Consider the following 55,370-nt stretch of genomic DNA (forward strand, 5'->3'; position numbering starts at 1 on the left):
AACCGGAATTCGGTTAATCGCATTTATTTGCAATGATTCTAACCGCTTAGATGCATGCCAGCCATGCATTTTTCAGCATGGCGCAATGCATCCTTGCGTGTTAGCCTCGCTCAAATCGGTGGGGAGACGGTCGCTCTCCCTGAATGTCCGCGAAGAGACGCCAACAGGGAGTGATGCATGGCCACCGCCGCCAGAAAAGCGCCTGCCAAGTCCAAATCCAGATCCGACGGCAAATCGTCGGTCCTTTCCACCCCCAAGCCGGTCGAATTCACCAAGGAAGAAGAGCTTTCCGCCTATAGGCACATGCTGCTCATCCGCCGCTTCGAGGAGAAGGCCGGCCAGCTCTATGGCATGGGCTTCATCGGCGGCTTCTGCCACCTCTACATCGGCCAGGAGGCCGTCGTCACCGGCATGAAAATGGCGCTGGTCGAGGGCGATCAGATGATCACCGCCTATCGCGACCACGGCCACATGCTGGCGATGGAACTGTCGCCGCGCGGCGTCATGGCCGAACTCACGGGACGCCGCGGCGGCCTGTCGAAGGGCAAGGGCGGCTCCATGCACATGTTCTCCAAGGAGAAGCATTTCTACGGCGGCCACGGCATCGTCGGCGCGCAGGTGTCGCTGGGCACCGGTCTCGCCTTCGCCAACCGCTACCGCGACAACAAGAATGTTTCGCTGACCTATTTCGGCGACGGCGCCGCCAACCAAGGTCAGGTCTACGAAAGTTTCAACATGGCTTCGCTTTGGAAGCTGCCGGTGATCTACATCATCGAGAACAACCGTTACGCCATGGGCACCTCGGTCTCCCGCTCGTCGGCCGAGACCGATTTCTCGCATCGCGGCGCTTCCTTCAAGATTCCAGGCATGCAGGTCGACGGGATGGACGTCCGCGCCGTGAAGGCCGCGGGCAACGTCGCCGCCGAATGGTGTCGCGCCGGCAACGGCCCGCTGATTATCGAAATGCAGACCTATCGCTATCGCGGCCACTCGATGTCCGATCCGGCGAAATACCGCTCCAAGGAGGAAGTGCAGAAGATGCGCTCCGAGCGTGATCCGATCGAGCAGGTGAGGGTGCGGCTGCTCGACAAGAAGTGGGCAAGCGAAGACGAGCTCAAAGCCATCGACAAGGAGGTTCGCGACGTCGTCGCCGATGCCGCCGAATTCGCTCAGAACGACGCCGAGCCGGATCCGTCCGAGCTCTGGACCGACGTGCTGCGTTAAGGGGAGGGCAAGGACATGCCGATCGAAATTCTCATGCCCGCGCTCTCGCCGACGATGGAAGAGGGCAATCTTTCCAAGTGGTTGAAGAACGAAGGCGACAAGGTCGTCGCCGGTGACGTGATCGCCGAGATCGAGACCGACAAGGCGACGATGGAAGTCGAGGCCGTGGATGAAGGCACGCTCGCCAAGATCGTGGTTCCTGCCGGCACCGAAGGCGTGAAGGTGAACGCGGTGATCGCCGTGCTTGCGGTCGACGGTGAAGACGTCGACAAGGCTGGCGAAGGCATCGGCGAAGAGCCTGCCAAGACTGAAACCGCCGCAGCGCCGGCGCCTGCTGCGCAGGAAGAGGCTCCCGCCAAGCCGCAGCCCGTCGCCGCCGCGCCGAAGGCCGAGATTGCCGCCGACCCGGACGTTCCCGCCGGCACCGAGATGGTGTCGACCACTGTGCGCGAGGCGCTCCGCGACGCGATGGCCGAAGAGATGCGCCGCGACGGCGACGTCTTCGTCATGGGCGAGGAAGTCGCCGAGTACCAGGGCGCCTATAAGATCACCCAAGGCCTGCTGCAGGAATTCGGGCCGCGGCGCGTGGTCGACACACCGATCACCGAACACGGCTTTGCCGGCGTCGGCGTCGGGGCAGCGATGGCCGGCCTGAAGCCGATCGTCGAGTTCATGACCTTCAACTTCGCCATGCAGGCGATCGACCAGATCATCAACTCGGCCGCCAAGACGCTCTATATGTCCGGCGGCCAGATGGGCGCGCCGATCGTGTTCCGCGGCCCGAATGGCGCGGCCGCGCGCGTCGCCGCCCAGCACTCGCAGTGCTATGCCGCCTGGTACAGCCATATCCCCGGCCTGAAGGTGGTGATGCCTTACACGGCGGCCGATGCCAAGGGCCTGCTCAAGGCGGCGATCCGCGATCCGAACCCGGTCATCTTCCTCGAGAACGAAATCCTCTACGGCCAGTCCTTCGACGTGCCGAAGCTCGACGATTTCGTGCTGCCGATCGGCAAGGCGCGCGTGCACAAGCAGGGCAAGGACGTCACCATCGTCTCCTTCGGCATCGGCATGACCTACGCGGTCAAGGCGGAAGCCGAGCTGCGCGGCATGGGCATCGATGCCGAGATCATCGATCTCAGGACCGTCCGCCCGCTCGACTTCGACACCGTCATCGCCTCGGTCAAGAAGACCAACCGGCTCGTGGTGGTGGAGGAAGGCTTCCCGCAGAGCTCGGTCGGCGACCACATCGCCAGCCAGGTTTCGCAGCGCGCCTTCGACTTCCTCGATGCGCCTGTGATCACCATCGCCGGCAAGGACGTGCCGATGCCCTATGCGGCGAACCTCGAGAAGCTCGCCCTGCCCAATGTCGGCGAGGTCGTCGAGGCAGTCAAAGCCGTCACCTATCGATAGGGAGCGACGCCAATGCCGTCCTTCTGGGTCTTGGCTGCTATCGTCGCGCCCACAGTCGGGATTGCTTTTCTGGTGCGCTCCATGACGGGCAAGTTCGATGCGATCCTGCTGATGCTCAGCGGCGTCGCTTCGCTTGTTCTCGCAACCGTCGCGACCGGCTCTGCCCAAGTCGACCAGACGGGCGGCATGATGAGCCTGGAAATGACCAAAAGCAGTTTCCACTTCGGCGTCCTGCCGCCGGTCTTCATCGTCGCCACGCTGACGGTCATGCGCGGCCTGTTCAAATTCATTCAGGAGTGAGCGATGCCAATCAACATCACCATGCCGGCCCTGTCGCCCACGATGGAAGAGGGCAATCTCGCCAAGTGGCTGGTCAAGGAAGGTGACAAGGTTTCGCCCGGCGACGTGATCGCGGAGATCGAGACCGACAAGGCGACGATGGAAGTCGAGGCCGTCGATGAAGGCACCGTCGCCAAGCTCGTCGTTCCGGCCGGAACCGAAGGCGTCAAGGTCAACGCCGTGATCGCTATCCTGGCAGGTGAAGGCGAGGATGCCGGTGCGGCTGCAAAAGCCGACGGCGGGGCCGCACCCAAGGCGGAGACGCCGAAAGCGGAAGCCCCGAAAACCGAGGCTCCCAAGGAAGCGCCGAAGCCGGCAGCCGCGGCGCCCGCGCCGGCGAAGGCCGAGCCCGCTCCGGTCGCCAACGGCCACGCGGGCGGCGAGCGTGTGTTCGCGTCGCCGCTTGCCCGCCGCATCGCCAAGGATGCCGGCGTCGACGTGGCGGCGCTCAGCGGTTCCGGTCCGCACGGCCGCGTGGTGAAGGCCGACGTCGAGGCGGCGATCGCTTCCGGCGGCGCCAAGCCGGCGCCTGCCGCCAAGGCTCCCGCGGGTGCACCGGCCGCTCCCGCCCCCGCGCCAAAGCCGATGTCGGACGATCAGGTGCTGAAGCTGTTCGCCGAGGGCTCCTACGAGCTCGTGCCGCACGACAATATGCGCAAGACCATCGCGCGCCGCTTGGTCGAGGCCAAGAGCACCATTCCGCATTTCTACCTGACGCTCGACTGCGAGCTCGACGCGCTCTTGGCACTGCGCACGCAGCTCAATGCCGCGGCGCCGATGAAGAAGACCGAGAAGGGCGAGGTTCCCGCCTACAAGCTCTCGGTCAACGACATGGTGATCAAGGCGATGGCCATGGCGCTGATGGCGGTGCCGGACGCCAACGCCTCCTGGACCGACAACGCCATGGTCAAGCACAAGCACGCCGATGTCGGCGTCGCCGTGTCGATCCCCGGCGGCCTGATCACGCCGATCATCCGCCATGCCGACGAAAAGACGCTGTCCACCATCTCCAACGAGATGAAGGACCTCGCCAGCCGCGCCCGCAGCCGCAAGCTGAAGCCCGAGGAATACCAGGGCGGTACGACCGCCGTGTCCAATCTCGGTATGTTCGGCGTCAAGGATTTTGCTGCCGTCATAAACCCGCCGCACGCGACTATCCTCGCGGTGGGCGCGGGCGAGGAGCGCGCGGTGGTGAAGAAAGGCGAGATCAAGATCGCTACCGTGATGTCGGTGACGCTGTCCACCGATCACCGCGCCGTCGACGGCACGCTTGGGGCGGAGCTGCTCGGCGCTTTCAAGCGCATGATCGAAAACCCGATGGGCATGCTGGTCTAGGAAGGGAAAAGGCGGTGCGGAAAATCTTCGCCGGCCTTTTCGCCTTCATCGTTTCCGATCCCGCTGGCGAGCTGGTCGCGCGCTGGCGCGTCAGGTGCTCGTGGTCAGGTTTCGACGGGGTTGGGGCAACCGCATGAAGACAATCCTCTGCTATGGCGACTCGCTGACCTGGGGCTATGACGCCGCCAGCCTCGGCCGCCACGCGCTGGAAGATCGCTGGCCGAGTGTGCTGAAGGCAGCACTGGGCGACGGCATTGAGGTCATTGCCGAGGGATTGAACGGCCGCACGACCGCCTTCGACGATCACCTGGCCGGGGCTGACCGGAATGGGGCGAGGACGCTGCCGACGGTCCTGACCAGCCACGCGCCGCTCGACCTGATCATCTTCATGCTCGGCGCCAACGACATGAAGCCTTGGATCCACGGCAATCCCGTTGCGGCCAAGCAGGGCATGCAGCGCCTGGTCGATATCGTGCGCGGTCACGATTATCCGTTCGACTGGCAGGCGCCGCAGATCCTCATCGTCGCGCCGCCGGCCGTCACCCGCACCGACAATGCCGAGTTCAAGGAAATGTTCGCCGGCGGCGACGATGCCTCGAAACGGCTGGCGCCGCAATATTCCACGCTTGCCGACGAGGCCGGCTGTGGCTTCTTCGATGCCGGCAGCGTGGCGACGACCACGCCGCTCGACGGTGTCCATCTCGATGCGGAAAACACGCGCCGGATAGGCCAGTCGCTGGCGCCGCTCGTGCGTGTGATGCTCTCACTCTAACCCCGAGAAAGATCAGGGAGAAAAACCCGTGGCTGAGAACTACGACGTCATCATCATCGGCTCAGGCCCCGGCGGCTATGTCACTGCGGTGCGCTCCGCCCAGCTCGGCTTCAAGACGGCGATCGTCGAGCGTGAGCATCTCGGCGGCATTTGTCTCAACTGGGGCTGCATCCCGACCAAGGCGCTGCTGCGCTCGGCCGAGATTATGCACTATTCGGACCACCTCAAGGATTACGGCCTGAAGCTCGACGGTAAGGTCAGCCCCGATACGGCCGCCGTCGTCGACCGTTCGCGCAAGGTCTCGCTCAGGCTGAATGGCGGCGTCGCCTTCCTGATGAAGAAGAACAAGGTCGACGTCATCTGGGGCGAGGCGAAACTCACAAAGCCGGGTGAGATCGTGGTGTCCAAGACAGCCAAGAAGCCGATGGAGCCGCAGCCGCCGGTGCCGAAAGGCGTAAAGGGCGAGGGCACCTACACCGCCAAGCACATTATCCTGGCGACCGGCGCAAGGCCGCGTGCGCTGCCCGGCATCGAGCCGGACGGCAAGCTGATCTGGACCTATTTCGAGGCGATGGTGCCGAAGGAGATGCCGAAGTCCCTGCTGGTGATGGGCTCCGGCGCCATCGGCATCGAGTTCGCTTCCTTCTATCGCACCATGGGTGCCGAGGTGACGGTGGTCGAATTGCTGCCGGCGGTGATGCCGGTCGAGGACGCGGAGGTTTCCAAATTCGCGCAGAAGCAATTCGAGAAGCAGGGCATGAAGATTCTGCTCGAAGCCAAGGTGACCAAGGTCGATAAGGGCGCCAACTCGGTCACCGCGCATGTCGAGATGAAGGACGGCAAGGTGGAAAAAATCACCGCCGACCGCATGATCTCGGCCGTCGGCGTGCAGGGCAACATCGAAAATCTTGGCCTCGAGGCGCTCGGCGTGAAGACCGACCGCGGCTGCGTCGTCGTCGACGGCCACGGCAAGACCAATGTGCCCGGCATCTATGCCATCGGCGACGTGGCGGGGCCGCCGATGCTTGCGCATAAGGCCGAGCATGAGGGCGTGGTCTGTATCGAGAAAATCGCCAATTTCCCGGGCGTGCACGCCATCGACAAGCTGAAGATCCCGGGCTGCACCTATTGCAGCCCGCAGGTCGCATCTGTCGGCCTCACCGAAGCCAAGGCCAAGGCCGAAGGCAAGGACATCCGCGTCGGCCGATTCCAGTTCGGCGCCAACGGCAAGGCCATCGCGCTCGGCGAGGACCAGGGCTTCATCAAGACCGTCTTCGACAAGAAGACCGGCCAGCTCCTCGGCGCGCATATGATCGGCGCCGAAGTGACCGAGCTCATCCAGGGCTTCGTCGTGGCGATGAACCTGGAGACCACCGAGGAAGAGCTGATGCACACGATCTTCCCGCATCCGACGCTGTCGGAGATGATGAAGGAAAGCGTGCTCGACGCCTATGGCCGCGCTTTGAACGCATGATAAATCGCAAATCGATGATAGATTGGCTGCGCGAGACTCATATTCGGCAGCCGGAGAATCCTGACGGCAAGGCCGCTCACATCCGGATGCACGTCCACCTGGCACAGGAGGAGTTGGCATATGCATTTGAATGGCGTCGGCTGGATCGCAGCCATCATCATCGGAGGTCTGGCGGGCTGGCTCGCCGAGATGGTCATGAAGAGCAACACCGGCATCTTCATGAACATCATCATGGGCATCGTCGGCGCGGTGGTGTTGAACGCGATCCTGCAGGCTCTCAACATCCAGTCATTCGGCGTCGGCTGGGTGGCCTACCTGATTACCGGCTTCATCGGCGCCTGCCTGCTGATCTTTGTTGGGCGGCTGGTGCGCCGCTGAGCCGCGTGAATAAACCGCCATGTGAAATGGCCGTGGCGGCATGCGCCGGCGCGGCCTTTTTCTTTGCTCCGAAAAGTCCTAGATGACGCACATAGGCGGCCGCGATGCCAGCGGCCGCAAAGGGTTAGAGATGGTCACTGTTCTCGACACGATAGCCAACGCGCCGCGCCCGCGGCATCCCGAAAAGGCGCACAGGCCGGACCAGGAAGTGCTGCGCAAGCCGGACTGGATTCGCGTCAAGGCGCCGGTTTCCAAGGGTTATGCTGAAACGCGCGAGATCGTGAAATCGAACAAGCTGGTGACGGTGTGCGAGGAGGCCGGCTGCCCGAACATCGGCGAATGCTGGGACAAGAAGCACGCCACCTTCATGATCATGGGCGAGATCTGCACGCGCGCCTGCGCCTTCTGCAACGTCGCCACCGGCATCCCGACAGCGCTCGATCCGGATGAGCCGGCGCGTGTCGCCCATGCGGTCAAGCAGATGGGCCTCAGCCACGTCGTCATCACCTCGGTCGACCGCGACGATCTTGACGACGGCGGAGCGCAGCATTTTGCCGACGTCATCCATGCCATCCGCGTGGCCGCCCCTTCGACGACGATCGAGATCCTGACGCCCGACTTCCTGCGCAAGGATGGCGCGCTGGAGATCGTCGTCGCGGCCAAGCCCGACGTCTTCAACCACAATCTGGAAACCGTTCCGTCGAACTACCTGACGGTCCGCCCGGGCGCTCGCTACTTCCATTCGATCCGCCTGCTGCAGCGCGTGAAGGAACTCGATCCGTCGATTTTCACCAAGTCCGGCATCATGGTCGGCCTGGGCGAGGAACGGAACGAAGTGCTGCAGCTCATGGACGACCTGCGTTCGGCCAATGTCGACTTCATGACCATCGGCCAGTATCTGCAGCCTTCGAAGAAGCACCATCCGGTGATCCGCTTCATCACGCCGGACGAGTTCAAGTCCTACGAGACGATCGGAAAGACCAAGGGCTTCCTGCTGGTTGCGTCGAGCCCGCTGACGCGCTCCTCGCATCACGCCGGCGAGGATTTCGCCAGGTTGCGCGCGGCGCGCGAGGCCCAGCTCGAAAAAGCCAGCTGACCGGGTTAGATGCCGAAATTCGAAGCCACCCGCCGCGTCGCCTACACGCCGGAACAGATGTTCGCGCTGGTGGCGGATATCGAGGCTTATCCGCAATTCCTGCCGCTCTGCGAAGCGTTGACCGTACGCTCTCGCAAGGAGCGCGACGGCCGCACTATCCTCGTCGCCGACATGAGCATCGGCTACAAGGCGATCCGCGAGACTTTTACCACCCAGGTCCTGCTCAAGCCCGACGAGAAAGCCATCGACGTCAAATACATCGACGGCCCGTTCAAATATCTCAGCAACATCTGGCGCTTCGACCCGGCCGACGGTGGCTGCGAAGTGCATTTCTTCATCGACTACGAATTCAAGAGCCGCATCCTCGGCGCGCTGATGGGCACGATGTTCGACCGTGCCTTCCGCATGTTCTCCGAAGCCTTCGAAAAGCGGGCGGACGTAATCTATGGCACAAAGCCCGCCTGATCCTTACCTGGTTTGATCTTCACCAAGCGCGCGAAGTCCGAGTTGCAGCGCATGACGCACCGTCTCGTGGCGGATGAATTCGCGGCCCTTACGGCCGAAGAGCTGCTGCTCGGCGATGACCGGCTGGCCGGCAAGTGCCACCCCGAACCAGACGAGACCTACCGGCTTTTCCGCCGAGCCGCCGCTCGGGCCGGCAATGCCGGTGACGGCAAGGGACAGGCTCGCGCGCGAATGCGTCAGCGCCCCCGCTGCCATTTCGAGCACGGTCTCGCGCGAAACGGCGCCATGGGCTTCGAGTGTGGTGGCGGAGACGTCCAGCATCTCCATCTTGGCTTCGTTGGAATAGGTGATGAAGCCGCGGTCGACCACGGCTGAGGAGCCGGCGATGTCGGTCAGGGCGGCAATGATCATGCCGCCGGTGCAGCTTTCGGCCGTCGCCAGCATGATGCCCCGTTGCTGGCAGGCCTGGAGGAGGGCGTTGGCGAGTTCGGCATTGCTCATGCCGGCACATCTCCCGGATAGACGACGCTGGCGGTGGCAATGGCCGCAATGCCTTCGCCTCGTCCGACAAAGCCGAGCTTTTCGTTCGTCGTCGCTTTGATCGAAATCCTCTCCGGAGCAATGCCGAGCATCGCCGCGAGCGCCGCCGTCATTGCCGCGCGGTGCGGCCCGACACGCGGCGCCTCGCAGATCAGCGTGACGTCGGCATTGGCGATGCGCCCGCCCCGCTCGCGCACCAGCTTCGCCGCATGCTCGACGAAGATCTTCGAGGCGACACCCTTCCATCGCGGGTCCGACGGCGGGAAATGCGTGCCGATGTCGCCGGCGCCGCAAGTGGCAAGCAGCGCATCGGTAAGCGCGTGAAGCCCGACATCGGCGTCCGAATGGCCGGAGAGTTTTCGATCGTAGGGAATGGCGACGCCGCACAACGTGACGTGGTCACCGGCTTCGAAGGCATGCACGTCGTAGCCATTTCCGGTGCGGATGTCCGGAAAGCGCGGCAGCGCGCTGGAAAGCCGCTGGTCGGCCATCGCGATATCCCTTGCCCAGGTGAGCTTCACATTGTCCGGCGAGCCGGTGACGATCTTGACCGGAATATGCGCCCATTCGGCGATAGCCGCATCGTCGGTGAACTCGGTCTTGCCGAGGCGATGCGCCTTCTCATGCGCGGCCAGCAGCGGCCAGAACGGAAAGCCTTGCGGCGTCTGGGCGGCATGAAGGCCTGCCCTCGGCACGGTCTCCTCGATCATGCCTGCGGCGGATTCCCGCTTGAGCGTGTCGGCGACGGGCAGCGCGGGCAGCGCACCCTGGCGCTCGCCGATCGCCGCGATGGTGCGGTCGATAAGCCCGGCATCGACGAACGGGCGCACCGCGTCATGCACCAGCACCTTCGACGGCGCCTGCTCCCTGAGCGCCAGCAGCCCGAGCCGAACGGAAGCCTGGCGGGATGGACCGCCGGTGACCGCGACGACGCGCCCGGCATTGGCTCCGGCCGCGCGCTCGAACAGTTCGCGGTCGTCGGCATGGATCGCCACGACCACTGGCCCGACATCGGGATGCGACAGGAATCCTTCCAGCGTGTGCGCGATGACGGCGCGACCGCCGATGCGCTGGTACTGCTTCGGCCCGTCGGCCTGCCCGGCGCGCGCGCCTCGCCCGGCGGCGACGATGACCACGCCGACCTTTTCGTTCGCTTCTGTTGCCGGAATTTCACTTGCGTTGGTCATGTCAACCGCTCCTAGTCGGGGCGAAGGCTGAAAGCCAGCATTTTCCAAAATGCGCCTTAATGTGACGTCATTGCGCGTTGCACAACGGCTTGCATCTGGCTAGAGAATGTGCAGCAATCGAACATGCTTGGTTTTTGTGCATGCCTGAATTGACCACATTGGCTTCGCCGCTCGATGTCGGCGGCGTGAAGATACGCAACCGCGTGTTCCTCGCGCCGATGTCGGGCATTACCGACGAGCCGTTCCGCCAGCGCGCCCATGCGCACGGCGCAGGCTTGGTCGTCTCGGAAATGGTGGCGAGCGGCGAACTGGCCAAGGGCAGGACGGGCTGCGGCCTGCGCATCCGCCATTCCGGGCTGCCCGTCCATATGGTGCAGCTTGCTGGCCGCGAGACCGCGCACATGGCCGAAGGCGCGCGCATAGCGGCAGGCGAGGGCGCCGACATCATCGACATCAACATGGGCTGCCCGGCAAAGAAGGTGACGGGCGGCTATGCCGGCTCGGCGCTGATGCGCGATCTCGACCACGCGCTGTCGCTGATCGAGGCGGTGGTCGGCGCCGTTTCCGTGCCGGTGACGGTCAAGATGCGGCTCGGCTGGGACGAGGACGCGCTCAATGCGCCGATGCTGGCGCGACGGGCAGAACAGGCCGGCGTGAGGATGGTGACGGTGCATGGCCGCACGCGCTGCCAGTTCTATCAGGGCAAGGCCGACTGGCGCGCCATCGCGCGCGTCAAGCAGGCGGTCTCGATCCCGGTGGTCGCCAATGGCGATGTCGGCTCACCGGAGGAAGCGGCGGCAATCCTCGAACAATCCGGCGCTGACGCGGTGATGGTCGGCCGCGCCCACTACGGCGCGCCGTGGATCGCTGGCAGCATAGCTGCGGCCGCCGTTGGTATGTCTGCGCCAGGCATTCCCGCAACGCCGGACGCGCTCGCCGATTACGCCGTTGCACACTACGAGGACATGCTCTCGCTCTACGGAGTGGAAAGCGGGCTGCGTCAGGCGCGCAAGCATCTCGGCTGGTATCTGGATCGCCACGCCACCGGCGTTTCGGCGGAGCAGCGGAAGCGTATTCTGACCTCTTTCGAGCCGGCCGAAGTCATCCGTGGATTGCGCCAGGCCCTTGCCGACATTGGCATGTCGACTGAGATGCGGAGCGCGGCATGAAGGCGAGTGTCCCACAGGCGGCCGGCATGGAGGATGCCGCAAACATCGTGCTGAACACTATCCGCCGCCCGGTGATCATGGTCGACGCCGACGGCTTCATTACTTTCGCCAACGCGGATGCCGAGGACTTCTTCCGCTCCAGCGCGACCATGCTCGCGCGCAACACCTTGTCCAAGCTGGTGCCGTTCGGCAGCCCGTTGCTGACGCTGGTCGACCAGGTGCGCGAGCGCCACGCGCCGGTCAACGAGTATCGCGTCGACGTCTCATCGCCGCGCCTTGGCATCGAGAAGATGGTCGACCTTTATGTCGCACCGGTGCCGGAATTCCCAGGCTCGGTCGTCGTGATGTTCCAGGAGCGGTCGATGGCCGACAAGATCGACCGCCAGATGACGCATCGCGGCGCCGCGCGCTCGGTCACCGGCCTGGCGGCCATGCTGGCGCACGAGATCAAGAACCCGCTTTCCGGCATCCGCGGCGCGGCGCAACTGCTCGAACTGTCGGCCTCCGACGAGGACCGCGCGCTGACCCGGCTGATCACCGACGAGACCGACCGCATCGTCTCGCTGGTGGACCGTATGGAAGTGTTTTCCGACGAGCGGCCGATCGAGCGCTATCCGGTCAACATCCATGTCGTGCTGGATCATGTGAAGGCGATCGCCAAGAACGGTTTTGCCAAGCGTATCAAGATCTTGGAGGAATATGATCCGTCGCTTCCTCCTGTCTATGCCAACCGCGATCAGCTGATCCAGGTGTTCCTCAACCTGGTGAAAAACGCAGCCGAGGCGATCGGCGCCGATCCGCAGGGCGAGATCGTGCTGTCGACGGCCTTCCGGCCCGGAATCCGCGTTTCCGTTCCGGGAACGCAGGACCGTGTTTCGCTGCCGCTGGAATTCTGCGTGCATGACAATGGCCCCGGCGTTTCCGAGGACATCCTGCCGATCCTCTTCGATCCGTTCATCACCACCAAGCCAAACGGCTCGGGCCTTGGCCTGGCGCTGGTCGCAAAGATCGTCGGCGAGCACGGCGGCATCATCGAATGCGATTCGACGCAGCGCGGAACCACCTTCCGCGTCCTGATGCCGGCCTGGAAGGAGACAACGCCCGGCGCCGGCGACGAAGCAGAAGGAGACCGCAAATGACCGTTCGCGGCAATATTCTCGTCGCCGACGACGATGCGGCCATTCGCACCGTGCTCAACCAGGCGCTGTCGCGCGTCGGCCACGAGGTGCGCGTGACCTCGAACGCCTCGACGCTGTGGCGCTGGGTGGCGGCCGGCGAGGGCGATCTCGTTATCACCGATGTGGTGATGCCGGACGAAAACGCCTTCGACATGCTGCCGCGCATCAAGAAGGCGCGGCCGGAACTGCCCGTCATCGTGATGAGCGCGCAGAACACCTTCATGACCGCCATCCGCGCTTCCGAGACCGGCGCCTACGAATATCTGCCGAAGCCCTTCGACCTCACCGAGTTGCTCAACATCGTCAACCGGGCGCTGGCCGAGCCGAAGCGGCCGAAGCTCGACTCGCGTGCCGACGAGCAGCCGGAGACGATGCCGCTGGTCGGCCGCTCTGCCGCCATGCAGGACATCTACCGCATGCTGGCACGCATGATGCAGACCGACCTGACGGTGATGATTTCGGGCGAGTCCGGAACCGGCAAGGAGCTGGTGGCGCGAGCGCTGCATGAATATGGCCGCCGGCGCGGCGGGCCGTTCGTGGCGATCAACATGGCCGCGATCCCGCGCGACCTGATCGAATCGGAGCTGTTCGGCCATGAGAAAGGCGCCTTCACCGGCGCCCAGAACCGCTCCACCGGCCGCTTCGAGCAGGCCGAAGGCGGCACGCTGTTCCTCGACGAGATCGGCGACATGCCGATGGAAGCGCAGACGCGCCTGCTGCGCGTGCTGCAGCAGGGCGAATATACCACCGTCGGCGGCCGCACGCCGATCAAGACAGACGTGCGCATCGTCGCTGCCACCAACAAGGACCTGAGGACGCTGATCAACCAGGGCCTGTTCCGCGAGGACCTGTTCTATCGCCTGAACGTCGTGCCGCTGCGGCTGCCGGCGTTGCGCGAGCGCTCCGAGGATATTCCGGACCTGGTGCGCCACTTCTTCAAGCAGGGCGCCAGCGAAGGCCTGCAGACCAAGCGCATTTCCGCGGGCGGCATCGAGCTGATGAAACGCTACCCCTGGCCCGGCAACGTGCGCGAGCTGGAAAACCTGGTGCGCCGGCTCGCCGCGCTCTATTCGCAGGACGAGATTTCGGCCGAGATCATCGAGGCCGAGCTCAAGACCGGCGAGAGGCCTGTCGTGCCGGACGGCGGCGCGCTGATCCCCGATGATCTGTCGATCGGACAGGCGGTCGAGCATTTCCTGCAGCGTTATTTTGCGTCTTTTGCAGGCGATCTGCCGCCGTCCGGGCTCTACCAGCGCATCCTCGCCGAGGTCGAATATCCGCTGGTCCTGGCCTCGATGACGGCCACGCGCGGCAACCAGATCAAGGCGGCCGAGCTTTTGGGCCTCAACCGCAACACGCTGCGCAAGAAGATCCGCGAGCTCGGCGTCAACGTCTACAAGGCCTCAAGGCAGATCTAAAGCATGTCTCCCGAAAGTGGGAACCGGTTTCGGGGCAAAGACATGCGTAAAATCAAAAACCTAAAAGCGCGGGAGCGAATCTGAAAGATCGCGACGCGCTTTCGATGCCGGCCATTCTTTGCCGGCCGCCTCTTTGTTCCACCCGTCAGCAGACGGGTGGAACGCTTTGTTTCCACTTCATATAATTGGTTCAGAGATGGTCTCTGATAGTGTCCGCGATCATCACGTCAAGGCTGCTGGCCTTCACGCCGAGGAGACGCTCGGTATCGGAAGCATCGACCAGCAGCGGGCGATCGAAGAGATATTTCATTTCCGCGAGCTCATGCATGCCCAAGGCTTCCATCTCGGCGATGGAATAGCAACGCATTGGCGCAACCTCCCTTCCGAGCATCGTCGCGGTTCTGCGGATAAGATCGCGGGGCGAAGCGTATTGCGACGGGACATGGAAGGCTCGACCCCATTCACCCGTGTAGGAGGCTGACGCGACGAGCGTCCGGGCGACGTCCTTGATGAAAGCCCAGGCATGATCGGCGTCGAGGTCTCCCAAGAAGGCGACAGGCTTTCCTTCAACGATGGATGGCAGCGCGAGAAGCGAGAAGTAGGTGACCGCGCCGTGCCCCAGATAATCGCTGGAACGCACCTCGATAGCCGGCACGTTGGCGCGAGATACACGCTGCCACATTATCGTCCGAACAGTCCCCTTCCTCGATGTCGGGTCGAGAGGCAGGTCCGAGCGAAGGGGACTGTCGGCGTTTCCGCCGTAGCCGTAGAGGTTTCCGAGCAGGATGACCTTCGCGTCGACGGCCTCCGCCGCGCGCACCGTGCCGTCGACGATCGGAAAGAAGTCGGTCGGCCACCGGTGGTAAGGCGCCATGGCACACATGAAGATGGCATCCGCACCTCGGCTGATGCGTGAAAGTTCGGCGGCATCGGTAGCGTCCGCCTGCCTCGCGCGCACGCCGGGCAAGTCGATATCGCCGACACTCCTGCTTGTCAGGATGACGTCATGTCCTTGCTCACCGAGCAGGCGAGCCGTCTCACGCCCGACCGGGCCTGCTCCGACGACAACATAGTAACTCATATGAACCTCTTTGCGTTGGCAAACGAGGCGCAGGTCTAAAGGGCTTCGGCATTGAAAATCGCGCAGGAACCGCCAAATGTTGAACAGGTTCTGCCATGATTTTGAGGCTCGTTTCACATGGATCCGCAGTTCGCTTCGGCCCGGGCCTCGGCTGGCATATCAATCGCTTTCCGGCATGTTGAAGCAGGCACCTATCGACTGCCGCGGGCCGATCATCACCGCATCATGATCCATGCCAGCGCGACGACGCGCACCTATTGCAATGACGCCGGGCGATATTTCTTACGGCGAGCTGGTGACATTGATTTCGTACCCGCGGGACAGGAGGGCGGGTTCGAGGCTGAAACCTCATTCGAGACGAGGGAGGTTCGCCTGCCGCCCGCCATGCTCGAGGGTGTGGCGTCGGAGATTGAGGGCAGTGCAAGGGCGCGTCGTTTCGACATGCGGCACCTGCTTCGGGACGAACGTATCGAATACCTCGTCCGGGCACTGGAAACCGACCAAAACGCAGGCTCGGCAGGTGGGGCTCTGTTCGCCGAAAGTGTCGGCATCGCGCTTGCGGTCCGGCTGATTAGTCTCGACGATTGGAGACGGATCGAACGGTTCGGCTGTCGGATGCGCAGTTCAAACGCATGCTGGACTATGTCGAGGCACATCTTTCCGAACCGCTCACGATCGATACGCTGAGCCGCATCGCCAGCGCCAGCAGCTCGCATCTCAGGACCTGGTTCAAAGCGGCGACCGGCATGACTCTTCACCGCTATGTGCTGCGGCGCCGGGTTGAGCGTGCCCGCTCCCTGATTCTTGGAAGTGACCTCAGCACCAGCGAGGTGGCCTATCTGACGGGCTTCGCGCATCAGTCGCACCTGGCGCATTGGATGCGCCGCGAGATCGGGCAAACGCCGCGCAGCTTGCGACGGACGCGACCGAAGCAGTGACGCGAGCCATCGCATCGCCGGGCCGCCTCGTTCGGCGGCAGTGGATCACCGGCATGGTCCCTTTTACGTGAGTGAGCCGGGGAAAGATTTCCGTCCTGGCCACACTTGTTGCATAATCGCCACAATGCGTTGCATACATCCGACGCAATGACCGACTCTAGACGGCGACATGGCTGCTGAGGCTCCAACACTGAACCAACCGGTTTTCAGCCGGGCCGACGTTCGCGACGGCCGCCGGCTGCTGGCGCTGCCTGGCGTGGTCGCGATCGTAGGCGCAATGATCACGGCAGCGATCTCGTTTGCCATTCTGGTCGGTGCGACGCCGATCGCACCCAACGCCAACACGACCTGGGCGCTGATCGCGCTCAATGCCGTCTTCGTGCTGTTCTTGATCGCGCTGGTCGCCCGCGAGGTGCGTCGCATCGTCATGGCACGGCGGCACGGCAGGGCCGCCTCGCGGCTGCATGTGCGCATCGTTGCCATGTTCGCGCTGGTCGCCGCCATTCCGGCGATCATGGTGGCGATCATCGCCTCGATCACGCTCGACATCGGCCTCGACCGCTGGTTCGAGATCCGCACCAAGACCATCGTCAATTCGTCGCTGTCGATCGCGGACGCCTACGTCCAGGAAAATGCGCGCAACTTGCAGGGCACGACGCTGTCGATGGCCTATGATCTCGACGCTTCGCGCACGCTCTATGGTCTCGACCGCACCGGGTTCCTCGACCTCATGAACAAGGAAGCTGTCGGCCGCGGGCTGGCGCATGCGGCGCTGATCAAGCCCGACGGCTCGTTCGTGATGAGCGCCAAGACCGATGCCGATTTCGCCATGCCGGAGCCGCCGCCAGGCGCTGTCGGCACGGCCGCCGACGGCAAGCCGGTGCTGATCGAGCCGCGCACCCGCAACATCATGGGCGCCATCGTCAAGCTGCGCGAGATCGAGGGTCTTTACCTCTATACGATCCGCCTGGTCGACCCCGAAGTGATCCGTGCGCGCCAAATCGTCAAATCCAACACCGACGAATACCGCAACCTCGAGGACAACCGCCGCACCTCCCAGGTGGCCTTCGCGCTGCCCTATCTGTCGCTGACGCTGATCATCATCTTATCGGCGATCTGGACCGGCATTGCGGTCGCCGACCGGCTGGTGCGGCCGATCCGCCAGTTGATCGGTGCGGCCGACGAGGTGGCGACCGGCAATCTCGACGTCGCCGTCCCCGTGCGCCAATCCGACGGCGACGTCGCCTCGCTCGGCGAAACCTTCAACAACATGATCCTCGAGCTCAAGTCGCAGCGAAACGAGCTTCTTTCCGCCAAGGATCTGATCGACGAGCGGCGGCGCTTCTCCGAAGCCGTGCTTGCCGGGGTCACCGCCGGCGTTATCGGTGTCGACTCTTACGGCATCATTACCATCGTCAACCGCTCCGCCGAGACCATGCTGGCGATCTCTGCGAGCGCGGCGCTCGGGCAGAACCTCTCGGCTATCCTGCCGCATGTCGGCCGCGTCTTCGAGATCGGGCGCCAGTCCGGCAAGCCGGTCTATCGCGAGCAGGTGACCTTCTTCCGCACCGGCATGGAACGGACCTTCAATGTCCAGATCACAGTCGAGGCGGACGACGAGGGCGCGGAAGAAAAATCCTATGTGGTCACTGTCGACGACATCACCGATCTGGTCCAGGCGCAGCGCTCGTCGGCCTGGGCGGACGTCGCGCGGCGCATTGCACATGAGATCAAGAATCCGTTGACGCCGATCCAGCTGTCGGCCGAGCGCATCAGGCGCCGCTACGGCAAGGTCATCACCGAGGACCGCGAGGTCTTCGATCAGTGCACCGATACCATCATCCGCCAGGTCGAGGACATCGGCCGCATGGTCGACGAATTCTCGGCCTTTGCCCGCATGCCGAAACCGGAGATGAAAGTCATCGATCTGCGCGAGTCGTTGCGTGAGGCGTCATTCCTGGTGGAAGTCAGCCGCTCCGACATTGCTTTCCAGCGCGATTTCGGCAACGAGCCGCTCAAGGGCACCTTCGACAGCCGTCTGATGGCGCAGGCCTTCGGCAACGTCATCAAGAATGCCGCCGAGGCCATTGACGGACTTGATGCGATAGATCGTTCCGACGGCACAATCCGGATTCAAGCCGGGCGCCAAGATGGCGCCATAAGAATCGACGTTATCGACAACGGCAGAGGGCTGCCGCGCGAGAATCGGCAGAGGTTGCTCGAGCCCTACATGACGACGCGCGAAAAAGGCACTGGCCTTGGCCTCGCTATCGTCAAGAAGATCGTGGAGGACCATGGCGGCCGGCTCGAGCTGCACGACGCGCCGCCGGATTTCCACGGCGGCCGGGGCGCGATGATCTCGATCATCCTGCCGCCGGCGGCGGTCGTTGCCGCGCCGCCACGCGGCGAAGGCCGCAACCAACACGAACGAGAAACTGAAAAGGTCGGTAATGGCGTCTGATATTCTCATCGTCGATGACGAGGAAGACATCCGCGAGCTCGTCGCCGGTATCCTGAGCGACGAAGGTCACGAAACCCGCACGGCACACGATGCCGACAGCGCGCTTGCAGCAATTGCCGATCGCGCCCCGCGGCTGATTTTCCTCGATATCTGGCTGCAGGGCTCGCGTCTCGACGGCCTGGCGCTGCTCGACGAGATCAAGACGATGCATCCGAACATGCCGGTGGTGATGATCTCCGGCCACGGCAACATCGAAACGGCGGTCTCGGCCATCCGGCGCGGCGCCTATGACTTCATCGAGAAGCCGTTCAAGGCCGACCGTCTCATCCTGGTTGCCGAACGCGCGCTGGAAACGTCCAAGTTGCGACGCGAGGTCTCCGACCTCAAGCTGCGCAGCGGCGAAACCTTCGACCTGATCGGCATGTCGTCGGCGATGAGCCAGTTGCGGCAGACCATAGAGCGCGTCGCGCCGACCAACAGCCGCATCATGATCGTCGGCCCGTCCGGCTCCGGCAAGGAACTGACGGCGCGCGCCATCCACGCGCTGTCGGCGCGCAAGACGGGGCCGTTCGTGACGCTGAGCGCCGCCACCATCACGCCGGAACGCATGGAGGTCGAGCTGTTCGGCACCGAATCGAACGGCACCGAGCGCAAGGTCGGCGCGCTGGAGGAGGCGCATCGCGGCATCCTCTACATCGATGAGGTGGCCGACATGCCGCGCGAGACGCAGAACAAGATCCTGCGTGTGCTGGTCGAGCAGCAGTTCGAGCGGGTAGGCGGCACCAAGCGGGTCAAGGTCGATGTCCGCATCATCTCCTCGACCTCGCAAAACCTGGAGGCGATGATCGCCGACGGCCGCTTCCGCGAGGACCTCTATCATCGCTTGGCGGTCGTTCCGGTCATGGTGCCGGGCCTGGCCGAGCGGCGCGAGGACATTCCGTACCTCGTAGACAATTTCATGAAGCAGATCGCGCGCCAGGCCGGCATCAGGCCACGCCGCATCGGCGACGACGCTTTGGCCGTGCTGCAGGCGCACAACTGGCCGGGCAACGTCCGCCAGCTCCGCAACAATGTCGAGCGGCTGATGATCCTGGCGCGTGGCGGCGACGTCGATGCGCCGATCACCGCCGACCTTCTGCCCTCGGAGATCGGCGACGTCATGCCGCGCACGCCGAACCAGTCGGACCAGCACATCATGGCGCTGCCGCTGCGCGAGGCGCGCGAGCAGTTCGAGAAGGACTATCTGATCGCCCAGATCAACCGCTTCGGCGGCAACATCTCGAAGACGGCCGAGTTCATCGGCATGGAGCGCTCGGCCTTGCACCGCAAGCTGAAGTCGCTGGGCGTGTAGCTGTAACTTGGCCCACCCGATTGTACATTGCGGCCGCGGCGGAATCGCCTAAGAAAAGCCGGACATTTCCCCGAGGTGCTCCATGCCGCGCATTGCCTATGTCAACGGGCGCTACGTCGCCCATGCTGAAGCCAGCGTCCATATCGAGGATCGCGGCTACCAGTTCGCCGACGGCGTCTACGAGGTCTGCGAGGTGGCGCGCGGCTATATAGTCGACATGCCGCGCCATCTTGCCCGGCTCAAGCGCTCGTTGAAGGAATTGTCGATCGCTTGGCCCGTCTCGGAGGGCGTGCTGCCGATGCTATTGCGCGAGGTCGTGCGCCGCAACCGCGTCGTCACCGGCCTGGTCTATGTCCAGGTGACGCGCGGCGTCGCCAGCCGCGAATTCTTTTTCCCATCGGCCGACACCAAGTCGTCGCTGGTGATAACCGCCAGAAAGGCCGATCCCGCCGCGGCGGCCAAGCGGGTGGAAACCGGCATCAAGGTCATCACCGTGCCCGAGAATCGCTGGGATCGCGTCGACATCAAGAGCACCGGCCTCTTGCCCAATGTGCTCGCCAAGCAGAAGGCCAAGGAGGCCGGCGCCCAGGAGGCTTGGTTCGTCGACGCGGACGGCACAGTCAAGGAAGGTGGTTCGTCCAACGCATGGATCATCACCAGGGACGGCGTTCTGGTGACGCGGCCGGCCGAGCACGGCATCCTGCGCGGCATCACGCGCACGACGCTGTTCGACGTCGCCGCCAAGCTCGGTTTGAAGATCGAAGAACGCGGTTTTTCGGTCGCCGAGGCCAAGGCGGCGCGCGAGGCTTTCATCAGTTCCGCGACCACGATCGCCATGCCGGTGGTCGAAATCGACGGCGCGCCGATCGCAAACGGCCACCCCGGTTCCATGACACTTTCGTTGCGGCAGGCTTTTTTTGACATTGCGGAAAAAAGTCCAGCCTGATAACCGCAAAGGTGGAATGAACCTCAACTATCTCGTTCTGCTTGTCGTTTAGGCGGCAAGAGGGGGTTTGCGCGCTTGACAGTTGCCGCGTAATTTGGCGCATTGGCCCGCAGACCGAAGGGGATCGGCGAAAGACAAAAACAATGGCGGAACGATCGCAAAACCTTCAGGACCTGTTCCTGAATTCAGTTCGCAAGAGCAAAAATCCACTTACCATCTTCCTCATCAACGGTGTGAAGCTGACCGGCGTCGTCACTTCGTTCGACAATTTCTGTGTGTTGTTGCGGCGCGACGGGCATTCCCAGCTCGTCTACAAGCACGCCATTTCCACGATCATGCCGAGCCAGCCGGTTCAGATGTTCGATGGCGAGGAAAGCCAGGGCGCCTGATTGGCACGTGAGAAGGACGCGGACCGCAGCGTTCGCGGGAAACAAGGACACCAGCTCGGGCCGGAAGCCAAGGATCCGACCCGGGCGGTTGTCATTGTGCCGGTGCTTACGCGCCAGCCGCGCGGCGACGACGATTCGAGCCGTCCGCGCCTGAGTCGCTCGGCGGACGCCCGCCACGACGAGGCGGTCGGGCTCGCCAGCGCCATCGATCTCAATCCGGTCCACACGGCGGTGGTGACGGTCGCCGATCCGCGCCCGGCAACGCTGCTCGGCAGCGGCAAGGTGGCGGAGTTCGCCGACATCGTGAAGGAGCGCAAGGCGGAGCTGGTCATCGTCGACCATCCGCTGACGCCGGTGCAGCAGCGCAATCTCGAGAAGGAGCTGAACGCCAAGGTGCTCGACCGCACCGGCCTGATTCTCGAGATCTTCGGCGAGCGTGCCCGGACCAAGGAAGGCACCCTCCAGGTCGAGTTGGCGCATCTCAACTACCAGAAGGGCCGGCTTGTGCGCAGCTGGACCCACCTCGAGCGGCAGCGCGGCGGCGCGGGTTTCCTCGGCGGTCCCGGCGAAACGCAGATCGAGTCGGACCGGCGCATCCTGCAGGACAAGATCACCAAGCTGAAGCACGAGCTGGAAACGGTTCGGCGCACGCGCGACCTCCATCGCGCCAAGCGCAAGAAAGTGCCATTTCCGGTTGTGGCGATCGTCGGCTACACCAATGCCGGAAAATCGACGCTGTTCAACCGGCTGACCGGAGCAGGGGTGCTGGCCGAGGACGTGCTGTTCGCCACGCTCGATCCGACATTGCGCCGCGTAAGGCTGCCGCACGGCACGCCGATCATCCTGTCGGATACGGTCGGCTTCATCTCGGACCTGCCGACGCATCTGGTCGCGGCCTTCCGGGCGACGCTGGAAGAGGTCGTCGAGGCCGACCTGGTGCTGCATCTGCGCGACATTTCCGACCCCGACACTGTCGCCCAGGCCGAGGACGTCGAGCGCATTCTCGGCGATCTCGGCGTCGATGCGGCCGACACAGATCGCGTCATCGAGGTGTGGAACAAGATCGACCTGCTCGACGAAGGCAATCGCGAGCGTCTGCTGGCCGAGAGCGCCGGCGGCAAGGCGCCGCCGATCGCGATATCGGCAGCGACCGGCGAGGGGATCGACGCGCTGAAGGCGCTCATCGAGACCAGGGTGTCGGGCGAGTTGGAAACCATGACGGTGACGTTGAGCCCCGCCGAGCTCGGCCAGGTCGACTGGCTCTACCGCAACGGCGACGTCGTTTCGCGGAGCGACAATGAGGACGGCAGCGTCACCATCTCGCTGACGGCGACGCATAGCGCAAGGCAGGAAATCGAGAGCAGGCTGCACCGCAAGAATAGCGGCTGACGACGGAGCAATTGCGGGAAAAGTGTGTAGCGGTTTTCCGTCCGGAATTGCGTAAACTTATCTTTCGCTTTTGGCCTGCTGCCAAAGCGCTTCCATCTCGTCCAGCGTCGCTTTCTCCAGCGAACGGCCGGAAGCCTCCAGAGCCTGCTCCACATAATGGAAGCGCGAGCGGAATTTCTCATTGGTGCCGCCGAGCGAGGCTTCGGGATCGAGCTTGAGGTGACGACCGAGATTGACGATGGCAAACAGCATATCGCCGAACTCGTCCTTGATCGGCGCAGCGTCGCCCTTGGCAAGCGCCTCGCGCAATTCGCCGATCTCTTCCTCTATCTTGTCGAGGATGGGAGCTGCCTCGCTCCAGTCGAAGCCGACGCGAGCGGCCTTCTCCTGCAGCTTCAGGGCGCGGGTTAGGGCAGGGAGCGCAACCGGCACGCTGTCGAGATAGCCCTTGCCGTGATCTTCCGGATCGAGGCCGCGCGCGATGCGGGCATTGCGCTTGTCGGCCTTCTCCGCCGCCTTGATCTTCTCCCACATGCCCTTGGCCATGCCGGCGCTGCGCGCCTTCTCGTCGCCGAAGACATGCGGGTGGCGGCGGATCATCTTGGTGGTGATGGCCTCGACGACGTCGCCGAAGGCGAATTCGCCGGCCTCTTGCGCCATCTGCGCATGGTAGACGACCTGCAGCAGAAGGTCGCCCAGTTCCTCGCGCAGATCGTCCAAATCGCCCCGCGCGATGGCGTCGGCAACTTCATAGGCTTCCTCGATCGTGTAGGGCGCTATGGTGGAGAAATTCTGCTCGATGTCCCACGGGCAGCCGGTCTTTGGCGCTCTCAGCGCCGCCATGATCTCGATCAGCCGGGAGATGTCTTTCGAGGGTTTCATGCGACAAACCCTAGCGCGCGCAGCGGCGGGCGACCAATCCCGCCGGCTGGCAAAAGCCTATTGTCCACAGCCGCGCGGCTCTCAGTCGAGCACCGAGACGATCGCCTTGGCGAGGTCATCCATGCCGTCTTCCGGCAGGCCGGCCACGTTGATGCGGCTGTCGCCCACCATGTAGACGGCGTGCTCGGTGCGCAGGCGCTCGACTTGGGCTTCCGTCAGCCCGAGGCGGGAAAACATGCCGCGATGGCTGGCGACGAAATCGAAGCGGTCGGAATTGGACTGCCGGCGCAACGCCTCGGCGAAGGCGACGCGAAGTCTCAGCATGCGCAGCCGCATCTCTTCGAGCTCCGTCTCCCAATCCTTCCTCAGGGCGGCGTCTTCGAGCACCATGCGCACCGCTGCCGCGCCATGGTCCGGCGGCATCGAATAGAGCGCGCGCGCCGCCGCCAGCATCTGGCTCATCGCCACGTCCGCCTGCGCGCCGTCCTTGGCCATGATCATCGCGGCGCCGACGCGGTCGCGGTAGACGGCAAAGTTCTTCGAGCAGCTCGAGGCGACCACCATCTCTGGAACCTTGCCGGCAAGCAGCCGCAGCCCGGCTGCATCGGAATCGAGGCCCTCGCCAAAGCCCTGATAAGCGATGTCGACGAAGGGCAGCAGGCCGCGCTCCAGCAGGACGTCGGCGACCTTGGCCCACTGGGCGGCATCGAGGTTGGCGCCGGTCGGGTTGTGGCAGCAGCCGTGCAGCAGCACGACATCGCCGCTACTGGCGGTCTTGAGCGCCGCCAGCATGTCGTCGAAGCGAACGGCGCCGGAAGCGGCGTCGAAATAGGGATAGTCGCGCACCTGCAGGCCGGCCGCACGCATCACCGGCGGGTGGTTCGGCCACGTCGGGTCGGAGAGCCACACCGTCGCGCCGGGACGGGTCCGCTGCAGAAGCTCGGCCACCAGCCGGAGCGCGCCTGACCCGCCCGGCGCCTGCGCGGCGCGGATGCGCGAAAGGTCGGCTTTGTCGCCGAAGGCAAGCTTGATCATCGCGGCGTTGAAGCCGGTATCGCCGGCAAGGCCGAGATAGGTTTTGGTGTCCTGGCTCGCGAGCAGCCGCTTCTCGGCCTCGCGCACGGCGTGCATCACCGGCGTCCTGCCGTCGCGGTCCTTATAGACGCCGACGCCAAGGTCGACTTTGCCGGGGCGCGTATCGGCGCGATAGAGGCCGATCAAGGCAAGGATCTTGTCGGCGGGCGCGGGCTGCAAGGTTTCGAACATCGATCAGGCTCCAATGGCGGCGGATTGATACGCAAATCGAGCGTATCGCGCCAGCGGTTTCCTCGGATGCCCGCTCGCTTAGGCAGGCCAGACCCGTCGGATCGCAAAAGATACGGCGAGCAGGGATTAAAATCCCCACTTGCTCCGTAAACAGGGGCATGAAACGGTCGATGGCACGCTTCGATATTGTCGGGCAGTTGGGCTCGCTGCGGCGCTATGCGCGCTCGCTGACGCGAGACAGCGCCGATGCCGAGGATCTGGTCCACGACGCGCTGGTGCGCGCCTATGAGCGGCGCGGCACTTTCCGTTCCGGCGGCAACCTGCGCGCCTGGCTGCTCGCGATCGTGCACAACATCTTCATCGACCGCATGCGCGCGCGCCGGTCGGAAGCAGCGCGCATCAAGCAGGCCGGCCGTCTCGCCGATCAAAGCGTGGCCGCGCCCCAGGACCATTCGGTGCGCCTTTCGCAGGTGAGGAACGCCTTCCTGGCTTTGCCGGAAGAGCAGCGCTCAGCCCTGCATCTCGTGGCCATCGAAGGGCTGAGCTACGCAGAGGCCGCCGAGGTCAGCGGCGTGCCGCTTGGAACCCTGATGTCGCGGATCGGCCGTGCTCGTGCGGCTCTGCGCGAAATGGAAGACAGCGCTTCGGCACGCGGCAAAAACCATTTGAGGATCGTTGGGGGTGAGTCATGACCGCTATCGTCGATCTCGTGACCGATGCCGATCTCGACGCCTATGTCGACGATCAGCTCGACGTCGCCCGCCGCATCGAGGTGGAAGCCTTTCTTTCAGCACGCCCGGAAGTGGCAGCGCGCGTGATGTCCGATCTCAGAACGCGCGATGAACTGCGTGTCGCGCTGGCCGGGCCAGGCGCAACCGCACGCCCGGCGACGACCGAAGCGGCGCGGCGGCTGGAGAGGGCGCTTGCCAGGGGGCGCGTCTTTTCCGTGCTGCAGCGGGCCGCGGCGGCGGCTGTGCTGGTGGCGGCAGGGTGGCTCGCGAATGGGGTCTTCGGGCCGATCGCCGTCACCAAGGTCGTCGCCTCGACGCAGCCGCCCGCCTATGTCGAAGAAGCGGTGAGCGCACACCGGACGACGCTGGTGCGCGAGACGATGCCGTCGCAGGCGGAAGCGCCCAGCTACAATGCCGACGAAATCCGCGCCGCGACCGCGATCGTCATGCCTTCACTGCCCGATGATTGGAAGATCCGCGATGTCCAGATCTATCCGTCGCGGTTCGGGCCGAGCGTTGAGATGGCTGTCGAAACGAAGGATCTTGGGCTGGTGTCGCTGTTCGCGATCAGGCCCGGCACCTTCGACGTGGTGAAGCCGACCGTCGCGCCCTCGGGCGACATCTCGTCCGCCTATTTCCAGATCGGCGAGGTTGCTTACGCCGTGGTCGGACGCGGCGATGCGGGCGATCTCGATCGCGCCGCCGAAAGGCTGGCCCGGACGCTCTACTGAACCCACAGCCGATCCAACCAAGGAGAACCCGAATGAACAGCCCTAATCTCGGCTATCGAATGGGCACCGGCGTCCAGGCCGGTGCTGTCTATGACGAGGGCCTGCGCCGCCACATGCTGCGCGTCTACAACTATATGGGCCTTGGCCTCGTCGTCACCGGCCTCGTCGCTTTCGCCGTGGCCTCGACGCCGGCGCTCTATGTGCCGATCTTCTCCAGCCCGCTGAAATGGGTGGTGATGCTGGCGCCGCTCGCCTTCGTCATGATCTTCTCGTTCAAGATGCAGACGATGTCGGCGGCTGGCGCGCAGGCGATGTTCTGGGCCTTCTGCGCCGTGATGGGCCTGTCGCTCGCCTCGGTATTCCTGGTCTTCACCGGTACCAGCATCGCGCGCACCTTCTTCATCGCCGCGACGATGTTCGGCGCCACCAGCCTCTATGGCTACACGACCAGACGCGACCTGACGCAGTTCTCGTCCTTCCTGATCATGGGCCTGATCGGCGTGGTGATCGCAAGCCTCGTCAACCTGTTCCTCGGCTCGACCGCGCTGCAGTTCGCCATCTCGGTGATCGGCATCGCCGTCTTCATCGGTCTGACCGCCTGGGACACACAGACGATCAAGGAGCAGTATGCCGAGAATTTCGACGCGGAATCGCAGCAGAAGCTCGCCGTCTTCGGCGCCTTCTCGCTCTATCTGAACTTCATCAACATCTTCCAGCTGCTGCTGAATTTCACCGGCGAGCGTGAGTAGTCCGGACCGTAGCAGGTAAACATTTCGAACAAAGTTGTGGCCGGAGGTTCCCCCCGGCCACAACTTCTTTTTGGGGCACCGCCATCGCCCTTCCGTTAGACGCGGCGCCACCCGCTTGCTCTTGAGTTCGCGCAGGGCCTTTTGCTAGCCTGCAAGCCGCACACGAGCCAGCCGCGAGGTCGCATGGAACAGGACAGCCTGACACTTCGCGGTGACGGCATCTCGGCAACTATCGTCGGGCAGGGCGCGGAATTGGTTTCCCTGCGCGATGCCGACGGCACGGAGTTCCTGTGGCAGGCAGGCCCTGCCTGGCGGCGCCATTCTCCGGTCCTGTTTCCGATCGTCGGCCGATTGAAGGGCGATCAACTGCGTCATCGCGGCCAGAACTATCCGATGACGCAGCACGGTTTTGCTCGCGACAGGCGCTTTGCCTGGGCGGAGCAGGGGCCTTCCTCCTGCACGCTGGTCCTGACTGACGACGCTGAAACCCGCGGCCACTACCCATTCGCCTTCCGGCTGGCGATAAGCTACAACCTCGCGCCCCGCCGGCTCGGTGTGACGTTCGAGATCACAAACACAGGCGACGAACCGCTACCGGCCTCGATCGGCGCTCACCCGGCCTTCAACTGGCCGCTGCTGCCGGAACTGCCCAAGGAAGCCCATCGACTGACCTTTGCCGACAATGAGCCCGCGCCGATCCGCCGCCTGAAAGACGGGCTTTTGCTCCCGACGCCGCAGCCAACGCCCATCGAAGACAAGGCGCTGGCGCTTTCCGAACGGCTGTTCGATGACGACGCCGTCATTCTGGACCGGCCGGCCAGCACGAGCGTGCGTTACGCCGCCGAGCGGGGGCCGGCGATCGAAATGTCTTGGCAGGGGTTCAACGAGCTGGGCATCTGGTCCAAGCCCGGCGGCGCGCCGTTCCTGTGCATCGAGCCCTGGCATGGCATTGCAAGCCCGGTCGATTTCGACGGCGAATTCGTCGACAAGCCGGGCGTGATGCTGATCGAGCCAGGCGCGAAGCGCACGCTGGCCTACGAGATCGTCCTCGGCCGGGAACCGTAAGGCATGGCCTTCGCGATCAAGGCCGAGGTCAAGGACCCGCGGGCTCAGACGTTCTCATTCGCCGCCCAGAAGACCATGTATGGCGGCAAGCATGTCGCCGAAGGCGACACGATCTTCGTGTTCGCCAGCGAGAACGAAGGCGGGCAGGGGCTTATCGCGCGCGGCGTCGTTACACTCTCCGAAGCCATCCCCCGAAGGCCCGACCTCGAACGCCAGACGCCGCGCGTCAGCATTTCGGTCCGGCACACCGCATCGGCCGCGCGGCGATTGGGCCGAGACGAGCTCAAGCGGTTCAAGGACTGGAAGGACGGTCGGCCCGAGACCGAGCTGAACTTCAAATTCTACCGCCAGGCGACGAACAAGATTGTCGGTATCTCGGATGAGACGGCGGCGTTTCTCGACGAGTTTTTCTAGGGCGCTACGCCACGGACAAATCGATCTCCTTCAATGGATCGCCGCCGTCGATGAAGAACCGGCCATGCGGCTTCAGGGCCGCCTTGATGCGGGTCAGCGCCGCCCAGCCAGTCTCGGGGTGACGCCCGTCGAGCGCGCCGACCCGCATGGCAAAGGCGATATCGAAGAGGGTGTCGCCTGGCAGCAATGTGAAGTCCTCGATCGCTGCCTGCCTGAACTCAAGGCGGCCCGAAGCGATCCCATCTGCCGATCCCGCGCGCGCCAATCGAATTGCCTTTTCCGAGCGATCGATAGCCAGAATGAAGCCGTCGCCGATACGGCCAGCGACAGCGCGAGCGGCAACGCCGGGGCCGCATCCGATCTCCAGGACCCGCAGTCCCGGTTTCAACGGAAGGGCTTCGACGAAAGTGGAGATCCGCTCGGAGATTCCGACTGCCATGGCATAAGTTATGCAATTCGGTTCGTGCTGCACGCAAGCGAGATGGCGCCGAGCGAAATGCTCGTAGGGCAGGGCTCGGGCAGTTTGGCAGGTGAAGTCGAATTCTCGACGCGGAAGAGCCTGGCGCGGCTTTCGTGGACTGCTCGACGCGGTTCGTTGTAGACGTTCCGACCGACTGATTTGAAGGAGACGCAACATGGACCGGTTCACGGGCGGCTGCCTGTGCGGCAACGTCCGGATCGTGGCGTCGGGTCGGCCGTATCGGGTCGGCATCTGTCACTGTCTCGACTGCCGCAAGCATCATGGCGCGCTTTTTTATGCCGCGGCGATCTTCCCTCAGGACGCGGTGACGATCGAGGGCGAGACGCGCGACTATGCCGGTCGGTTTTTCTGTCCGCGCTGCGGCTCGTCCGTTTTCGCCCGCACCGCGGACGAGATCGAAGTGCATCTCGGCTCACTGGATGCTCCAGACCAGCTCACGCCGACCTATGAAAGCTGGATCATCCGTCGAGAGTCGTGGCTGCCGCCATTTCCGGTTACGAAACGGTACGAGCGCGATCGTGAAGCCAAAAGCCGCGTCGAGGAATCGGCCGCACCATTTGGCCGGCCTTCACTCCGGAAGACCGGCCTTGCGGAAGCCGTCGACGAAATGGGCGAGCGTTGCGTCGTCGCGGAACGGTTCCGTTGCAACCCAGTAGCCGGTACTGAAATGCGGATTGCTGACGAGGAACAGGTCGACCTCCGCGCGCGCCTCGTCGAGCCGGCCAAGCTGGGCCAGGCTTGCCGCCAGGAAACGGCGTGAGCTGGTCCGGTACGTTTCGTCCCTGCGCAGCGTCTCGACGGCGCCTTCGTAGTCGCCGGCGGCATATTGCGCCTGGCCGAGCGTCAGATAGTACCAGCTTGGCGGAAACGGGTTCAGCCGGAACGCCTTGCGAATGTGCTCTAGGCTTTCGTCGACCCGCCCGGCCAGCACCTCGATGTCGGACATTGTCGCCCAGGTGTCGGCTTCGTTCGGGTCTAGCTCGATCGCCTTCGCGAACTCCGCGTCCGCCTCGTCGAAGCGGCGCTCATAGGCCAGCAGGTTGGCGAGCACCCAGCGGCAGCCGGCATCGTTGGGATCGATCGTCACGGCTTTGTGCGCCAGTTCCAGAGCGATGCTGCGCGCGGGCTCGATAGGCTGGCCCCAGTGCACCCATCCCATCCAGTGGTTCATTGCAAGCCAGCGATGGGCCTCGGCATAGTCCGGATCGAGCGAAACCGCGCGCGTCAGCATCAGATGCGCTTCCCGCGCCGTTTGCGGCGAATCGTCGATCAGTTTTCGCGCCCGCACGCACAGATCATAGGCTTCGAGATTTTTGGGCCGGTTGCGCGGCGGCGGGGCGCGCAGCCTGCCGAGCAATGCCTCCACGATCTTGGCTGTCACTTCGTCCTGGACGGTGAAGATATCTTCCAGGCTGCGATCGAAGCGTTCCGCCCACAGGTGTTCGCCGCTGGCGGCATCGACCAGCTGGGCATTGATGCGCACGCGCCCGGCCGCGCGTCTTGCGCTGCCTTCGAGCAGGTAGCGCACGCCAAGTTCCCGCGCGATATCGCGCACGTCCATCGCCTTTCCCTTGTAGGCAAAGGCAGAATTGCGGGCGATGACGAAAAGACCGGAAATCCTGGAGAGGTCGGTGGTGAGGTCTTCCGCCAGCCCGTCCGCGAAGGAATCCTGCTCGGGATCGTTGCTGAGATTGACGAAGGGCAGCACGGCGATCGATGGCTTGTCGGGCAGCGGCAAGGGCTTTCGCACCGCGCCGCCGAGCTGTTCGATGGCCCCTGTGAAGCGGTAGCCGACGCGCGGAACCGTGGCGATCCATTCACTGCCGTCTGCTGCCGGACCAAGCAGTTTCCTGAGCTGCGCGATCTGGACGGTGAGGTTGCCTTCCTCGACGGCCGTGCCTTGCCAAGCTGCATCCATCAACTCGGTCTTGGTCAGGATTTCGCCAGGGCGTTCGACGAACGCGGCAAGCAGTTTTATCCCGCGATAGCCCGCGGAGACGGGAATATCGTTCCGCTGAAGCGTTCCCGCGGCTGAATCAAGTACGTACGGACCAAAGGCAAAGCGCGATCCCTGCATGCGCCGCATCTATAGCCGATTTGGAAGTTTTGAGAACTATTTGGACGGGCTTAATTACGACGCGTTTCGCATCCTGCAGAATTCAACCTCTTTCAGGTCGAAGGCCTCCGGGCACTCAACCATCAGGAGGTTGCCATGAACGACATTTTTGCCTCGGCGCCGCATCAGGCGGTGTGCACGCGCAAGGCCGCGAGGCCGGACGCGTCGTCTCGGCGCTACAGTCTCGAGACCCTGCGAAGCGCCATCGCGAGTTGGCGCGAACAGACGCACTTCCGCTGGGAACTCAAGCGCATATCGAGGGACAATCCGCATCTGATCGACGACATCGGTTTGACGCGACGGCAGGTCGAAGAAGAGATCGCCAAGCTGCCCTTCTGGCAACGATAGAGGCGAATGCCACAAGGACCATCGTTGCGCTTGCCGTATAGGGCAGGGAGGTTGCCCCTGCATCTCGATGCGGCCGTCCAGACGGCCACAATAGGAAACCCTGTGGCCGTCATATCAGGCTCGTTTTCAAACCTGCCGGACGACGGCGCCGATCACGTTGACGAGAAGCCGTGCGGCTGTCAGCGCCGACAGGCCGTCGATGTCAGCGGGAGGATAGAGCTCGACAAGGTCAAATCCCGCGATGCTGGCCCGTTTGCCGAGGCCCGAGATCAGGTCGATCGCCTGCGTGTAGGTGAGGCCGCCGGGCGTTCGCGCCGCAACGCCGGGCATGACGGAGGGATCGAGGCCGTCGCAGTCGAGGGTAACGACGACCCGCGCGCCTTCCGGTATATGGCGGAGAGCCGCTTCGATGCCCTCGGCGTGTATCTCGCGGGCGGTCACGAAGCGGCTGCCATAGCGCCGCGCCGCTTCGATTTCGCCGAGGCGTGCGCTGCCGACGCTGCGCAGGCCGACCTGGACCATTCCTGCGACATGCGGCATCTCGCTCGCCCGGCGCATCGGGCTCGAATAGCCGTAGCGCTCGCCATACACCTCGTCGCGCCAGTCGATATGGGCGTCGATCTGCAGTATCCAGACCGGCCCGTGATCGACAAAGCCGCCAAGGAACGGGATGACCACGGAATCGTCGCCGCCAAGCAGGATCGGCACGGCCGGCAACGCCAGGATCTCACGCGTCTTCGCCCCGATCCGCGCACGGTTGCCGGCATTGTCATGCATGATGGTCGAGATGTCGCCGGCATCGACGCAGCAGACCGGCTTGCCGTCGAACAGCGGGCCGCCGAGATCGAAATCCCAGTGTTCCAGGAGAGGGGCGTCGTCCCGGCTGGCGGCGCGGATGGCATCGGCGGCGAGACAATAGCCGCTGCTATCCTTGCCGGGATAGGTGCTGCCGTGACCGGCTCCGAAGATCACCGCACGGGGCACGCGGCCATCGGCGAGGCGGTCGGGAAAGCCGAGAAAGGAAGGCGAGACAGTCATTTTCTGAATGCTTTCATTGTTGCGGCAGCTTGGCGCAGCGCAGTTGCTTCGGCCGGGAGTTTTGCGACAATTCGCATCTCGCGCAACACAGTGGGGCTACAGCGATAAAAAGCTTTCTGATGCTGGCGGTTTACGGGTTGCTCCTTGCCATCTTGTCGCCTGCGGTGGCCGAGGAGAAACTACGCGCTTCGGACAAGGCGGCACTTGCCGAGTGCCTGAAGTATGTCGGCGATTTTCGGGGCGACGTGCCCGGGATGAACGACACGCCGACGATGGATGCTAGAGCTGGTTTCGCTGCCGCATAGAATCTGAAGTGATCCCAGGACTGAACAACGGTGCTTGCAGATGACAAAGCTTGAAAAACCTGTCGTGCACGTGGTCTTCAACATGTCGGCGGCAGGCAGCCTCAGGCAGGCATTGGCTGACATGGGTGTCAAAGAAAAGGTCATCGTCGGCCTACCGGACGACCTAAGCTTTGGACCTGTCGACCCGCCAGCGTTCGATATTCGGGCCCGATGGGTGGAAGACATGCTTGGGTTCGACAGTTGGCAGGATCTCGAGCAACGTTCCGATCTTTTCTGGAAACGGGCAACGGGCAGGGGCATCGCCCCAGTCGCATGGGTATGCCGGCGAAACGCAATGGAATTTGCCGGTTTCCTGGAATTCGTTTCCCGGGTCGGCGCTCATCCGTTCCGAGTGGTCGACATAACCGAGGTCGAATTCGCTCCCGATCGTTCGGAGTCGACATCCTGGCGGACAATATCGTTCGGGGTTGTGCCATCACATAGCATTGTCAGAACACGGCTCTTGGAACGTCAGACGACGTTGTCCGGACAGGAGTTGCAGGCTTATCGCGACTTATGGAAAAGGCTTCGTGCCGAGAACGCACCTTTTCGCGTCGTTTCCGACCACGGTCTTCAGTCAGCGCCGATCACATATTTCGACAAAGCCATCGTGACGCATGTGACAAATGATTGGCGCAAGTGCAGTTACGTCGTCGCCAATTGCCTTGGTGCACTCTGGGACGATGGCACTTACTGCGGCGATCTCGTCCTCTGGTCGCGGGTCCGGGCGCTTGCGGATGAAGGCGTGTTTGAAATGGAGGGTGACGGCGTGCGGATGCGCAACAGCTCCGTGCGGCTGGCGAGCAGGGCTGTGTGACATCGCGCCATCGGCATCCGTTGCCATATCAGAAAGTCGCATAAGATAGATTATGGAACTATCGCATCGAACCGGAACCGGGAATTGCTCCGGTTTCGCGCTCGCACAGGAAACGCGTGCGGTTGCCCTGAGGAGACGGCGACCATCGTGGGCGATGTGCAATCCGTCTCCATCAAGAATGGCCGGGAGCCGCGGCGCGGGTTGTCAGCCAAGCGGGGCGCGCGTCCAGACCTGCGCGTCATCAGGAACTATATGAGAAAACATCTCTATCGTTCTGACTCGTAAGCGATTTCTATCGTCATGCCGTCATAGGCCGGTACCACATGCTCTGGTGTCTCGACCATCACCGTGGCGTAATCCAGCGGAACATGCATATGCGTCAAGACGGCGCTCTTCGGAGCCAGCTTCTCGATCCAGCCCAATGCTTGGCCAAGCGACAGATGGCTCGGATGCGTGTTGTACTGCAGCGCGTCGATCACCAGCACGTCAAGGCCTTGCAGCCGTTCCGCAGTGGCAGCCGGGAAGTCGCTGATATCCGGGCAATAGGCTAGCCCGCCGATTCGGAAGCCCAGTGAGATGATGTCGCCATGGATCTGCGGCAGCGGCTCAAGGGCGAGGGGGCCCCCCTCGCCTTCGACCACGACCGGCCTGGCATGGTCGATGAGATGCGGCTTCACGATCGGCGGATACGAGCTGCCGGGCGGCGTCTCGAAGCAATAGCCGAACGCCTGCCGCAGCCGTCCCATCGTCGGCTCGTCGGCATGAATGTCGATGCGGTGCCGCTGCTCGTGCACATAGCCGCGCAGGTCGTCGATGCCGTGGATGTGGTCGGCATGCGGATGGGTATAGACAACGGCGTCGATACGCCTGACCGAGGCCAGCAGCATCTGCTCGCGGAAATCCGGTCCGGTGTCGATGACGACCGTGGTGCGTCCGCCATTGGCAGCGATCCGCTCGACCAGGGCGGCCGTGCGCATGCGCCGGTTCCTCGGATTCTTGGGGTCGCAATTGCCCCAGTCACCGGTGATGCGCGGCGTACCGGGCGACGAGCCGCAGCCGAGAATGGTGAGGCGCAGCCGGTCGCTCATGTCTCAACCGGCCGCCATGTCCGGACGCGGCATCTTGGTGAACAGCCTGAAGACGTTCTCGGTGGTGATGTCGGCGATCTCCGCCTCGCTGACGCCGATGGTTTCGGCCAGCACCTTCGCCGTGTTCGCCACATAGGCGGGCTCGTTGCGTTTTCCACGGTGCGGGATTGGCGCAAGGTAGGGCGCGTCGGTCTCGACCAGGAGCCGATCGCGCGGGACGTCCGCGGCGATGGCGCGCAACTCGGCCGAGTTCTTGAAGGTCAGGATGCCCGAGAAGGAGACATAACCGCCCAACGTCACGCCGACGTCCGCCAGCCTGCGCCCGGACGAAAAGCAATGCAGAATGAAGGGGAAAGCGCCCTTCCCTGTTTCGTCCTCGAGGATCGCCGCCATGTCGTCGTCGGCGTCTCGCGAATGGATGACCAGCGGCAGGCCGGTCCGGCGCGCGGCGGCGATATGGGTGCGGAAGCCTTGCGCCTGCGCCTCGCGCGGCGCGCGGTCGTAGAAATAGTCGAGCCCGGCTTCGCCGATCGCCACCACCTTGGGATGGCTGGAAAGCCGCACCAGCTCGTCGGCGGTGACATCGAGCTCTTCCGCCGCCTGATGCGGATGGGTGCCGACCGAGCAATAGACTTCATTGAAGGCTTCAGCTATTTCAAGGACTTGCTGAAAGCACCTCACTCGCGTCGAGATCGTCACCATGCGGCCGACCCCCGCCGCCAGGGCGCGGGCGACTATTGTCCCCCGCTCCTCGGCGAAGTCCGGAAAGTCGAGATGGCAATGGCTGTCGACAAGCATCACGCTTTGGTGTCCTGCTCGACGTAACGCGGAAACACGCCTTCGGGTGCCGGCAAGGCGGCGCCGGGCACAAGCGCATGCTCCGCATGGACATGCTTGAAGTTGCGTTTGTCCGCCGGCACGGCCAGGAGCTCGAGCAGCTTCGCCGCCGACCCCGGAATGAAGGGCTGGCAGAGCACCGTCACCCGCCGCACGACCTCGGCCGTCGTCCACAGCACCGTCTCCATGCGCTCAGGATCTGTCTTTCGCAACGCCCAGGGCTCCTGGGACGCGAAATAGCGGTCGGCTTCGGCCACCACGCCGAAGATCGCCGCCAGCGCCAGATGGATGCCCTGCTCCGCCATTGCCCTGCGCGCGACGACAAGCGCCTCAACCGCCTGGTCGAGGATCGCCCGGTCGGCTTCGGCCAACTCGCCGCGCCTCGGCACCGCGCCGCCGCAGTTCTTGGCGATCATCGACAGCGAGCGCTGTGCCAGATTGCCGAGCCCATTGGCGAGATCGGCGTTGGTGCGGTTGACGATCGCTTCGTGGCTGTAGTTGCCGTCCTGACCGAACGGCACCTCGCGCAAGAAGAAATAGCGCACCTGGTCGACACCGTAATGCTCGGCCATGGTGAACGGGTCGATGACGTTGCCGACCGACTTCGACATCTTCTCGCCCCGGTTGAACAGGAAGCCGTGACCGAAGACGCGCTTCGGCAGCGGGATTCCCGCCGACATCAGGAAGGCCGGCCAGTAGATGGCGTGGAAGCGCACGATGTCCTTGCCGATGATATGCGCATCGGCTGGCCAAAAACGCCATTTCTCAGCATTTTCATCGGGATAACCGACACCGGTGATGTAGTTGGTCAAGGCGTCGACCCACACATACATCACGTGCTTCTCGTCGCCAGGCACCGGCACGCCCCAGTCGAAGGTGGTGCGCGAGATCGACAGGTCCTTCAGGCCCGACTTGACGAACCTCATCACCTCGTTGCGGCGCTCGGCCGGGCCGATGAAATCGGGCTGGTTTTCGTAAAGCGCGATCAGCTTGTCCTGATAGGCCGACAGCCGGAAGAAATAGCTCTCTTCCTCGACCCACTCGACGGGCGTTCCCTGCGGCCCGTAGCGCACGTTGTCGTCGCGGACCTCGGTCTCTTCCTCGCCGTAATAGGCTTCGTCACGCACCGAATACCAGCCGGCATAGCCGCCCTTGTAGATGTCGCCATTGGCGGCCATCGCCTTCCAGATCGCCTGCGAGGAGGCGTAGTGCCGCTCTTCGGTGGTGCGGATGAAATCGTCGTTCGAGGCGTTGAGCGCGCTCGCCATGCGCTTGAACTCGGCTGCGTTGCGGTCGGCGAGCTCGCGCGGCGAAATACCTTCCTTCCGCGCCGTCTGCAGCATCTTGATACCGTGCTCGTCAGTGCCGGTCAGGAAGTAGACGTCCTTGCCGTCGAGCCGCTGGAAGCGGGCAAGCGCGTCGGTGGCGATCAGTTCGTAGGCATGGCCGATATGCGGCTTGCCGTTCGGGTAGGAGATCGCGGTCGTGATGTAGAATGTGTCGCGTGACATGAATGAACCGTCATGAATGTCTGAATGTGAGTTGTGGCGGTGGATAAACTATCGGCATGGCGATTGCCATCCCGAGGCCGATGCATGCCGCCCAAAAGTGGCCCCGGTTTTGGGCAACGGCATGCATCAAAACAAACCGTCACATTCGCATCACAGAATTCAGCCGGTCGATCATGGTCAGGGCGTGCTGCTTCTTGTCGAGATTGTAGGTCTCGGCCTCAGATATCGTGTTCAGGGCCTCGTGCCAAGCCTCGGACAGCGTTTTGGCCCTGGCGAGGTCGCCGGCCAAAGCCGCTTCGCTGGCCGCCGCCGACAGAAGGTCGAGCGCGCGGCGGTTGAAGATATCGAACTGGATCGCCTGGTCGCGCCCGGCCACGGCCTCGGCGAGACGGTGGGCGCCGGCAATGTCGGGCTTCTGCGCCGCCACCAGGGCATCGAGCGCGCCGGCGATCTCCAGCCCGCCATATTGGGTCAGCAGGATCGCGTTGCGGGCGCTGCCCCCTGCCCGCTCGGCCAGCGCCGCGCGCGCCGCCGGATCGTCCGGCGGTGGCGGCTCGACATTTTCCAGCACCGCCATCAGCTCGTCCGGCGCAAGCGGCGTCAGCCTCACCATCTGGCAGCGCGACCGGATCGTCGGCAAAAGGCTGCCCGGCGCATGCACGATCAGGATGAACAGGGTGCGCGCCGGCGGCTCCTCAAGATTCTTGAGCAACGCATTGGCGGCATTGATGTTCATGTCGTCGGCCGGATCGACGATGACGACGCGGTAGCTGCCGTCATGCGAGGTCATCGACAGGAAGCGGCTGACCTTGCGGATCTCGTCGACGGTGAGCACCGTCTTGAAGCTCTTGGTCTTGTCGTTGGCCGGACGCGTCAGATGCAGAACCGAAGGATGCGCACCGGTGGCGATCTGGCGAAACAGCGACGACGCCGGATCGGGAACCGCCAGCGCTTCTGGCGCTGCGGCAAAATCCGGATGCTTGAGAAGATGATGCGCCAGATGGAAGGCAAGCGTTGCCTTGCCGATACCGTGCGGCCCGGCCAGGATCAATGCATGCGGCAGCTTGCCGGCGCGGTAGGCTGCCGCAAGCATGCCTGCTGCCTGCGCATGGCCGACAAGCCGCGGCGTCTCCGACGGCTCGGGAACGCCGTCCAGCGTGTCATGCTGTTCGGGGGCGATGCGTTCGAAGATCATGCCGGCGCCGTCTGCTTCCTCTGCGCCGGGATCCGCTTTTCCAGCACTGCGAACACGGCCGCCGTGATGACGTTTTCCACCGTTTCGGGGTCGGCCGACGCATCGATGACGATGCAGCGATCCGGCTCCGCCTCGGCGATCGCCAGGTAAGCCTCGCGCCGGCGCTGGTGGATGGCTAAAGTCTCCTTCTCGAAGCGGTCAGCGCTGTCGCCCGCGCCGCGACGTGCGGCGGCGCGTTTCAGGCCTTCGGCCGGATCGATGTCGAAGATCAGCGTCATGTCGGGAACCATGCCGTTGATCGCGACCGCTTCCAGCGCTTCCATGAAATCCGGGTCGAGCCCGCCGGTGACGCCCTGATAGACGCGGGAGGAATCGATGAAGCGGTCGCAGAGCACGATCGTGCCGCGTTCGACCGCCGGCCGGATCACCTGCTCGACATGGTCGGAGCGCGCGGCGGCGAAAAGGATCGCCTCCATCTTCGGGCCGAAGGGTTCGGCGGCGCCGGACAGAAGCACATGTCTCACCGCCTCAGCGCCCGGCGAGCCGCCCGGCTCGCGCGTCACCAGAACCTCATACTTCTTGGCGCGCATGCGCCGTGCCAGCCGCTCGATCTGCGTCGACTTGCCGGCTCCTTCGCCGCCTTCGAAGGTGATGAAAAATCCGCTCGCCAATCGAGAATGCCTTCGCCCGTGCTGGCCGCTGTCATAGCTCCCGACCGACAAAAGGTCCACGAGCCTGCCCGATCACAAATGTTTCTGACGCAGCCAGCCGACAGCCAGTTCCTTGGCGGCGTCAAGCGCACGCTGCGGCAGCGTGCCGACCTTCACCGACTCGGCGGCGAAAAGCGGCGTCTGCTGGCTGAGCGTGTCGCCTATCCAAACGCGCAACTCCCCGACCGGTTGCCCCTCTTCCACCGGCGCTGCCACCGGACCATTGTAAACGATCCTGGCCGTCAGCTTGTCGCGGTTGGTTATCGGCAGGAAGATGTCCACCGGCCCCTTGGCTTTCAAGGCCACGCCGGATTTGGCGCCCCCGAAAACCTCGGCTTCGCCGACAACCTCGCCCTTGGCGAAGATCTCCGTCTTCTGGAACGAACGCGATCCCCAGTCGAGCAGCTTGCGCGCCTCTTCGGAGCGTTCCCGGTCGCTCGCCAGCCCGCTGAGCGCCGCGATCACGCGAATGCCGTTATGGCTGACCGTGCCGACGATGCCAAAGCCGGCGGTCTCGCTGGCCCCGGCGACAAAGCCGTCGGCATCGATGCCCATGGTCAGGAGCGGATTGCGGTTCCTCTGGGAGATCTTGTTCCAGGTGAAGTCGGGCTGCCCGTAATAGTGGAAGAACTCCGGATAGTCGCGCCAGATATGCAGCGCCAGCATCGTCAGTTCCCGCACCGTCGTCTGCTGGCCGTCTGCCGGCAGCCCGGTCGAGTTGACGAAGGTCGACTTTTGCAGGCCGATCTCGCGGGCGCGCTCCGTCATCTGCGCGGCGAAATTGGCTTCCGAGCCGGCCATGCCTTCGGCAAGCACGATGCAACCGTCATTGGCTGCCTGCACGGTCACGCCCTGGATCAGATCCTCGACGCGGACCGCGGACTTGAGCTTGGCGAACATGGTCGAGGTTCCGGACGGCGCGCCGCCCGTGCGCCAGGCGTTTTCGCTGACCACGAAGGTGTCGTCGAGCGTGATCCGCTTCGATTTGACGGCGTTGAAGACCACCTCCATCGTCATCAGCTTGGCCATCGACGCCGGCGGAATAGGCTTGTCCGCATCCTTGGCGAAAAGCACCGTCCCGGTATCGGCATCGATCATGAAGGCCTGGACCGCCTTGGTCTCGAAAAGCTGTGCGCTCGCCGGGCCAAGGCAAAGCAGCAAAAGGGCCAGTCCCAACGAACCGGCGAACGGCGAAAAGAAGCGCAATTGCATGAAGTCTCGACCCCCAAGCAATCCCAGGAAAAGTGCGCAGCGGGTTTCCGTCCGGAATTGCGCAAAAAATCGTCCGGCCAAGCTAGCAGGGTTTTTTCCGACGGATCAACCGAGCCTGCGAAACAGATCAGTTTCGCACAACTAACGCGTCCGGCGCCCCATGCGACCATGCCGCCTGCAGCAGGTCGTCGATACTGCCATGGCCATTCGGATAGACGTTGACCGCATACCAGTCGTTGCCGTCGAGCTCGGTGCGCTGTATCTCGGTCCTGCCGAACGGCTCGAGCGCCGCCGCCACGCGCTTCGCCTCGGCGGCATCGTCGAAGGAGCCGGCGGCGACATAGTCCGAGGCCGGCGCCTGCCCCTGCGGGTTGGATTTCTTCCACGACTGCAGGATGTCGGCCGGCGACATGCCGCTGCCGTCGAGGGCGGCAAAGACGTCGGCGCGACTGACGCGCTCATCCGCATAGGACAGCGAAGCCATGGCGAAGGGCGAGTTCGGCGGCAGCCTGAACTCCGGCCGCAACCCCGGCCGCTCTGGCACGATCGGCCCGAAATCCGGCAAGGTGACATCGCTGGCGCCCGGCGCCTGCGCCGACATCGCCGGTTGCACGGTCGGCTGCTCCGACAGTCCTGGCTGCGCGGCGAAAGCCTGTCCCGAATTGGTCAACTGGCCGGGGAACGGAACGGCGGCCGGAGGCGCGTCCGTCTGCATGCTGGGCGACGGGCCGTTCATGGCGACCATCACGCCGGTCGGCAAACCGTCGGACGGATCGGGTCTGTTGTTGCCCGGGCGGTAGGAGGCCATCAGGTACTGGTCGTCATTGCCGTCGAGCGGCGCCCGGCCGACATATTCGACCTTCACCCTTGCCGTGCCGACCTTGTCATAGTCGAGCATTTGCGCGGCACGCTGCGAGACGTCGATGATGCGGCCCTCATGATACGGGCCGCGATCGTTGACGCGCACGATGACCGAGCTGCCGGTGTCGAGATTGGTCACGCGGGCATAGCTTGGCAGCGGCATTGTCGGATGCGCCGCCGTCAGTTGCGCCGTGTCGTAGACTTCGCCATTGGCGGTCAGCCGGCCATGGAAGGCATCGCCATACCAGGAAGCCAGGCCGACCTTGGCGTAGTGCCTGTCTTCCTTCGGATAATACCACTTGCCGCGCACCTGATAGGGCTTGCCGAGCTGGTCGCGGCCGCCGCCACGCCGCATGAAGGCAACGCGCGGGCTCGCCTTCACGCCATATTCGGATTCGGCGAAATATTCCTTGGAGCGTGGTCGCTTGTCGACCATCCCTTTCGGTTGCGGCGTGGACGTGCAGCCGGCAAGCAGCACCGCCGACAGGGCGCACAGTGCGAAAGCAGGAGCGCGACGAAGACGCGGGCGCGCCGAAGTCTGCATGTTTTCGATTGTCCCCTAGTCTCGCCGCCACCGGTCGGAGCAAAGCGCTCGCCAATGCCAGCAACACCTTGATCCCCAATCCCTTTGTGCACAGGAATTGTTTATCACGATGTTAATCGATTATGGCCGCAACAGGGCGAGATTATGGCAGGCCCCGTTCAAAGGCCTGATCCGAGGCGACGCTCGGCATCGGCAAGGACTCCCGCCTTCAACGGCGCGGTTGACATGTCTTGTCGCCCCACACTAGAGCAGAGCATCCGGTCTCCGCCGCCAATGCGGCCAGTTGCGACCGGGCATTGGAGGGATGGCCGAGCGGTTTAAGGCACCGGTCTTGAAAACCGGCGTGGGCGCAAGTTCACCGTGGGTTCGAATCCCACTCCCTCCGCCATACGCCGCCGATTGCCCGCTATGGTGCGATATTGCCGCCGATCGCCGCATTCCACCGGGTGAGATACGAAGCCACCAATTTTATGCTACAGCCCGATATATCTTGAGCGCAGCGACGGCAGTTTTCGACGCCATCTCGGTCATTTGCGAGCTTCTAAATCAATGGCAGCCTTTGGCCCAAAGCGGACGGTTCCTGACGACGGTCTTTGGCTCGCGGACGCGACTGCCGTCTGTTGGGGCGAAGGTTATGGCTGCTCCGCTCTCCATGCTGCTAAAGGCAAATCGTGGATGGACCGGTAAGCTTGCGCGATGTTGCGCCGCTGGTCTTTCCGGTTCCACGAATGCGGCGACCGTCTGCATTGTAATGTAGACATTCCGGGTCTCAGAGGCTCGAATAGGGCTTGGGCCATTGTCCGAAGTCCAACCTTGGCTCCGCTGAGTGTCATGGCGATGGATGGGGAGCATCGGCAGGAGCGTCTCCAGTCAACAGGACAGTGCCCTCGCCCCTCTGGATCATTGCCGGCAGGGTCGCGTTTATCGATCGCAGGGAATTTGACGGTTCCGGCATAGCGGTGCACCGATGCGGTCACCGCTATTCCGTCTGCCGGGTCGAGCCGCTCGGCTACGAGGGACTTGCCGCTCGCCCTCAGAGCCTCGATCTGCGCCGAGAGTTTTTCGGGACGGCGGGATGTTAGTATGAGGTCGTGGCCCTTGGCTGCGAAAGTGCGGGCCGTTTCGATGCGATGCCCGGACCGGCTCCGATCCAGAATTCGCCATGGTCAGACCATTGTCGTGATGATGCGATCGAACATCCGATCGCTGAGGAGGCGGCGCAGCCGCAAGACCGTGCCAGCCATGTAGCCGGTGTGGTAGCGTGTTCTCGGCCTTGGCGCCGCAATGGCCTTGAGTATCGTGGTCGCCACCACTGACGGATCCGAGAGGCGCGAATTGGAATAGGTCGCTAGCATGCCGTCGGCTGCCTTGTTGGCCGCCGCCGCGTAGGCTCCCGTTCCCGAGGTCTTCTTCAGATTGTCTGCAGCGATATGCCCCCACTCGGTCTTGATGCCGCCAGGCTCGACGATTACGACGTCTATGCCAAACGGCTTGGCCTCGAGGCGAAGCGAGTCCGACCAGCCTTCGAGAGCGTGCTTGGTGGCGTGATACCAGCCGCCGAATGGGGTGTAGACCTTGCCGCCGATCGAAGTGATGTTGACGATCTTGCCGAATCGGTTCGCTCGCATTTTCGGCAGGACTAGCTGCGTCAGCCGGGCCAAGCCAAAGAGGTTGACCTCGAACTGCCGCCGCCCCTCATCGACCGGGACATCCTCAATGGCCCCGTAGGAGCCGTAGCCGGCGTTGTTGATGAGGATGTCGACCGCACCGTGCTCAGAGACGATCCGGTCGACGGCTGTTACCATATCCTCGTCTTTGGTTAGATCGAGAGCGACCACTGTTGCTCCGGCCCGTGCGAGGTCCTGCATCTGCTCGACACGACGGGCGGCGGCGTAGACCGCGTAGCCCGCGTCGATCAGCTTGAGGGTTGTCGCCTTGCCGATGCCCGACGACGCGCCGGTAACGAGGGCGGCTTTCTTCCTTGAATTGGATGAGCGGGCCATGATGGCACCTCCCGTTGCTTGGGGTGGGTAGCCGGCCGAACCTATTGGCCCAGAGCCGGCTCAGGGTCAGTTGGCGAAGTCGGTGGCGTAGGCGACGGCCTTCTGGGAGGTTCCAGTGATGAGCCAATTTTTCGGAGACATGGAGCGTTCCTACTTCACGCAGCGCTCCCATCGAGCGCACCATAGAAGTAGGAGGATGTGTCCCGGCGTTCATTCACCGATGGCGACACTTAACTGGCAGATCGCGCCATTGTGCGAAGCTTCAGTGTACGCTTTCCTGCCGGGTCTGGCGCCACTGGCTTGGGGTGATGCCCTCCCATTCCCGGAACACCCGGTAGAATGAACTCGTATCCTGGTACCCCAGCATGTAGGCGATCTCGTCGATCTCGAACGAGGATCTGGCGAGCATATCCCGGCCCAGTTCCCGCCGCGCCTCCTCCAGCAGCTGCCGGTAGGTTGCGCCGTCCTCGGTGATGCGTCGCTGCAGGGTGCGTGCGCTCATTCCCAACTCCCGCGCCACATCGGCGATGTCGGGACGGCCGCTCGCCATGCGGCGCTTCAGCACGACCCTGACCTGTTCACTGGTGGAACTGTTGGCAGTGATCTCCTCGAGCGACGACGCCAAGGCGGGCGTCAGCAGGTCGAGGAGTTCCGGGTTGTGTCCGGGGAACGGACGGTCGAGATCGGCCGAGCGGAGGTGCATGGCATCGCGCGTCGCGCCGAAACGGACCTCGCAGCCGAAATATTTGCGGTGCCGTCCGTTCTTGGGGTCCGGCTGCACCAAGTCCACGCGGACCGGTGCGATGGGGCGGCCAGAGCCCCGGCGCCCCAGTTCGAGGAGCGCCGCGAACGCCGAGTCGATGCAGATGGCCGGCGGCTGCTCGGTGGCAATGAGCCACGCTGGCACGATGCTCTCCATGTCGTCAGCCCGCAGGAAATCCAGCCTCTCCGGTCCGCACAGCTGTTTGAAGCGCGCGACGCGCAGCAAGCCGTCACGATAGTCCCGTGCGTAGAAGGCCATCAGTATCGGCGGCGGATTGAGTGCGGTAGGGGTCTTTTCGGCCAGGGTAATGCCGAGTGCGGGCTCGTCCGTGAGCGCCTCGACCGCACGCCAGAGCGCGAAGAACTCTCTGGTCGTTACGACGGCCTTTTCCTCGACGCGCAGCGTGGCCGGCAGCCGTGCCTGACGCAGCACTGCCGACGGCGATATGCCGTGGCTTTCCAATGCGCGCCACAGGGCGGGCGGCAATTTGCAGCGATCAGGACCATGGGACATAGCGACGCTCTTCCATATGCGCGACGCTCTTCCATATGCGCCGCTTAGGCTAGCACGCTAGTGCCGGGCGGGCATTGCCAATCGCGCCATATAAGTCGCAAGTCGCGCCAACCTGGCCACCATCGAGCGCCAAGTGTCGGTCGAGAGTCCGCTATCTGGCGCGAAGCGGCCGTTGCACGTTGGAGAGCCGCCCGTCCGCTAACCACCCCATTGCAGCCATTCGCTCGCGCCCCAATCCTAGAGAGGGCTATAGCGTAGACGTAGTTCTCTGTTTCGTCGCTCTCCGCCCGCCAAGTCAACAGTTGCCAATGCGCTTTTGGGCTTAGTTAGCAATTGCTGAAATCCGCAAGGTTGGCGCCAGCCAGCCGTGCTAGATGGCGGCGGTCATCCACCGGAGCACAGCCATGACCTCCCCCATTGGAAGCCAGCAGAACGCTGGCGCAGTGCAGCGTACCGCCAGACTTCCGGCATCACCCGAGGCGAGTTTTCCCGGCAAGAGCGCTGAGAGCGTCGGTCATCTGGCGAAAGCCTCCGTTTTGGAGACGGGCGACAGCGAGCCGGGCGCTCAAGGTCGGGCAGCATCGAGGATCGCTCGGATGGATGTCACGGTGCTCGCCCCGGCCGGCTCGGGCGATAGTCAAGTGTCCGACGCGGTGGCGGCCGATCAGGACGCAGCAGAGAACGCTATCGGCTGATGCGACACCAAAGGCAGTCGGCCTAAGTTGCGTCACGGCGGACATTTTTTGATCCGTTGGCTGCCCGGCGAAGTCGAATCACGAGCCGGTGAACACAATCCGGAACCGATCTCACAAGCGCGTGCGTTTGGTTGATTTCTCAGACAAAATATGCTGCTTCTCGCGCCTATGAAAAAGCTCTGCCTGATGGTTCTGGCGTCTCTGACGCTGGCCTGGCCGGCCAAGGCGATGGACAACGCGCTGCGCGCCGGCCTGCTGAAACTCGATCCGGAGACCCGTCTCGAACAGCGTTGCGACGCCGAAGTGCTCGACCGGATCAGCCACGACGACCACAAGTACAAAGCCGACCGGGTCGTGGCCTATGCCTTCGCCACGCCGCAGGTGAGCGCCGATGCAATCAGGAGCCCCGGCGCCGCCTTTCGCAGCAAGGGTCAATGGTTCCGGCTGAAATTCAAGTGCCAGACCGCGCCCGATCACATGCAGGTGCTGCAGTTCCGCTACAAGATCGGTGACGAAATCCCGGAAACCGACTGGGCAAAATACAATCTTTACGACTAGTCGGCCGCTTTTTCAGCACCCCCGCGTTCGACTGGGAATTCTTTGTGCCGGCCGCGGACACGTTTCCAGTCACCCCTGTATCAGTGTCTTGACGCTGATACACCGTGCCTTTAGGCCCCGTCTGGACAATTGGCGACGCTCGTTTGAGGCAAGGATTTCTAGTTTATGGAAATATTCACTGCCGCAGGCCTTTCAGCCCTTCTCCAAGTCGTAGCGATCGACCTCGCGCTCGCGGGGGACAATGCAATCGTGATCGGCCTTGCCGCCGCCGGCTTGCCGGCCGATCAGCGCAAGCGGGCGATCCTCGTCGGCATTGCGGCGGCAACCGTCCTTCGGATTTTGTTCGCTTTGATCACGCAATGGCTGCTGAGCATCGGGCCGATGCTGCTCATCGCGGGCGGTCTGCTGCTCTTGTGGGTGTGCTGGAAAATGTGGCGCGAGCTGCGCGTCAGCCCCGAAGACGAGCGCGACGCAACCGAAGCGCTGTCGAACGACGACTACAGCAAGGATGGGAAGATCGCCGGCAAGGGACCGCGCAAGACTTTCTCGCAGGCCGCATGGCAGATCGTCATCGCCGACGTCTCCATGTCGCTCGACAACGTTCTGGCCGTCGCCGGCGCCGCCATGAAGCACCCGACGGTGCTGGTCATCGGCTTGGCCTTGTCGATCGCGCTGATGGGCTTTGCCGCATCCTTCGTCGCGCGCCTGCTGCAGAAATACCGCTGGATTGCGTATGTTGGCCTGCTGATCATCCTTTACGTCGCGATCAATATGCTGCTCGAAGGCGCCGTGCAGCAGTTTCCCGACCACTTCGCCTTTCTGGCGCCCTGGTTCGGGCAGGACGGCCACTGAACCTCCTGGCGGCAGACCGCTTCGGATCGGCAACATGTAGCGCGGCCAATTGGCCGGTTTGCTTGATTGCCGAAGCGTGCTATTGCGCCGCGCGAATTGGCTCAGCCGCGCACCCGAAATCGCAAGTCATGGCTTTCGCCGGATTGCCGTCCGGAATTGCGTAAGACAAATCCCCAGAGCGGGTCAGCAAAACCGAACCGCTTTATCTCTTGGAATTGCTAATGTCCGCCCCACGCGTCAGTTTCGTCAGTCTTGGTTGCCCGAAGGCGCTCGTCGACTCCGAGCGCATCATCACGCGGCTCCGCGCCGAGGGCTACGAGATCGCGCGCAAGCATGACGGCGCCGATCTCGTCGTCGTCAACACGTGCGGCTTCCTCGATTCGGCGCGTGACGAGTCGCTCAACGCCATCGGCTCAGCCCTTTCCGAAAACGGCCGCGTCATCGTCACCGGCTGCCTCGGCGCCGAGCCGGAGGTCATCCGCGAGAAACACCCCAATGTGCTGGCGATCACCGGCCCGCAGGCCTATGAGAGCGTGATGGCGGCGGTGCACGAGGCCGCTCCGCCGAGCCACGACCCGTATGTCGATCTTCTGCCGCCGCAGGGCGTGAAGCTCACGCCGCGCCACTACGCCTATCTGAAGATATCGGAGGGCTGCAACAACCGCTGCACCTTCTGCATCATCCCGGCGCTGCGCGGCGACCTCGTCTCCCGCCCGGCGGCGGACGTGCTGCGCGAGGCCGAAAAGCTCGCCAAGGCCGGCGTCAAGGAAATCCTCGTCATCTCGCAGGACACCAGCGCCTACGGCATCGACATCAAATACCAGACGAGCCTGTTCGGCGATCGCGAGGTGCGGGCGAAATTCCTCGATCTCGCCGAGGAGCTTGGCCGGCTAGGCATCTGGATACGCATGCACTATGTCTACCCCTACCCCCATGTCGCCGACGTCATTCCGCTGATGGCGGAGGGAAAAATCCTTCCCTATCTCGACATCCCTTTTCAGCATGCCTCGCCGCAGGTGCTGAAGAACATGCGCCGTCCCGCCCATGGCGAAAAGACGCTGGAGCGCATTCGCGGCTGGCGCGAGATCTGCCCGGACCTTGCCATCCGTTCGACCTTCATCGTCGGCTTCCCCGGCGAGACCGAGGACGATTTCCAGATGCTGCTCGACTGGCTGGACGAGGCGAAAATCGACCGCGCCGGCTGCTTCAAATACGAACCGGTCAAGGGCGCTCGCTCCAATGAGCTCGGCCTCGAACAGGTGCCGCAGGAGATCAAGGAAGCGCGCTGGCACCGCTTCATGCAGCGCCAGCAGAAGATCTCGGCAACGCAGTTGGCCAAGAAGGTCGGCAAGCGCCTGCCGGTGCTGATCGACGAGGCGCACGGCACCTCGGCGAAGGGCCGCACCAAATACGACGCGCCCGAGATCGACGGCTCCGTGCACATCCAGTCGCGCCGGCCGCTGCGCGCCGGCGAGATCGTCACGGTCAAGATCGACCGCGCCGATGCTTACGACCTCTACGGCTCGGCGGTATGACAGCCGCGCGAGCGTAGCCATCCTCTCGTGAAAAAGGGCGCCTTCTGGCGCCCTTAAACTTAATGGCCCTCAATGGCCCTCGGCTTCAGCAGCCTCGTCAGAGCTTCGTAGCCTCGATCGCGGTCAGGGAACGGTCGATCGCCTGATCGAGAGTCTTATCGAGGCGCGTGCCCGTTGCGATCGCCGACAGCCGAGCCGCAAATCCCAGATGGAAGTCGACAAACCACTCGGGGTGCGGCTCCGGCTCCGGCGAAAACGGGCCCCACCACGGCGGAAGCTTCGGTATCTTCGGCCGCGTGGGGCACCAATCGTCAAGGTCGCTCAACACCGCCTTCATATCGAGCCCACCTCGCTCGGCCACCCAAGCGGAGCGGACAAACTCGTCGGCAACCGCGGCGCCCAGTTCATGCGGCGGGAGCGGCTGTGGATTGAGTGCGACGCGCACCCCACCTTGTGGTCCGTGCGGGATGACATCGTAGATGGCGGGAAAGCGTTTCCCGATAATCGCCAAAAGCTTTTTATTCAATTGCATAAGACCCCCTTCCGCGGGCGCATGTCACACCAGCCGATTTCGTCTGAGTTGCGCGGTCAGCATGGAAGTAAAAGTCGGCGGCGTATGTGAAAGCGGTTACGGAACATGCAAAATGTTGCTCAAATCTAGCAAAGGCGGCGAATTCATAAAATATGAAGCGAAGTTTATCTTGAATACTTGGCGCGCAAGGCGGTCGAACGATCTTTAGCCGACTGGCAAAGCCAGGGACAATTCCCGCCCAGAGGCGGAAAAATCTTGCCAATCGACCTTACAAACGAGAGAGGGCGCCACAAGGCGCCCTCTCCGGTTCGAAACGTTCGTCGCCGTTTACTGCGGCAGCTTGTCGTCGATACCCTTGACGTAGAAATTCATGCCGAGAAGCGTGCCGTCGTCGGCAACCTCGCCGTCCTTCAGCCAGGGCGAGCCGTCCTGCTTGGACACCGGACCGGTGAAGGGGTTCCAGCCGCCGGCGATCTTCTTCGTGGTCGCCTCGGCCATGGCCTTGACGTCGTCGGGCATGTTCGTGAAGGGCGCGAGCTTGACGGCGCCGTCCTTGATGCCGAGCCAGACATTATCCGGCTTCCAGGTGCCGTCGAGCGCCGCCTGCACGCGGCTGATGTAGTACGGCCCCCACTCGTCGGTGAGCGAGGTCAAGGCCGCGTTCGGTGCGAACTTTATCATGTCCGACGACTGGCCGAACCCATGCAGCTTACGCTCCTCGGCGACCTGCAGGGCGGCGGTCGAGTCGGTGTGCTGGACGATGATGTCGGCGCCCTGGTCGAACAGCGCCTTGGCGGCGTCCGCTTCCTTGCCCGGGTCGAACCAGGAATTGACCCACACGATCTTGACCTTGAAGTCGGGATTGATCGACTGCGCGCCGAGCATGAAGGAGTTGATGCCCATCACGACTTCCGGGATCGGGAAGGAAACGATGTAGCCGGCCAGCCCCTTCTTCGATTCCTTGGCCGCGATCTGGCCGAGCACATAGCGGCCCTCATAGAAACGCGCGTTGTAGATGCCGAGATTGTCGCCGGTCTTGTAGCCGGTCGCGTGCTCGAACATCACCTTCGGAAACTTCTTGGCGACCTTCACCTCGGCGTCCATGAAGCCGAACGAGGTGCCGAAGATGATCTTGCACTTCTCGCGCGCCAGGCGCTCGAAGGCGCGGTCGGCATCAGGGCCTTCCGAGACGTTTTCGAGATAGGCGGTCTCGACCTTGTCGCCGAGCGTCTTCTCCACCTCGAGGCGGCCCTGGTCGTGCTGGTAGGAATAGCCGAAGTCGCCGATCGGACCGGTATAGACCCAGCAGGCCTTCAGCTTGCCGGCCGCCTCGGCGGTCGCCGCCAGCGACAGGGCCGCGGCGGTGGTCATAAGCGCAATAAGCAGTTTTTTCATCGTGTTACCTCTCTGAGTTAAGCCTTGGAGCTTCCCGTCTTTTTGTTGTCGTCAACGATCCGGAACGAATGGCTGCCCCAACGAAGCCGGCGTGTTCATCATCGTTAGCCGCTTGTTGCGCGAGATTAGAACGAGAACCACGATGGTTGCCAGATAGGGCAGCGAAGAAAGAAACTGCGAAGGCACGGGAATGCCAAAAGCCTGTGCATGAAGCTGGCCGATCCACACGGCGCCGAAGATATAGGCGCCCGCCAGCACCCGCCACGGACGCCAGGACGCAAACACCACCAGCGCCAGCGCGATCCAGCCGCGGCCCGCGCTCATGTTCTCGACCCATTGCGGCGTGTAGACGAGCGACAGGTGCCCACCGGCGAGCCCGGCGCAGGCGCCGCCGAAGATCACCGCAAGATAGCGGTAGCGGATAACCTTGATGCCGAGCGCATGCGCCGAAGAGTGGCTGTCGCCGATCGAGCGGAGCGTAAGGCCGGTGCGCGTCTTGAACAGGAACCACATCACGGCGGCAGTAAGCGCGATCGATAGGTAGAACAGCGGATCCTGGCCGAAGATCAGCTTGCCGACGACCGGGATCGAGCTCAGGCCGGGGATGTCGAGGTTCGGCAGCCTGACGCCGGGCTGACCGACGAAGCTGGTGCCGATCATGCCGGAGAGGCCGAGGCCGAGCAGCGTCAGCGACAGGCCGGTCGCCACCTGGTTGGTGGCCAAGGACAGCGTCATGACGGCGAAGAGCAGCGAAAAAAGCGCGCCGACGATGATCGCGGCAAGCAGCCCGATCCAGGGCGATCCGGTGAGATAGCCTGCGCCGAAGCCGCCGACGGCGCCCATGATCATCATGCCTTCGACGCCGAGGTTGAGCACGCCGGAGCGCTCCACCACCAGCTCGCCGATGGCAGCAATCAGGAGCGGCGTCGCGGCGGTCGCGATGGTCAAAAGGATGTTGACGGTGATGTCCATCAGCGTGCCTCCTCCAGCTTGGGCGCGGCCTCGAGTTTCGGCGCGGCAAAACCGATCAGACGAATGCGGTAATGAATGAGCGTGTCGCAGCCGAGCACGAAGAACAGAAGCATGCCCTGGAACACCCGCGCCACCTTGTCGGAGATGCCGAGCGCGGTCTGCACCGCCTCGCCGCCGAGATAGGTCAGCGCCAGCACCAGGCCGGCGGCGACGATGCCCAGCGGATTGAGACGGCCGAGGAAGGCGACGATGATGGCGGTGAAGCCGTAGCCGGGCGAGATCACCGGCTGCAGCTGGCCGATGGCGCCGGACACTTCCGAGATGCCCGCCAGCCCCGCCAGCGCGCCGGACAGCAGGAAGGTGAAGAACACCATCTTGTTGAAGCCGAAGCCGGCGAAGCGCCCTGCCCTCGGGCTAGAGCCCAGCACGCGGACCTCGAAACCCTTCAGCATGCGGCTCATCATCAGCCAGATCGCTATCGCCGCGACCAGCGCGAAGACGAAGCCCCAATTGGCGCGGCCAGCATCCGGCATCAGCTCCGGCAGGACGGCCGCGTCGCCGAACTGGATGGTCTGCGGAAAGCCATGGCCCTGCGGATCGCGCCAGGGTCCGCGCACCAGCCAGTCGAGGAAGAGCTGCGCCACATAAACCAGCATCAGGCTGGTCAGGATCTCGTTGGTGCTGAAGCGGGTCTTGAGCAGCGCCGGGATAGCCGCGTAGAGCGCGCCGCCCACCATGCCGAGCAAGAGCATCAGCGGCAGCACCAGCGGACCTTCGAATTCGGGGAACAGCACCGGGATGATCGAGCCGAAGATGCCGCCCAGGATGAACTGGCCTTCGGCGCCGATGTTCCAGATGTTGGCCTTGTAGCAGACCGACAGGCCGACGGCGATCAGGATCAGCGGCGCCGCCTTGATGGCCAGCTCGTGCAGCTGCCAGACCTCGCTGACCGGCTCAATAAAGTAGACATTGAAGGCGTTGAACGGATTGACGCCGAGCAATGCGAACATGATGGCGCCGGCGACCATCGTCAGCGCGAAGGCGATGAAGGGCGACAGCACCGAAAACAGCGCCGAGCGTTGCGGACGTTTGACGAGTTCGAGGCGCATCATGCCGTCTCCAGCGTGTGTTCGGCGTGGCCGGGCTCGGCCCCGCCCATCAGCAAGCCGATCTTTTCGAATGTGGCCTCGGCAATCGGCAGCGGCGCGGACAGCTGGCCATTGTGCATGACCGCGATGGCATCCGACAGTTCGAACAATTCGTCGAGGTCCTGGCTGATGACGAGAACCGCCGAGCCGCTGCGGGCAAGCTCGATGAGCGCCTGGCGGATATGGGCGGCGGCACCGGCATCAACGCCCCAGGTCGGCTGGTTGACGACGAGCACGCTCGGCTTGCGGTCGAGCTCGCGGCCGACGATGAATTTCTGCAGATTGCCGCCGGATAGCGCCGCGGCCTCCGGATCGGGCGCGCTCTTGCGCACGTCCATCGCGGTGATGATGCGCTGGGCGGCGCTGTAGACGGAAGCGTTCTTGACCATGCCGCCGGAACCGACGAAGGACTTGCCGTCGGTGGCATGGCGCGAGAGCAAAAGGTTCTCTGAAAGCTTCATCCTGGGCGCCGCGCCGTGGCCGAGGCGCTCTTCCGGAACGAAGGCGGCACCCATCAGGCGCCTGCCGGTGATCGAGAGCCCGCCGGCGTCCTTGCCGCGGATGCGCACCGAACCGGCATCCTGCTGCAGCACCTCGCCGGAAACGGATTCGAAGAACTCGCCCTGGCCGTTGCCCGCGACGCCGGCGATGCCGATCACCTCGCCGGCACGCACGGAAAGATTGATGTTTTTGAGCGGGATGGCGAAAGGCGTCGCCGGCTTGCGGGTTAGCCCGCGGATCTCCAGCAGCGCCGGCGCGGTCTCGATGCCTTCCGCCGGCGCGCGTACCACCGGCTTGACCTCGTTGCCGACCATCATGCGGGCAAGCGACGCGGCCGTCTCCTGGCGCGGATTGCAATGGCCGACGACCTTGCCGTGGCGCAGCACCGTGGCGCGGTCGCAGATGCGTTTGACCTCTTCGAGCCGGTGCGAAATGTAGAGGATCGACTTGCCCTCCGAGCGCAGCCGCTCCAGCGTCTCGAATAGCTTGTCTGCCTCCTGAGGCGTCAGCACGGAGGTCGGCTCGTCGAGGATGATGAGCTGCGGCGTCTGCAAGAGGCAGCGGATGATCTCGATGCGCTGGCGCTCGCCGACCGAGAGGTCGCCGACCAGCGATTCCGGATCGAGCGGTAGCCCGTAGCTGTAGGAGAGCGCCCTCGCCTTCGCGGCGATGGTGCTGATCGGCGAGCCGTCGTTGAGCGAAAGCGCGATGTTTTCGGCCGCCGTCAGCGCCTCGAACAGCGAGAAATGCTGGAAGACCATACCGATGCCGAGCTTCTTGGCGACGCCTGGGCTGGTGATCCTGACGGGCTTGCCGTCCCAGAATATCTCGCCCGAATTCGGCTCGAGCGATCCGAACAGCATCTTGACCAGCGTCGACTTTCCGGCGCCGTTCTCGCCGAGCAACGCGTGGATCTCGCCCTTCGCGATGTTGAGGTCGATGTGATCGCACGCCGTCAGCGTGCCGAAAATCTTCGTAAGGCCACGAACCTCGAGCAGGTTCGCCCTGTCATGATTTGCACTCACAGTGCCTCCCATCCAGTTACCCGGATATGTTCTGTGTTCCCGATGGTATGGTATGCGCGGCCGGCTTCCGTCGGAAAGCGCCACCCAACTTGAAAGAGCTTCAAGAATTCCAGCGGAAACTCAAGGGGGTAAGATATACCTATTGAGGGTGCAGGAAAGGCTGGCTGGCTTTTCGGGCAAAGCGTGCCTTCACGCTTGGCAAGGCGCTGAAAAACAAGGCGGCCGGCTGTCGCCCGAAAGTGGGAAGCGGTTTCGGGATAAAGACATGCTTGAAAGCGCGTGGAGCGAATCTGAAAAGATCGCGACGCGCTTTAGGGAATGAGGACGGTCGTGCCGGTCGTCTTGCGAGCCTCGAGATCCGATTGCGCTCGTGCCGCATCCTTCAGCGCGTAGCGCTGGTTGATCTTGATCTCGACGGCGCCGCTCAGCACCACATCGAAGAGAGCCTCGGCCGACGCCACCAGATCCTCGCGCTCGGCGTTGTAAACGAAGATCGTCGGCCGGGTCGCATAGAGCGAGCCTTTTTGCGCCAGAAGCGACATCGAGAATGGCGGGATCGGCCCCGACGACTGGCCGAAGCTGACGAACATGCCGAGCGGTCTCAGGCAATCGAGCGAAGCGGGAAAAGTATCGTTACCGACGGAATCGTAGACGACATCGCATTTCTTGCCACCGGTGATAGCGGCGACGCCGGCGACGAAATCCTGCTCCTTGTAATTGATGACATGGTCGAAGCCATGCGCCTTGGCGAGCTCGATCTTGTCGCTGGAGCTTGCCGTGCCGATCACGGTCGCGCCGAGATGCTTTGCCCACTGGCCCAGGATGAGGCCGACACCGCCGGCCGCGGCATGGTAGAGGATCGTGTCGCCGGCCTTCACTTTATAGGTGCGGCGCAGCAGATATTCCGCCGTCATGCCCTTCAGCATCATGGCGGCCGCCTGCTCGTCGCTGATGCCGTCCGGCACCTTGACCACGCGATCCGCGGCGATCACCCGTTGCTCGCAATAGGCGCCGACATTGACCGCGTAGGCGACGCGGTCGCCGGGCTCCAGCCAGTCGACGCCGGCGCCGACGGCGAGCACCACGCCGGCCGCCTCGCTGCCCGGGACCAGCGGGAAGCCGCCCGGCGGCGGATAAAGGCCCGAACGGTGATAGACGTCGATGAAGTTGAGGCCGATCGCCGTGTGCCTGATCAGGATCTGACCGGCGCCCGGCTGGCCGGGATCGGCATCCTCATAGACCAGAACCTCGGGGCCGCCATGGGCGTGAATGCGGATCGCTTTGGACATCGCTCAATTTTCTCGGGAAGGATGGAAGCTAGATTTAGGGTCAGGATTTCTTGGCGCCAAGATTGGGGAACATCTGCATCACGCCCCCGATGCAGGCGAGATAGAGGCC

The 55,370-nt window shown here is 63.7% G+C and carries 56 protein-coding genes, 1 tRNA gene and 1 pseudogene (2 of these 58 cut by a window edge); 34 read left to right on the forward strand and 24 right to left on the reverse strand.

All coding sequences use genetic code 11. From position 1 onward, the window contains the following. The 10 genes from QAZ47_RS21215 to QAZ47_RS21260 form a co-directional block, all read left to right on the forward strand. A protein-coding gene (locus QAZ47_RS21215) for a septum formation initiator family protein (RefSeq protein WP_278230610.1) crosses the window boundary here: on the forward strand, positions 1 to 2 show a 2-nt sliver of it. The gene continues 322 nt to the left of window position 1, outside the view; only 2 of the gene's 324 nt are visible here; its start codon lies beyond the left edge, outside the window; its stop codon straddles the left edge of the window (only 2 of its three bases are visible, at positions 1 to 2). Positions 3 to 177: 175 nt separating this feature from the next. Then, positions 178 to 1,224: a pyruvate dehydrogenase (acetyl-transferring) E1 component subunit alpha gene (pdhA, locus tag QAZ47_RS21220; protein ID WP_278230611.1), complete on the forward strand. Its 1,047-nt coding sequence runs from the start codon at positions 178 to 180 to the stop codon at positions 1,222 to 1,224. Between the two features lie 15 nt (positions 1,225 to 1,239). After that, complete coding sequence (locus QAZ47_RS21225; RefSeq protein ID WP_278230612.1) at positions 1,240 to 2,634, forward strand: pyruvate dehydrogenase complex E1 component subunit beta; 1,395 nt, start codon at positions 1,240 to 1,242, stop codon at positions 2,632 to 2,634. 12 nt (positions 2,635 to 2,646) lie between these two features. Beyond that, a complete protein-coding gene (locus tag QAZ47_RS21230) occupies positions 2,647 to 2,934 on the forward strand; it encodes a hypothetical protein (protein WP_278202643.1) in 288 nt (95 codons plus the stop codon). A 3-nt stretch (positions 2,935 to 2,937) separates the two neighbouring features. Next, the gene (locus tag QAZ47_RS21235; protein ID WP_278230613.1) at positions 2,938 to 4,308 is read left to right on the forward strand and encodes a pyruvate dehydrogenase complex dihydrolipoamide acetyltransferase; all 1,371 of its coding nucleotides are present in this window, start codon (positions 2,938 to 2,940) and stop codon (positions 4,306 to 4,308) included. 133 nt (positions 4,309 to 4,441) lie between these two features. Next, complete coding sequence (locus QAZ47_RS21240; protein ID WP_278230614.1) at positions 4,442 to 5,080, forward strand: SGNH/GDSL hydrolase family protein; 639 nt, start codon at positions 4,442 to 4,444, stop codon at positions 5,078 to 5,080. A gap of 28 nt (positions 5,081 to 5,108) precedes the next feature. Next, entirely contained in the window at positions 5,109 to 6,554 is a 1,446-nt protein-coding gene (gene lpdA / locus QAZ47_RS21245) for a dihydrolipoyl dehydrogenase (protein ID WP_278230615.1), read from the forward strand. A gap of 120 nt (positions 6,555 to 6,674) precedes the next feature. Next, positions 6,675 to 6,932 carry a GlsB/YeaQ/YmgE family stress response membrane protein gene (locus QAZ47_RS21250; RefSeq protein WP_059188542.1) on the forward strand — a complete coding sequence of 86 codons (258 nt, stop codon included), beginning with the start codon at positions 6,675 to 6,677 and terminating at the stop codon, positions 6,930 to 6,932. A 130-nt stretch (positions 6,933 to 7,062) separates the two neighbouring features. Continuing rightward, a complete protein-coding gene (gene lipA, locus QAZ47_RS21255) occupies positions 7,063 to 8,028 on the forward strand; it encodes a lipoyl synthase (protein WP_278233839.1) in 966 nt (321 codons plus the stop codon). 9 nt (positions 8,029 to 8,037) lie between these two features. Beyond that, complete coding sequence (locus QAZ47_RS21260; protein WP_278230616.1) at positions 8,038 to 8,493, forward strand: type II toxin-antitoxin system RatA family toxin; 456 nt, start codon at positions 8,038 to 8,040, stop codon at positions 8,491 to 8,493. A 3-nt stretch (positions 8,494 to 8,496) separates the two neighbouring features. On the opposite strand, the gene QAZ47_RS21265 is transcribed toward QAZ47_RS21260, so the two are convergent. Further along, positions 8,497 to 8,994, reverse strand: coding sequence for a CinA family protein (locus QAZ47_RS21265; RefSeq protein WP_278230617.1), 498 nt, complete (start codon positions 8,992 to 8,994; stop codon positions 8,497 to 8,499). Next, positions 8,991 to 10,220 (reverse strand): bifunctional 2-C-methyl-D-erythritol 4-phosphate cytidylyltransferase/2-C-methyl-D-erythritol 2,4-cyclodiphosphate synthase, encoded by a 1,230-nt coding sequence (locus QAZ47_RS21270; protein ID WP_278230618.1) that lies wholly within the window; start codon positions 10,218 to 10,220, stop codon positions 8,991 to 8,993. The genes QAZ47_RS21265 and QAZ47_RS21270 overlap by 4 nt, the downstream gene beginning before the upstream one ends. Before the next feature lie 140 nt (positions 10,221 to 10,360). Here QAZ47_RS21270 and dusB point away from each other — a divergent pair, with 140 nt between their 5' ends. The 3 genes from dusB to ntrC are packed head-to-tail and all read left to right on the forward strand — an operon-like array spanning position 10,361 to position 13,985. Continuing rightward, a complete protein-coding gene (dusB, locus tag QAZ47_RS21275) occupies positions 10,361 to 11,389 on the forward strand; it encodes a tRNA dihydrouridine synthase DusB (RefSeq protein ID WP_278202650.1) in 1,029 nt (342 codons plus the stop codon). After that, entirely contained in the window at positions 11,386 to 12,528 is a 1,143-nt protein-coding gene (locus tag QAZ47_RS21280; protein ID WP_278202651.1) for a nitrogen regulation protein NR(II), read from the forward strand. The genes dusB and QAZ47_RS21280 overlap by 4 nt, the downstream gene beginning before the upstream one ends. Continuing rightward, positions 12,525 to 13,985, forward strand: a complete 1,461-nt coding sequence (gene ntrC / locus QAZ47_RS21285; protein ID WP_278202652.1) for a nitrogen regulation protein NR(I) — start codon at positions 12,525 to 12,527, stop codon at positions 13,983 to 13,985. The genes QAZ47_RS21280 and ntrC overlap by 4 nt, the downstream gene beginning before the upstream one ends. 190 nt (positions 13,986 to 14,175) lie before the next feature. On the opposite strand, the gene QAZ47_RS21290 is transcribed toward ntrC, so the two are convergent. Beyond that, a complete protein-coding gene (locus QAZ47_RS21290; RefSeq protein ID WP_278207900.1) occupies positions 14,176 to 15,066 on the reverse strand; it encodes an NAD-dependent epimerase/dehydratase family protein in 891 nt (296 codons plus the stop codon). A 117-nt stretch (positions 15,067 to 15,183) separates the two neighbouring features. Here QAZ47_RS21290 and QAZ47_RS21295 point away from each other — a divergent pair, with 117 nt between their 5' ends. The 7 genes from QAZ47_RS21295 (at position 15,184) to hflX (ending at position 22,540) form a co-directional block, all read left to right on the forward strand. Then, complete coding sequence (locus QAZ47_RS21295; protein ID WP_347567154.1) at positions 15,184 to 15,753, forward strand: AraC family ligand binding domain-containing protein; 570 nt, start codon at positions 15,184 to 15,186, stop codon at positions 15,751 to 15,753. Continuing rightward, positions 15,699 to 16,004, forward strand: coding sequence for an AraC family transcriptional regulator (locus QAZ47_RS32130; protein WP_347567155.1), 306 nt, complete (start codon positions 15,699 to 15,701; stop codon positions 16,002 to 16,004). Before QAZ47_RS21295 ends, QAZ47_RS32130 begins: the two co-directional genes overlap by 55 nt. 169 nt (positions 16,005 to 16,173) lie before the next feature. Then, positions 16,174 to 18,465 carry a PAS domain-containing sensor histidine kinase gene (locus tag QAZ47_RS21300; protein WP_278202654.1) on the forward strand — a complete coding sequence of 764 codons (2,292 nt, stop codon included), beginning with the start codon at positions 16,174 to 16,176 and terminating at the stop codon, positions 18,463 to 18,465. Further along, positions 18,455 to 19,816, forward strand: coding sequence for a sigma-54 dependent transcriptional regulator (locus tag QAZ47_RS21305; RefSeq protein ID WP_278202655.1), 1,362 nt, complete (start codon positions 18,455 to 18,457; stop codon positions 19,814 to 19,816). Before QAZ47_RS21300 ends, QAZ47_RS21305 begins: the two co-directional genes overlap by 11 nt. A gap of 82 nt (positions 19,817 to 19,898) precedes the next feature. Beyond that, on the forward strand, positions 19,899 to 20,762 hold the full coding sequence (locus QAZ47_RS21310; protein WP_278230619.1) for a D-amino-acid transaminase: 864 nt from the start codon (positions 19,899 to 19,901) through the stop codon (positions 20,760 to 20,762). Positions 20,763 to 20,905: 143 nt separating this feature from the next. Continuing rightward, entirely contained in the window at positions 20,906 to 21,151 is a 246-nt protein-coding gene (hfq, locus tag QAZ47_RS21315; protein WP_006202172.1) for an RNA chaperone Hfq, read from the forward strand. Further along, entirely contained in the window at positions 21,152 to 22,540 is a 1,389-nt protein-coding gene (hflX, locus tag QAZ47_RS21320) for a GTPase HflX (protein WP_278230620.1), read from the forward strand. Positions 22,541 to 22,597: 57 nt separating this feature from the next. Here the strand turns inward: hflX and mazG are convergent, their stop codons facing one another. Together mazG and QAZ47_RS21330 are read right to left on the reverse strand one after the other, a co-directional pair. Continuing rightward, positions 22,598 to 23,422, reverse strand: a complete 825-nt coding sequence (mazG, locus tag QAZ47_RS21325; protein WP_278230621.1) for a nucleoside triphosphate pyrophosphohydrolase — start codon at positions 23,420 to 23,422, stop codon at positions 22,598 to 22,600. A gap of 81 nt (positions 23,423 to 23,503) precedes the next feature. Further along, positions 23,504 to 24,688, reverse strand: a complete 1,185-nt coding sequence (locus QAZ47_RS21330; RefSeq protein ID WP_278230622.1) for an amino acid aminotransferase — start codon at positions 24,686 to 24,688, stop codon at positions 23,504 to 23,506. A 170-nt stretch (positions 24,689 to 24,858) separates the two neighbouring features. On the opposite strand from QAZ47_RS21330, the gene QAZ47_RS21335 reads away from it, so the two are divergent. From QAZ47_RS21335 to QAZ47_RS21355, 5 genes are all read left to right on the forward strand, one after another. Then, on the forward strand, positions 24,859 to 25,380 hold the full coding sequence (locus tag QAZ47_RS21335; RefSeq protein ID WP_278230623.1) for a sigma-70 family RNA polymerase sigma factor: 522 nt from the start codon (positions 24,859 to 24,861) through the stop codon (positions 25,378 to 25,380). Next, a complete protein-coding gene (locus QAZ47_RS21340; protein WP_278230624.1) occupies positions 25,377 to 26,150 on the forward strand; it encodes an anti-sigma factor in 774 nt (257 codons plus the stop codon). The genes QAZ47_RS21335 and QAZ47_RS21340 overlap by 4 nt, the downstream gene beginning before the upstream one ends. Before the next feature lie 32 nt (positions 26,151 to 26,182). Then, on the forward strand, positions 26,183 to 26,899 hold the full coding sequence (locus tag QAZ47_RS21345) for a Bax inhibitor-1/YccA family protein (RefSeq protein ID WP_278230625.1): 717 nt from the start codon (positions 26,183 to 26,185) through the stop codon (positions 26,897 to 26,899). Between the two features lie 183 nt (positions 26,900 to 27,082). Continuing rightward, positions 27,083 to 27,964, forward strand: a complete 882-nt coding sequence (locus tag QAZ47_RS21350) for an aldose 1-epimerase family protein (RefSeq protein WP_278230626.1) — start codon at positions 27,083 to 27,085, stop codon at positions 27,962 to 27,964. Positions 27,965 to 27,967: 3 nt separating this feature from the next. After that, a complete protein-coding gene (locus tag QAZ47_RS21355) occupies positions 27,968 to 28,378 on the forward strand; it encodes a hypothetical protein (RefSeq protein WP_278230627.1) in 411 nt (136 codons plus the stop codon). Between the two features lie 4 nt (positions 28,379 to 28,382). On the opposite strand, the gene QAZ47_RS21360 is transcribed toward QAZ47_RS21355, so the two are convergent. Continuing rightward, a complete protein-coding gene (locus QAZ47_RS21360; protein WP_278230628.1) occupies positions 28,383 to 29,015 on the reverse strand; it encodes a methyltransferase domain-containing protein in 633 nt (210 codons plus the stop codon). On the opposite strand from QAZ47_RS21360, the pseudogene QAZ47_RS21365 reads away from it, so the two are divergent. After that, positions 29,014 to 29,403, forward strand: a pseudogene (locus QAZ47_RS21365) (GFA family protein); the annotation flags it as partial. The gene QAZ47_RS21360 and the pseudogene QAZ47_RS21365 overlap by 2 nt on opposite strands. A 24-nt stretch (positions 29,404 to 29,427) precedes the next feature. Here the strand turns inward: QAZ47_RS21365 and QAZ47_RS21370 are convergent. Beyond that, positions 29,428 to 30,945 (reverse strand): winged helix-turn-helix domain-containing protein, encoded by a 1,518-nt coding sequence (locus QAZ47_RS21370; RefSeq protein WP_278230629.1) that lies wholly within the window; start codon positions 30,943 to 30,945, stop codon positions 29,428 to 29,430. 126 nt (positions 30,946 to 31,071) lie between these two features. On the opposite strand from QAZ47_RS21370, the gene QAZ47_RS21375 reads away from it, so the two are divergent. Continuing rightward, entirely contained in the window at positions 31,072 to 31,323 is a 252-nt protein-coding gene (locus tag QAZ47_RS21375; RefSeq protein WP_278230630.1) for a DUF1127 domain-containing protein, read from the forward strand. 126 nt (positions 31,324 to 31,449) lie between these two features. Here the strand turns inward: QAZ47_RS21375 and QAZ47_RS21380 are convergent, their stop codons facing one another. Then, the gene (locus QAZ47_RS21380; RefSeq protein ID WP_278230631.1) at positions 31,450 to 32,361 is read right to left on the reverse strand and encodes an agmatinase; all 912 of its coding nucleotides are present in this window, start codon (positions 32,359 to 32,361) and stop codon (positions 31,450 to 31,452) included. Positions 32,362 to 32,390: 29 nt separating this feature from the next. On the opposite strand from QAZ47_RS21380, the gene QAZ47_RS21385 reads away from it, so the two are divergent. After that, positions 32,391 to 32,666, forward strand: coding sequence for a hypothetical protein (locus QAZ47_RS21385; protein WP_278230632.1), 276 nt, complete (start codon positions 32,391 to 32,393; stop codon positions 32,664 to 32,666). 40 nt (positions 32,667 to 32,706) lie between these two features. Next, positions 32,707 to 33,522 carry a DUF3658 domain-containing protein gene (locus tag QAZ47_RS21390; protein ID WP_278230633.1) on the forward strand — a complete coding sequence of 272 codons (816 nt, stop codon included), beginning with the start codon at positions 32,707 to 32,709 and terminating at the stop codon, positions 33,520 to 33,522. Positions 33,523 to 33,788: 266 nt separating this feature from the next. On the opposite strand, the gene QAZ47_RS21395 is transcribed toward QAZ47_RS21390, so the two are convergent. The 7 genes from QAZ47_RS21395 to QAZ47_RS21425 all read right to left on the reverse strand — a co-directional run bounded on the left by QAZ47_RS21395 (position 33,789) and on the right by QAZ47_RS21425 (position 41,480). After that, the gene (locus QAZ47_RS21395; protein WP_278230634.1) at positions 33,789 to 34,610 is read right to left on the reverse strand and encodes an MBL fold metallo-hydrolase; all 822 of its coding nucleotides are present in this window, start codon (positions 34,608 to 34,610) and stop codon (positions 33,789 to 33,791) included. Between the two features lie 3 nt (positions 34,611 to 34,613). Then, a complete protein-coding gene (locus QAZ47_RS21400) occupies positions 34,614 to 35,408 on the reverse strand; it encodes a TatD family hydrolase (protein ID WP_278233840.1) in 795 nt (264 codons plus the stop codon). After that, the gene (gene metG / locus QAZ47_RS21405; RefSeq protein ID WP_278230635.1) at positions 35,408 to 36,958 is read right to left on the reverse strand and encodes a methionine--tRNA ligase; all 1,551 of its coding nucleotides are present in this window, start codon (positions 36,956 to 36,958) and stop codon (positions 35,408 to 35,410) included. The genes QAZ47_RS21400 and metG overlap by 1 nt, the downstream gene beginning before the upstream one ends. A gap of 139 nt (positions 36,959 to 37,097) precedes the next feature. Further along, a complete protein-coding gene (locus QAZ47_RS21410) occupies positions 37,098 to 38,153 on the reverse strand; it encodes a DNA polymerase III subunit delta' (protein WP_278230636.1) in 1,056 nt (351 codons plus the stop codon). Continuing rightward, complete coding sequence (tmk, locus tag QAZ47_RS21415) at positions 38,150 to 38,824, reverse strand: dTMP kinase (protein ID WP_278230637.1); 675 nt, start codon at positions 38,822 to 38,824, stop codon at positions 38,150 to 38,152. The genes QAZ47_RS21410 and tmk overlap by 4 nt, the downstream gene beginning before the upstream one ends. A 72-nt stretch (positions 38,825 to 38,896) precedes the next feature. Further along, on the reverse strand, positions 38,897 to 40,075 hold the full coding sequence (locus tag QAZ47_RS21420; RefSeq protein WP_278230638.1) for a D-alanyl-D-alanine carboxypeptidase family protein: 1,179 nt from the start codon (positions 40,073 to 40,075) through the stop codon (positions 38,897 to 38,899). A 127-nt stretch (positions 40,076 to 40,202) separates the two neighbouring features. Then, a complete protein-coding gene (locus QAZ47_RS21425) occupies positions 40,203 to 41,480 on the reverse strand; it encodes a septal ring lytic transglycosylase RlpA family protein (RefSeq protein WP_278230639.1) in 1,278 nt (425 codons plus the stop codon). Positions 41,481 to 41,778: 298 nt separating this feature from the next. Here QAZ47_RS21425 and QAZ47_RS21430 point away from each other — a divergent pair. Further along, positions 41,779 to 41,868, forward strand: a tRNA-Ser gene (locus QAZ47_RS21430). A 778-nt stretch (positions 41,869 to 42,646) separates the two neighbouring features. Here the strand turns inward: QAZ47_RS21430 and QAZ47_RS21435 are convergent. Beyond that, entirely contained in the window at positions 42,647 to 43,483 is an 837-nt protein-coding gene (locus tag QAZ47_RS21435; RefSeq protein ID WP_278202676.1) for an oxidoreductase, read from the reverse strand. Positions 43,484 to 43,745: 262 nt separating this feature from the next. Beyond that, a complete protein-coding gene (locus QAZ47_RS21440) occupies positions 43,746 to 44,759 on the reverse strand; it encodes an AraC family transcriptional regulator (protein ID WP_278202677.1) in 1,014 nt (337 codons plus the stop codon). Positions 44,760 to 45,163: 404 nt separating this feature from the next. Between QAZ47_RS21440 and QAZ47_RS21445 the strand changes: the two genes are divergently transcribed. The 4 genes from QAZ47_RS21445 to rimO all read left to right on the forward strand — a co-directional run bounded on the left by QAZ47_RS21445 (position 45,164) and on the right by rimO (position 48,399). Continuing rightward, positions 45,164 to 45,454, forward strand: a complete 291-nt coding sequence (locus QAZ47_RS21445; RefSeq protein WP_278230640.1) for a hypothetical protein — start codon at positions 45,164 to 45,166, stop codon at positions 45,452 to 45,454. A gap of 150 nt (positions 45,455 to 45,604) precedes the next feature. Beyond that, entirely contained in the window at positions 45,605 to 46,012 is a 408-nt protein-coding gene (locus QAZ47_RS21450) for a DUF930 domain-containing protein (protein ID WP_278230641.1), read from the forward strand. A 165-nt stretch (positions 46,013 to 46,177) separates the two neighbouring features. Continuing rightward, positions 46,178 to 46,864, forward strand: a complete 687-nt coding sequence (locus tag QAZ47_RS21455) for a TerC family protein (protein ID WP_278230642.1) — start codon at positions 46,178 to 46,180, stop codon at positions 46,862 to 46,864. A gap of 221 nt (positions 46,865 to 47,085) precedes the next feature. Continuing rightward, a complete protein-coding gene (rimO, locus tag QAZ47_RS21460) occupies positions 47,086 to 48,399 on the forward strand; it encodes a 30S ribosomal protein S12 methylthiotransferase RimO (protein ID WP_278230643.1) in 1,314 nt (437 codons plus the stop codon). A gap of 97 nt (positions 48,400 to 48,496) precedes the next feature. On the opposite strand, the gene QAZ47_RS21465 is transcribed toward rimO, so the two are convergent. The 7 genes from QAZ47_RS21465 to pcsA form a co-directional block, all read right to left on the reverse strand. Further along, entirely contained in the window at positions 48,497 to 48,931 is a 435-nt protein-coding gene (locus tag QAZ47_RS21465) for a hypothetical protein (RefSeq protein WP_278202682.1), read from the reverse strand. 327 nt (positions 48,932 to 49,258) lie between these two features. Beyond that, entirely contained in the window at positions 49,259 to 50,326 is a 1,068-nt protein-coding gene (locus QAZ47_RS21470) for a BMP family ABC transporter substrate-binding protein (RefSeq protein WP_278230644.1), read from the reverse strand. Between the two features lie 51 nt (positions 50,327 to 50,377). Next, positions 50,378 to 51,298, reverse strand: a complete 921-nt coding sequence (locus QAZ47_RS21475; RefSeq protein WP_040971178.1) for an ABC transporter permease — start codon at positions 51,296 to 51,298, stop codon at positions 50,378 to 50,380. Next, on the reverse strand, positions 51,298 to 52,410 hold the full coding sequence (locus QAZ47_RS21480) for an ABC transporter permease (protein ID WP_278202684.1): 1,113 nt from the start codon (positions 52,408 to 52,410) through the stop codon (positions 51,298 to 51,300). The genes QAZ47_RS21475 and QAZ47_RS21480 overlap by 1 nt, the downstream gene beginning before the upstream one ends. Next, a complete protein-coding gene (locus tag QAZ47_RS21485) occupies positions 52,407 to 53,984 on the reverse strand; it encodes an ABC transporter ATP-binding protein (protein ID WP_278230645.1) in 1,578 nt (525 codons plus the stop codon). Before QAZ47_RS21485 ends, QAZ47_RS21480 begins: the two co-directional genes overlap by 4 nt. A gap of 299 nt (positions 53,985 to 54,283) precedes the next feature. After that, positions 54,284 to 55,261, reverse strand: coding sequence for a quinone oxidoreductase (locus QAZ47_RS21490; RefSeq protein WP_278230646.1), 978 nt, complete (start codon positions 55,259 to 55,261; stop codon positions 54,284 to 54,286). Between the two features lie 40 nt (positions 55,262 to 55,301). Beyond that, on the reverse strand, positions 55,302 to 55,370 hold the 3' end of the coding sequence (gene pcsA / locus QAZ47_RS21495) for a phosphatidylcholine synthase (RefSeq protein ID WP_278074327.1). 750 nt of this gene lie beyond the right edge of the window; 69 of the gene's 819 nt are visible here — the last part of the coding sequence; the start codon falls outside the window, past its right edge; the stop codon is at positions 55,302 to 55,304.

Source organism: Mesorhizobium sp. WSM4904, assembly GCF_029674545.1.
Taxonomy (GTDB): Bacteria; Pseudomonadota; Alphaproteobacteria; order Rhizobiales; family Rhizobiaceae; genus Mesorhizobium.

Coding starts and splice junctions, on each gene's coding strand:
- QAZ47_RS21310 (WP_278230619.1), top strand. CDS start 19,899: ATGCCGCGCATTGCCTATGTCAACGGGCGCTACGTCGCCCATGCTGAA.
- QAZ47_RS21465 (WP_278202682.1), bottom strand. CDS start 48,931: ATGCAATTGAATAAAAAGCTTTTGGCGATTATCGGGAAACGCTTTCCC.
- QAZ47_RS21235 (WP_278230613.1), top strand. CDS start 2,938: ATGCCAATCAACATCACCATGCCGGCCCTGTCGCCCACGATGGAAGAG.
- QAZ47_RS21410 (WP_278230636.1), bottom strand. CDS start 38,153: ATGATCTTCGAACGCATCGCCCCCGAACAGCATGACACGCTGGACGGC.
- QAZ47_RS21395 (WP_278230634.1), bottom strand. CDS start 34,610: ATGAGCGACCGGCTGCGCCTCACCATTCTCGGCTGCGGCTCGTCGCCC.
- QAZ47_RS21360 (WP_278230628.1), bottom strand. CDS start 29,015: ATGTTGCGTCTCCTTCAAATCAGTCGGTCGGAACGTCTACAACGAACC.
- QAZ47_RS21475 (WP_040971178.1), bottom strand. CDS start 51,298: ATGGACATCACCGTCAACATCCTTTTGACCATCGCGACCGCCGCGACG.
- QAZ47_RS21300 (WP_278202654.1), top strand. CDS start 16,174: ATGGCTGCTGAGGCTCCAACACTGAACCAACCGGTTTTCAGCCGGGCC.
- pdhA (WP_278230611.1), top strand. CDS start 178: ATGGCCACCGCCGCCAGAAAAGCGCCTGCCAAGTCCAAATCCAGATCC.
- QAZ47_RS21265 (WP_278230617.1), bottom strand. CDS start 8,994: ATGAGCAATGCCGAACTCGCCAACGCCCTCCTCCAGGCCTGCCAGCAA.
- QAZ47_RS21340 (WP_278230624.1), top strand. CDS start 25,377: ATGACCGCTATCGTCGATCTCGTGACCGATGCCGATCTCGACGCCTAT.
- QAZ47_RS21370 (WP_278230629.1), bottom strand. CDS start 30,945: ATGCGGCGCATGCAGGGATCGCGCTTTGCCTTTGGTCCGTACGTACTT.
- QAZ47_RS21290 (WP_278207900.1), bottom strand. CDS start 15,066: ATGAGTTACTATGTTGTCGTCGGAGCAGGCCCGGTCGGGCGTGAGACG.
- ntrC (WP_278202652.1), top strand. CDS start 12,525: ATGACCGTTCGCGGCAATATTCTCGTCGCCGACGACGATGCGGCCATT.
- QAZ47_RS21335 (WP_278230623.1), top strand. CDS start 24,859: ATGGCACGCTTCGATATTGTCGGGCAGTTGGGCTCGCTGCGGCGCTAT.
- QAZ47_RS21280 (WP_278202651.1), top strand. CDS start 11,386: ATGAAGGCGAGTGTCCCACAGGCGGCCGGCATGGAGGATGCCGCAAAC.
- QAZ47_RS21225 (WP_278230612.1), top strand. CDS start 1,240: ATGCCGATCGAAATTCTCATGCCCGCGCTCTCGCCGACGATGGAAGAG.
- QAZ47_RS21230 (WP_278202643.1), top strand. CDS start 2,647: ATGCCGTCCTTCTGGGTCTTGGCTGCTATCGTCGCGCCCACAGTCGGG.
- QAZ47_RS21490 (WP_278230646.1), bottom strand. CDS start 55,261: ATGTCCAAAGCGATCCGCATTCACGCCCATGGCGGCCCCGAGGTTCTG.
- QAZ47_RS21480 (WP_278202684.1), bottom strand. CDS start 52,410: ATGATGCGCCTCGAACTCGTCAAACGTCCGCAACGCTCGGCGCTGTTT.
- QAZ47_RS21455 (WP_278230642.1), top strand. CDS start 46,178: ATGGAAATATTCACTGCCGCAGGCCTTTCAGCCCTTCTCCAAGTCGTA.
- QAZ47_RS21445 (WP_278230640.1), top strand. CDS start 45,164: ATGACCTCCCCCATTGGAAGCCAGCAGAACGCTGGCGCAGTGCAGCGT.
- rimO (WP_278230643.1), top strand. CDS start 47,086: ATGTCCGCCCCACGCGTCAGTTTCGTCAGTCTTGGTTGCCCGAAGGCG.
- QAZ47_RS21345 (WP_278230625.1), top strand. CDS start 26,183: ATGAACAGCCCTAATCTCGGCTATCGAATGGGCACCGGCGTCCAGGCC.
- QAZ47_RS21355 (WP_278230627.1), top strand. CDS start 27,968: ATGGCCTTCGCGATCAAGGCCGAGGTCAAGGACCCGCGGGCTCAGACG.
- QAZ47_RS21435 (WP_278202676.1), bottom strand. CDS start 43,483: ATGGCCCGCTCATCCAATTCAAGGAAGAAAGCCGCCCTCGTTACCGGC.
- QAZ47_RS21470 (WP_278230644.1), bottom strand. CDS start 50,326: ATGAAAAAACTGCTTATTGCGCTTATGACCACCGCCGCGGCCCTGTCG.
- QAZ47_RS21295 (WP_347567154.1), top strand. CDS start 15,184: ATGGATCCGCAGTTCGCTTCGGCCCGGGCCTCGGCTGGCATATCAATC.
- QAZ47_RS21330 (WP_278230622.1), bottom strand. CDS start 24,688: ATGTTCGAAACCTTGCAGCCCGCGCCCGCCGACAAGATCCTTGCCTTG.
- QAZ47_RS21440 (WP_278202677.1), bottom strand. CDS start 44,759: ATGTCCCATGGTCCTGATCGCTGCAAATTGCCGCCCGCCCTGTGGCGC.
- lipA (WP_278233839.1), top strand. CDS start 7,063: ATGGTCACTGTTCTCGACACGATAGCCAACGCGCCGCGCCCGCGGCAT.
- mazG (WP_278230621.1), bottom strand. CDS start 23,422: ATGAAACCCTCGAAAGACATCTCCCGGCTGATCGAGATCATGGCGGCG.
- hfq (WP_006202172.1), top strand. CDS start 20,906: ATGGCGGAACGATCGCAAAACCTTCAGGACCTGTTCCTGAATTCAGTT.
- QAZ47_RS21375 (WP_278230630.1), top strand. CDS start 31,072: ATGAACGACATTTTTGCCTCGGCGCCGCATCAGGCGGTGTGCACGCGC.
- QAZ47_RS21400 (WP_278233840.1), bottom strand. CDS start 35,408: ATGCTTGTCGACAGCCATTGCCATCTCGACTTTCCGGACTTCGCCGAG.
- QAZ47_RS21240 (WP_278230614.1), top strand. CDS start 4,442: ATGAAGACAATCCTCTGCTATGGCGACTCGCTGACCTGGGGCTATGAC.
- QAZ47_RS21420 (WP_278230638.1), bottom strand. CDS start 40,075: ATGCAATTGCGCTTCTTTTCGCCGTTCGCCGGTTCGTTGGGACTGGCC.
- QAZ47_RS32130 (WP_347567155.1), top strand. CDS start 15,699: ATGCTGGACTATGTCGAGGCACATCTTTCCGAACCGCTCACGATCGAT.
- QAZ47_RS21485 (WP_278230645.1), bottom strand. CDS start 53,984: ATGGGAGGCACTGTGAGTGCAAATCATGACAGGGCGAACCTGCTCGAG.
- QAZ47_RS21270 (WP_278230618.1), bottom strand. CDS start 10,220: ATGACCAACGCAAGTGAAATTCCGGCAACAGAAGCGAACGAAAAGGTC.
- QAZ47_RS21350 (WP_278230626.1), top strand. CDS start 27,083: ATGGAACAGGACAGCCTGACACTTCGCGGTGACGGCATCTCGGCAACT.
- QAZ47_RS21260 (WP_278230616.1), top strand. CDS start 8,038: ATGCCGAAATTCGAAGCCACCCGCCGCGTCGCCTACACGCCGGAACAG.
- dusB (WP_278202650.1), top strand. CDS start 10,361: ATGCCTGAATTGACCACATTGGCTTCGCCGCTCGATGTCGGCGGCGTG.
- QAZ47_RS21390 (WP_278230633.1), top strand. CDS start 32,707: ATGACAAAGCTTGAAAAACCTGTCGTGCACGTGGTCTTCAACATGTCG.
- QAZ47_RS21425 (WP_278230639.1), bottom strand. CDS start 41,480: ATGCAGACTTCGGCGCGCCCGCGTCTTCGTCGCGCTCCTGCTTTCGCA.
- QAZ47_RS21380 (WP_278230631.1), bottom strand. CDS start 32,361: ATGACTGTCTCGCCTTCCTTTCTCGGCTTTCCCGACCGCCTCGCCGAT.
- QAZ47_RS21305 (WP_278202655.1), top strand. CDS start 18,455: ATGGCGTCTGATATTCTCATCGTCGATGACGAGGAAGACATCCGCGAG.
- metG (WP_278230635.1), bottom strand. CDS start 36,958: ATGTCACGCGACACATTCTACATCACGACCGCGATCTCCTACCCGAAC.
- QAZ47_RS21250 (WP_059188542.1), top strand. CDS start 6,675: ATGCATTTGAATGGCGTCGGCTGGATCGCAGCCATCATCATCGGAGGT.
- QAZ47_RS21450 (WP_278230641.1), top strand. CDS start 45,605: ATGCTGCTTCTCGCGCCTATGAAAAAGCTCTGCCTGATGGTTCTGGCG.